Annotated in this window: 48 protein-coding genes, 2 tRNA genes and 1 rRNA gene (1 of these 51 cut by a window edge); 22 read left to right on the top strand and 29 right to left on the bottom strand. The window is 38.5% G+C overall.

Annotation, left to right across the window (positions count from 1 at the left end; genetic code table 11):
- The 3 genes from IV512_RS18280 to IV512_RS18290 all read left to right on the top strand — a co-directional run.
- Positions 1–740, top strand: the 3' portion of a protein-coding gene (locus tag IV512_RS18280; RefSeq protein ID WP_209406000.1) for a MoxR family ATPase. The gene continues 214 nt to the left of window position 1, outside the view; the window shows 740 of its 954 coding nt (coding positions 215–954); the start codon falls outside the window, past its left edge; it ends in the stop codon at positions 738–740.
- Between the two features lie 240 nt (positions 741–980).
- Positions 981–3,248 (top strand): aconitate hydratase, encoded by a 2,268-nt coding sequence (locus IV512_RS18285; protein WP_209406002.1) that lies wholly within the window; start codon positions 981–983, stop codon positions 3,246–3,248.
- Positions 3,249–3,326: 78 nt separating this feature from the next.
- The gene (locus IV512_RS18290; RefSeq protein WP_209406004.1) at positions 3,327–3,881 is read left to right on the top strand and encodes a TlpA disulfide reductase family protein; all 555 of its coding nucleotides are present in this window, start codon (positions 3,327–3,329) and stop codon (positions 3,879–3,881) included.
- Between the two features lie 5 nt (positions 3,882–3,886).
- On the opposite strand, the gene IV512_RS18295 is transcribed toward IV512_RS18290, so the two are convergent.
- The 6 genes from IV512_RS18295 to IV512_RS18320 form a co-directional block, all read right to left on the bottom strand.
- Entirely contained in the window at positions 3,887–4,339 is a 453-nt protein-coding gene (locus IV512_RS18295) for a sterol desaturase family protein (RefSeq protein WP_209406006.1), read from the bottom strand.
- Between the two features lies 1 nt (position 4,340).
- The gene (locus tag IV512_RS18300; protein WP_209406007.1) at positions 4,341–5,180 is read right to left on the bottom strand and encodes a phytoene/squalene synthase family protein; all 840 of its coding nucleotides are present in this window, start codon (positions 5,178–5,180) and stop codon (positions 4,341–4,343) included.
- Between the two features lie 9 nt (positions 5,181–5,189).
- On the bottom strand, positions 5,190–6,647 hold the full coding sequence (locus tag IV512_RS18305; protein WP_209406009.1) for an NAD(P)/FAD-dependent oxidoreductase: 1,458 nt from the start codon (positions 6,645–6,647) through the stop codon (positions 5,190–5,192).
- Positions 6,648–6,659: 12 nt separating this feature from the next.
- On the bottom strand, positions 6,660–7,559 hold the full coding sequence (locus IV512_RS18310) for a MerR family transcriptional regulator (protein WP_209406011.1): 900 nt from the start codon (positions 7,557–7,559) through the stop codon (positions 6,660–6,662).
- 165 nt (positions 7,560–7,724) lie between these two features.
- Positions 7,725–7,808, bottom strand: a tRNA-Leu gene (locus tag IV512_RS18315).
- A gap of 173 nt (positions 7,809–7,981) precedes the next feature.
- Entirely contained in the window at positions 7,982–9,121 is a 1,140-nt protein-coding gene (locus IV512_RS18320; protein WP_209406013.1) for a response regulator, read from the bottom strand.
- Positions 9,122–9,272: 151 nt separating this feature from the next.
- On the opposite strand from IV512_RS18320, the gene IV512_RS18325 reads away from it, so the two are divergent.
- Genes IV512_RS18325 through IV512_RS18335 form a run of 3 tightly spaced genes read left to right on the top strand, consistent with a single transcriptional unit; the run spans position 9,273 to position 15,127 of the window.
- The gene (locus IV512_RS18325; RefSeq protein ID WP_209406015.1) at positions 9,273–12,362 is read left to right on the top strand and encodes a hypothetical protein; all 3,090 of its coding nucleotides are present in this window, start codon (positions 9,273–9,275) and stop codon (positions 12,360–12,362) included.
- 1 nt (position 12,363) lies between these two features.
- Positions 12,364–13,605 (top strand): hypothetical protein, encoded by a 1,242-nt coding sequence (locus IV512_RS18330; RefSeq protein ID WP_209406017.1) that lies wholly within the window; start codon positions 12,364–12,366, stop codon positions 13,603–13,605.
- Entirely contained in the window at positions 13,592–15,127 is a 1,536-nt protein-coding gene (locus IV512_RS18335) for a cellulase family glycosylhydrolase (protein ID WP_209406019.1), read from the top strand. The genes IV512_RS18330 and IV512_RS18335 overlap by 14 nt, the downstream gene beginning before the upstream one ends.
- Before the next feature lie 54 nt (positions 15,128–15,181).
- Here the strand turns inward: IV512_RS18335 and IV512_RS18340 are convergent, their stop codons facing one another.
- Together IV512_RS18340 and IV512_RS18345 are read right to left on the bottom strand one after the other, a co-directional pair.
- Positions 15,182–16,420: a glycosyltransferase gene (locus IV512_RS18340; protein WP_209406021.1), complete on the bottom strand. Its 1,239-nt coding sequence runs from the start codon at positions 16,418–16,420 to the stop codon at positions 15,182–15,184.
- A 35-nt stretch (positions 16,421–16,455) separates the two neighbouring features.
- The gene (locus IV512_RS18345) at positions 16,456–17,724 is read right to left on the bottom strand and encodes an oligosaccharide flippase family protein (RefSeq protein WP_209406023.1); all 1,269 of its coding nucleotides are present in this window, start codon (positions 17,722–17,724) and stop codon (positions 16,456–16,458) included.
- 327 nt (positions 17,725–18,051) lie between these two features.
- Between IV512_RS18345 and IV512_RS18350 the strand changes: the two genes are divergently transcribed.
- Complete coding sequence (locus IV512_RS18350; RefSeq protein WP_209406025.1) at positions 18,052–20,109, top strand: lipopolysaccharide assembly protein LapB; 2,058 nt, start codon at positions 18,052–18,054, stop codon at positions 20,107–20,109.
- A gap of 158 nt (positions 20,110–20,267) precedes the next feature.
- On the opposite strand, the gene IV512_RS18355 is transcribed toward IV512_RS18350, so the two are convergent.
- The 7 genes from IV512_RS18355 to IV512_RS18385 all read right to left on the bottom strand — a co-directional run bounded on the left by IV512_RS18355 (position 20,268) and on the right by IV512_RS18385 (position 26,441).
- Complete coding sequence (locus tag IV512_RS18355; protein WP_209406027.1) at positions 20,268–20,585, bottom strand: Hpt domain-containing protein; 318 nt, start codon at positions 20,583–20,585, stop codon at positions 20,268–20,270.
- Entirely contained in the window at positions 20,585–21,640 is a 1,056-nt protein-coding gene (locus tag IV512_RS18360) for an ATP-binding protein (RefSeq protein ID WP_209406029.1), read from the bottom strand. Before IV512_RS18360 ends, IV512_RS18355 begins: the two co-directional genes overlap by 1 nt.
- Complete coding sequence (locus tag IV512_RS18365; RefSeq protein WP_209406031.1) at positions 21,640–22,773, bottom strand: FIST signal transduction protein; 1,134 nt, start codon at positions 22,771–22,773, stop codon at positions 21,640–21,642. The genes IV512_RS18360 and IV512_RS18365 overlap by 1 nt, the downstream gene beginning before the upstream one ends.
- A 10-nt stretch (positions 22,774–22,783) precedes the next feature.
- The gene (locus tag IV512_RS18370) at positions 22,784–24,391 is read right to left on the bottom strand and encodes a PAS domain-containing sensor histidine kinase (RefSeq protein WP_209406033.1); all 1,608 of its coding nucleotides are present in this window, start codon (positions 24,389–24,391) and stop codon (positions 22,784–22,786) included.
- Positions 24,384–24,926 (bottom strand): heme NO-binding domain-containing protein, encoded by a 543-nt coding sequence (locus tag IV512_RS18375; RefSeq protein WP_100869129.1) that lies wholly within the window; start codon positions 24,924–24,926, stop codon positions 24,384–24,386. Before IV512_RS18375 ends, IV512_RS18370 begins: the two co-directional genes overlap by 8 nt.
- Before the next feature lie 120 nt (positions 24,927–25,046).
- A complete protein-coding gene (locus IV512_RS18380; RefSeq protein ID WP_100869128.1) occupies positions 25,047–25,448 on the bottom strand; it encodes a response regulator in 402 nt (133 codons plus the stop codon).
- Between the two features lie 144 nt (positions 25,449–25,592).
- Positions 25,593–26,441: an AraC family transcriptional regulator gene (locus tag IV512_RS18385; protein ID WP_209406035.1), complete on the bottom strand. Its 849-nt coding sequence runs from the start codon at positions 26,439–26,441 to the stop codon at positions 25,593–25,595.
- Between the two features lie 136 nt (positions 26,442–26,577).
- Between IV512_RS18385 and IV512_RS18390 the strand changes: the two genes are divergently transcribed.
- From IV512_RS18390 to IV512_RS18405, 4 genes are all read left to right on the top strand, one after another.
- The gene (locus IV512_RS18390) at positions 26,578–27,489 is read left to right on the top strand and encodes a dihydrodipicolinate synthase family protein (protein WP_209406037.1); all 912 of its coding nucleotides are present in this window, start codon (positions 26,578–26,580) and stop codon (positions 27,487–27,489) included.
- Positions 27,490–27,504: 15 nt separating this feature from the next.
- Positions 27,505–28,995: a sodium/solute symporter gene (locus tag IV512_RS18395; RefSeq protein ID WP_209406039.1), complete on the top strand. Its 1,491-nt coding sequence runs from the start codon at positions 27,505–27,507 to the stop codon at positions 28,993–28,995.
- A gap of 121 nt (positions 28,996–29,116) precedes the next feature.
- Positions 29,117–29,632: a hypothetical protein gene (locus IV512_RS18400; RefSeq protein WP_209406040.1), complete on the top strand. Its 516-nt coding sequence runs from the start codon at positions 29,117–29,119 to the stop codon at positions 29,630–29,632.
- Between the two features lie 182 nt (positions 29,633–29,814).
- Complete coding sequence (locus tag IV512_RS18405) at positions 29,815–31,266, top strand: serine hydrolase domain-containing protein (protein ID WP_209406042.1); 1,452 nt, start codon at positions 29,815–29,817, stop codon at positions 31,264–31,266.
- A 1,005-nt stretch (positions 31,267–32,271) separates the two neighbouring features.
- On the opposite strand, the gene IV512_RS18410 is transcribed toward IV512_RS18405, so the two are convergent.
- Positions 32,272–32,347: transfer RNA gene (locus IV512_RS18410), tRNA-Lys, on the bottom strand.
- Positions 32,348–32,485: 138 nt separating this feature from the next.
- Between IV512_RS18410 and IV512_RS18415 the strand changes: the two genes are divergently transcribed.
- Positions 32,486–32,998 carry a shikimate kinase gene (locus IV512_RS18415; protein ID WP_209406044.1) on the top strand — a complete coding sequence of 171 codons (513 nt, stop codon included), beginning with the start codon at positions 32,486–32,488 and terminating at the stop codon, positions 32,996–32,998.
- On the opposite strand, the gene IV512_RS18420 is transcribed toward IV512_RS18415, so the two are convergent.
- Both IV512_RS18420 and IV512_RS18425 read right to left on the bottom strand, forming a co-directional pair.
- The gene (locus tag IV512_RS18420) at positions 32,990–33,487 is read right to left on the bottom strand and encodes a phosphoribosyltransferase family protein (RefSeq protein WP_100869122.1); all 498 of its coding nucleotides are present in this window, start codon (positions 33,485–33,487) and stop codon (positions 32,990–32,992) included. The two genes, IV512_RS18415 and IV512_RS18420, sit on opposite strands and share 9 nt — an antisense overlap.
- Positions 33,488–33,543: 56 nt before the next feature.
- On the bottom strand, positions 33,544–33,945 hold the full coding sequence (locus IV512_RS18425; protein ID WP_209406046.1) for an RNA-binding S4 domain-containing protein: 402 nt from the start codon (positions 33,943–33,945) through the stop codon (positions 33,544–33,546).
- Between the two features lie 83 nt (positions 33,946–34,028).
- Between IV512_RS18425 and IV512_RS18430 the strand changes: the two genes are divergently transcribed.
- A complete protein-coding gene (locus IV512_RS18430; RefSeq protein WP_209406047.1) occupies positions 34,029–34,883 on the top strand; it encodes an FKBP-type peptidyl-prolyl cis-trans isomerase in 855 nt (284 codons plus the stop codon).
- A 75-nt stretch (positions 34,884–34,958) separates the two neighbouring features.
- On the opposite strand, the gene IV512_RS18435 is transcribed toward IV512_RS18430, so the two are convergent.
- The 3 genes from IV512_RS18435 to IV512_RS18445 all read right to left on the bottom strand — a co-directional run bounded on the left by IV512_RS18435 (position 34,959) and on the right by IV512_RS18445 (position 37,518).
- Positions 34,959–35,549 carry a porin family protein gene (locus tag IV512_RS18435; protein ID WP_209406049.1) on the bottom strand — a complete coding sequence of 197 codons (591 nt, stop codon included), beginning with the start codon at positions 35,547–35,549 and terminating at the stop codon, positions 34,959–34,961.
- Positions 35,550–35,598: 49 nt separating this feature from the next.
- On the bottom strand, positions 35,599–36,552 hold the full coding sequence (locus IV512_RS18440; protein ID WP_209406051.1) for a transketolase family protein: 954 nt from the start codon (positions 36,550–36,552) through the stop codon (positions 35,599–35,601).
- Positions 36,553–36,642: 90 nt separating this feature from the next.
- Positions 36,643–37,518, bottom strand: coding sequence for a transketolase (locus tag IV512_RS18445; protein WP_256439328.1), 876 nt, complete (start codon positions 37,516–37,518; stop codon positions 36,643–36,645).
- Positions 37,519–37,712: 194 nt separating this feature from the next.
- Here IV512_RS18445 and tgt point away from each other — a divergent pair, with 194 nt between their 5' ends.
- From tgt to IV512_RS18480, 7 genes are all read left to right on the top strand, one after another.
- Positions 37,713–38,843, top strand: a complete 1,131-nt coding sequence (tgt, locus tag IV512_RS18450) for a tRNA guanosine(34) transglycosylase Tgt (RefSeq protein WP_209406055.1) — start codon at positions 37,713–37,715, stop codon at positions 38,841–38,843.
- Entirely contained in the window at positions 38,843–39,925 is a 1,083-nt protein-coding gene (locus IV512_RS18455) for an LptF/LptG family permease (RefSeq protein ID WP_209406057.1), read from the top strand. The genes tgt and IV512_RS18455 overlap by 1 nt, the downstream gene beginning before the upstream one ends.
- Before the next feature lie 18 nt (positions 39,926–39,943).
- Positions 39,944–40,840 carry an EamA family transporter gene (locus IV512_RS18460; protein ID WP_209406079.1) on the top strand — a complete coding sequence of 299 codons (897 nt, stop codon included), beginning with the start codon at positions 39,944–39,946 and terminating at the stop codon, positions 40,838–40,840.
- Positions 40,841–40,887: 47 nt separating this feature from the next.
- Positions 40,888–41,841 (top strand): acetyl-CoA carboxylase carboxyltransferase subunit alpha, encoded by a 954-nt coding sequence (locus IV512_RS18465; protein ID WP_100869114.1) that lies wholly within the window; start codon positions 40,888–40,890, stop codon positions 41,839–41,841.
- 156 nt (positions 41,842–41,997) lie between these two features.
- Positions 41,998–43,545 (top strand): replicative DNA helicase, encoded by a 1,548-nt coding sequence (gene dnaB / locus IV512_RS18470; protein WP_209406059.1) that lies wholly within the window; start codon positions 41,998–42,000, stop codon positions 43,543–43,545.
- A gap of 91 nt (positions 43,546–43,636) precedes the next feature.
- The gene (locus IV512_RS18475; RefSeq protein ID WP_209406061.1) at positions 43,637–44,902 is read left to right on the top strand and encodes an asparagine synthetase B; all 1,266 of its coding nucleotides are present in this window, start codon (positions 43,637–43,639) and stop codon (positions 44,900–44,902) included.
- A 45-nt stretch (positions 44,903–44,947) separates the two neighbouring features.
- Positions 44,948–46,555, top strand: coding sequence for a beta-N-acetylhexosaminidase (locus tag IV512_RS18480; RefSeq protein WP_209406063.1), 1,608 nt, complete (start codon positions 44,948–44,950; stop codon positions 46,553–46,555).
- Positions 46,556–46,596: 41 nt separating this feature from the next.
- Here the strand turns inward: IV512_RS18480 and IV512_RS18485 are convergent, their stop codons facing one another.
- The 4 genes from IV512_RS18485 to IV512_RS18500 form a co-directional block, all read right to left on the bottom strand.
- The gene (locus IV512_RS18485) at positions 46,597–48,792 is read right to left on the bottom strand and encodes a PepSY domain-containing protein (RefSeq protein WP_209406065.1); all 2,196 of its coding nucleotides are present in this window, start codon (positions 48,790–48,792) and stop codon (positions 46,597–46,599) included.
- Between the two features lie 5 nt (positions 48,793–48,797).
- On the bottom strand, positions 48,798–49,295 hold the full coding sequence (locus IV512_RS18490; protein WP_245224947.1) for a DUF2271 domain-containing protein: 498 nt from the start codon (positions 49,293–49,295) through the stop codon (positions 48,798–48,800).
- 6 nt (positions 49,296–49,301) lie between these two features.
- On the bottom strand, positions 49,302–50,807 hold the full coding sequence (locus IV512_RS18495; protein ID WP_209406066.1) for an ankyrin repeat domain-containing protein: 1,506 nt from the start codon (positions 50,805–50,807) through the stop codon (positions 49,302–49,304).
- Between the two features lie 322 nt (positions 50,808–51,129).
- A complete protein-coding gene (locus tag IV512_RS18500) occupies positions 51,130–51,924 on the bottom strand; it encodes an HAD family hydrolase (protein ID WP_209406068.1) in 795 nt (264 codons plus the stop codon).
- A gap of 99 nt (positions 51,925–52,023) precedes the next feature.
- Between IV512_RS18500 and IV512_RS18505 the strand changes: the two genes are divergently transcribed.
- Entirely contained in the window at positions 52,024–52,446 is a 423-nt protein-coding gene (locus IV512_RS18505) for a secondary thiamine-phosphate synthase enzyme YjbQ (RefSeq protein ID WP_209406070.1), read from the top strand.
- Positions 52,447–52,500: 54 nt separating this feature from the next.
- Here IV512_RS18505 and rplT read toward each other — a convergent pair whose 3' ends face one another.
- The 4 genes from rplT to thrS all read right to left on the bottom strand — a co-directional run bounded on the left by rplT (position 52,501) and on the right by thrS (position 55,757).
- Positions 52,501–52,845, bottom strand: a complete 345-nt coding sequence (rplT, locus tag IV512_RS18510) for a 50S ribosomal protein L20 (protein ID WP_100869105.1) — start codon at positions 52,843–52,845, stop codon at positions 52,501–52,503.
- 86 nt (positions 52,846–52,931) lie between these two features.
- Positions 52,932–53,129: a 50S ribosomal protein L35 gene (gene rpmI, locus IV512_RS18515; protein ID WP_100869104.1), complete on the bottom strand. Its 198-nt coding sequence runs from the start codon at positions 53,127–53,129 to the stop codon at positions 52,932–52,934.
- A gap of 101 nt (positions 53,130–53,230) precedes the next feature.
- Positions 53,231–53,785, bottom strand: coding sequence for a translation initiation factor IF-3 (gene infC / locus IV512_RS18520; protein WP_100869103.1), 555 nt, complete (start codon positions 53,783–53,785; stop codon positions 53,231–53,233).
- A 28-nt stretch (positions 53,786–53,813) separates the two neighbouring features.
- The gene (thrS, locus tag IV512_RS18525) at positions 53,814–55,757 is read right to left on the bottom strand and encodes a threonine--tRNA ligase (RefSeq protein ID WP_209406084.1); all 1,944 of its coding nucleotides are present in this window, start codon (positions 55,755–55,757) and stop codon (positions 53,814–53,816) included.
- A 987-nt stretch (positions 55,758–56,744) separates the two neighbouring features.
- Here thrS and IV512_RS18530 point away from each other — a divergent pair.
- Positions 56,745–57,114 (top strand): 16S ribosomal RNA (locus IV512_RS18530); the annotation flags it as partial.

Below are 57,114 nucleotides of genomic sequence, written 5' to 3' on the forward strand. Positions count from 1 at the left end.
GAATTCAATTTACGCCAGATTTAATGCCCAGCGATATTTTGGGTAGTGAGGTACTTGACCAAAATCGAAATTTCAAATTCATCAAGGGTCCCATATTCGCAAATATAATTCTTGCGGATGAGATTAATCGTACACCCCCAAAAACCCAAGCTGCACTATTAGAGGCCATGCAAGAAAGAGCGGTGACGATTGCAGGGCAACAGCACAAACTAGAACCGCCCTATTTCGTTCTGGCAACCCAAAATCCTATAGAACAAGAGGGTACCTATCCGCTTCCTGAAGCACAGTTGGATCGTTTTATGTTCGCTATCGAACTTAAATATCCATCAATTGCAGAAGAGATTCAGGTGGTGAAGGCAACTACTACCGATGTGCTCGTTTCTGTTAGTCCGCTGTTTAATGCTCAAGAAATCGTTGCGGTACAACAGTTGATTAGAAGAATACCCGTGCCTGACAATGTGATCGAATACGCAGTTAGATTGGTCAATGCCACGAGACCGAACTTAGAGAGCGCATCCGATTACGTAAAACAATATATCGATTGGGGTGCAGGCCCTAGAGCTTCTCAAAATTTGATACTTGGGGCAAAAGCCCACGCCGCTATTAACGGTAAGTATTCGCCAGATAGCGAAGATGTGCAGGCCGTGGCCACAGGTATACTAAGACATCGCATTATAAAAAACTACAAAGCAGAGGCTGAAGGTATATCTGAAGAAGAGATAATTTCAAAGTTGCTCTAGCCCTTCTGATTATATATTTAGAAGCCCACTTTTCTTATTATTATCTTTTTTTAGTTTCAATTACCATTATATCCTGATTATTTGGGTATAATTTGTACAAGTTCTGATATTAATTGCGCACATTAGAGTTAATAATTTTGAAATTCACAAAAATCGTAGTAATCCTTCTACAAAAATTTTATTTGCCCCTTGTATTTTATTAATTTTACGGGATTACAATAACCTAAAACAAAATAGATAATGGCATTCGATATCGATATGATTAAAGGGGTGTACGCCAATATGGCCGAGCGTGTTGATAAGGCTCGTGATATAGTTGGCAAACCGCTTACCCTTTCGGAGAAAATTTTATATTCCCATTTGTGGGACGGTAACCCTACCACAGCTTTTACCAGAGGAAAAGACTATGTTGATTTTGCTCCCGATCGTATCGCTTGTCAAGATGCTACGGCGCAAATGGCCTTATTGCAGTTTATGCAAGCCGGTAAGAAAAAGGTGGCTGTGCCGACGACCGTGCATTGTGATCACTTAATTCAAGCAAAGAGTGGTGCCGCAAAAGATTTAATGTCTGCTAATAGCACTAGTGCCGAGGTTTTTGATTTTTTGGAATCAGTTTCGAATAAATACGGAATCGGTTTCTGGAAACCGGGTGCAGGCATTATTCACCAAGTAGTTTTAGAAAATTATGCATTTCCTGGCGGGATGATGATCGGAACGGATTCCCATACGGTAAACGCCGGTGGACTCGGAATGGTAGCTATCGGTGTAGGTGGTGCAGATGCCGTAGATGTAATGGCAGGTATGGCTTGGGAGCTGAAGTTCCCTAAATTGATAGGAGTGAAGTTGACCGGAAATATATCTGGTTGGACGTCAGCTAAAGATGTGATTTTAAAAGTAGCTGGTATTCTTACCGTAAAAGGTGGTACCGGTGCGATAATAGAATATTTCGGTGAAGGCGCTAATAACCTTTCTTGTACCGGAAAAGGAACTATCTGTAATATGGGTGCCGAAGTAGGGGCAACAACATCTACTTTTGGTTATGACGATTCTATGGAGCGTTACCTTAGAGCTACTGATAGAAGTGATGTAGCCGATGAGGCCAATAAAGTGAGAGAATACCTTACGGCTGACGATGAAGTGTATGCGAACCCAGAACAGTATTTTGATGAGGTTATCGAAATCAACCTCGATGAACTTAGACCTCATTTGAACGGACCTTTTACCCCAGATTTAGCTACACCGGTTGGCGAGCTGGGTATTAAGGCAAAAGAAAATGATTGGCCACTTAAGGTCGATTGGGGCTTGATCGGTTCTTGTACCAACTCGTCTTATGAAGATTTGACCCGTGCGGCATCAATTGCCAAACAGGCAATTACCAAGAAAATCAAACCAAAATCCGATTTCGGAATCAATCCTGGTTCAGAGCAAATTCGATTTACGGCTGAACGTGACGGCTTGCTTCAAATTTTTGAAGATTTAGGTGCAACTGTGTTTACCAATGCTTGCGGACCTTGTATCGGTCAGTGGGATAGAAGTGACTTGAAAGGTGATGAGAAGAATACTATAGTTCATTCCTTTAACCGTAACTTCTCTAAACGTGCAGATGGTAACCCAAATACGCACGCCTTTGTGGGCTCTCCTGAAATGGTGGCCGCTATTGCTATTTCTGGTAAGCTTGATTTTGACCCGATGAACGATACTTTGGTCAATGAAGATGGCGAAGAAGTAAAATTAGATGAGCCAATGGGTATTGAATTGCCTACTCAAGGTTTTGAAGTGGAAGATGCCGGTTACTTGGCTCCTAAAGAAGACGGATCTGGTGTTGAAGTGAAAGTGGCTTCCGATTCTGAAAGACTACAGCTATTAACTCCATTTGAGCCAATTACGGTAGAGCAGATGCAGGGAGTTAAGCTTCTTGTCAAAGCTTTTGGTAAATGTACGACTGACCACATTTCTATGGCCGGCCCATGGTTACGTTTCCGTGGTCATTTAGATAATATTGCGAACAATACCTTAATCGGTGCGGTGAACGCTTTTAATAAGAAAACAAATTTCATCAAAAACCAGCTCAATGGTGAGCATGGTGGTGTACCAGATGTACAGAGAGAGTATAAAGCTGAAGGTATCAAGACCATCGTTGTCGGGGATCATAACTATGGTGAAGGATCTTCAAGAGAGCATGCAGCTATGCAACCAAGACACTTAGGTGTTGCAGCTGTGTTGGTGAAATCTTTCGCTCGTATACATGAGACCAACCTTAAAAAACAAGGTATGTTGGCCTTGACATTTGCGAATGAAAGTGATTATGATCTAATACAAGAAGACGATACTTTCAACTTTGTCGATATGGCCGATTTTGCTCCTGACGTACCGTTGACAATAGAGGTTGTTCATGCAGATGGAAGCAAAGACACCATTATGGCCAATCACACGTATAATAATGCGCAAATTGGTTGGTTCAATGAAGGTTCTGCCTTGAACGTGATTAAAAGGGAAAATGCTGCTTAATAGCATTAATTGAATTATATCTTAAAAACTCTCGCCACTCGGCGGGAGTTTTTTTAGTTTTGCCCAACACTTTTATTAATGAAACGGAAAACAGCTTACACACTTGTTTTGATAGTTTTTATACTATCTTTTTTTATTACTCCGTTAGGGTATTGGTCAAAAGTTTGGCTTACACAGCTATTTGCGACTTCTCCAGAGATTGTCGATGCTGGCAAAAGAGAAAAGCTCCCCCATTACGATTGGCGTTTGAAAGATGCTAATTGGGACTATTTTAATTTCGAAGAGTCAAAAGACAAGGTGGTGTTCATTCATTTTTGGGCTTCATGGCACTTACCAAGTTCTTCAGAATTGAGTGATATTCAAGAACTTTATACTGCATACAATAATCAGGTAAATTTTTATGTGGTTACTAATGAGGAGCGTTCACCGGTAGAAGAGTTCATGGAGGAAAACAAATTCACATTTCCGATTACCTATAGAATAGTTGGTGAGCCTTCCCCATTTGAAATACCTGATCCTTCCGGCACATATATTATTGACAAATCAGGAGAGATTGTGGTGAAGTCTTTAAAAGCAAAAGATTGGAATAACGACAAAATTATCGAACTTTTAGACGAGTTGGTCACCCAATAATCACCTTACTGTTTTTTAAAATATTTAAAAGGTACGATTAACATTCCGAAGCATTCACCATCTTTTTTCCCCAAATGTTTATGGTGCATTTTATGTGCTCTTCTAACTCCTTTTGCATACCAGTGATTAGCATTTCTAAAGATTTTAAAGCGTTGATGAATAAATATATCATGAACGAGAAAATAGGCGATACCATAGGCGAGAATACCAAAGCCCAAAGGCCAGCCGTACCAAAACTCGGTCTGGGCACCTAAATAGAAGAGCACCATACTCACGATAGCATAAAATATAAAGAAAGCATCATTTCGCTCGAACCACGAGTCATGGTCTTTTTTATGATGGTCTTTGTGTAATTTCCATAGAAAACCGTGCATGATGTATTTATGGGTAAACCAGGCCATGAATTCCATAAAGCAGAAAGTGCCTACCAAAATCAATATCCAAAGAATGATTTTCATACTATACTAGATTCAGTTTGTAATTTACATACGAATTGGCCAATAGTCCGAATTTTTCATAATTAGGTACTCTTACCCTAACATTTCTAATTTCGAGAGAAGGAGTATTCTGTAGTTTTTTCAGTAGTTGATAATAATAACGGTAAGCCGTGTATACACCAAATTTGGCTTCGTGGGGTAATCGAACGATACCAGAATAGCCAAGTGTGAAGTCTGCCTTTATCTCATCAACAATTTGGTTCTTAGCAGCTTCATCTAGCTCTTCAAAATTTATATTCGGAAAATAACTACGGTTGAGGTCTTCAAAATCAGAACGTAAATCTCTAAGAAAATTAACTTTCTGAAAAGCCGACCCCAAGGCCATTGCAGATTCTTTTAGGTCGTCGTACCTCTCCAAATCCCCTTTTACGAAAACTTTCAAGCACATAAGACCAACGACATCGGCAGAGCCGTAAATGTACTCTTTAAATTCTTGATCTGTGATGTATGTGCTTTTATGAAGATCCATTCGCATACTTTTCATAAACGATTCCACTAAATCATATGAAATACCATACTTATGGTATGTATATTGAAATGAATTGAGAATCGGATTAAGGCTTATTCGATGCTCTAATGATTCTTTTAAATCGTTCTCAAATTTATCAAAAAGATGTTCTTTGTCATAATCGTGAAACGAGTCGACGATTTCATCCGCAAAACGAACAAAACCATAAATATTATAAATATCTGCCCTGATAGTCGGTGAGAGCATTTTTGTGGCCAATGAAAAAGAAGTGCTGTAAGATTTCGTGACGGCCTTGCTACATTGGTAAGATACATTGTCAAATAGTGCCTTCATAGTCGAGTATTAAGATTTTTTGATAATAAGGTCAGCTACCAGTTTACCTGAAATGAGTGCTGGAGGTACTCCTGGGCCTGGCACTGTTAATTGTCCTGTAAAATAGAGGTTATTTACTTTGCTGCTTTTCAGCTTTGGTCTGAGAAAAGCAGTTTGGGTCAGGGTATTGGCCATGCCGTACGCATTACCTTTGTACGAGTTATATTCTGTTATAAAATCATTAACGCAAAACGATTCTTTAAACAGTATGTTGGTCTTAATTTGTTGCTTTGTTAGATGTTCAAAACGTTGTATTATAATATCAAAGTATTGAGACCTTAGTTCCGGTGTGTCTTCTAATCCGGGGGCGATAGGCACGAGAAAAAAACCGGCTTCTTGCCCTTCAGGTGCCATTGTGTTATCGGTAACCGAAGGAAAATTCACATAAAATAAAGGGTCTTTCGGCCATTGCGGATGGTCGTATATCTCTCTGGCATGTTGTTCAAAATCTGTGTCGAAAAATAGATTATGATGTTCTACATTTTTCAGCTTCTTGTTGAAACCTACATAAAATAGCAATGAAGAAGGTGCAAAGACCTTTTTGCTCCAATAGCCACTGCTGTATTGTCTGTACCGTTCAGGTAACAGGTTTTCTGAATGACAGTAATCGGCACCGCTAACAACAATGTCTGCAGTGTGGGTTATATTTTTAGAACTAACTCCGGATACTTTATTGTTTTCTACGGATATCTTTTCAATAGGACTATCAGTTATTATTCTTACTCCTAATTCTTCGGCCAAGCTCTTCATCGCCTTAATGATTTCATACATTCCGCCTTTAGGATGCCATGTACCCAACCCGAAATCAGCAAAATTCATAAAATTGTAAAAGGAAGGTGTCTGGTTGGGTTTGGCACCTAAAAACAGTACTGGAAACTCTAAAGTGGCCACAAGCTTTGGGTTCTTAAACCTTTTTCGCACCTCTCCACTGATAGTCTTAAAGAATTGGTCAACTCTTAAAACGGTTTCAGGAGTGATTAATTCTAACGGGGAAAGTCCCGGTTTTAAAACTACTTTGTTGATTGCGATATCATAATTTTCACCCGCCTTTGTTATAAACTCTTTTAAATCTACCGAACTACCGGGTTCTAGACGTTCGAATTCTTTGCATATCTTGTTTAAGGTATCTTCAATGGTAATCGTTTCATCTTTGAAAAAAACCTTGTAAGCCGGGTTCAAGCGATCGAGCTGATAATATTGAGATACAGTTTTACCAAAATCCTTAAAGAAATTTTCAAAAATATCGGGCATCCAGTACCAACTAGGGCCCATATCAAATGTAAAACCATCTTTTTTTAGCTGTCTTGCCCTACCACCTATGGTCTTATTTTTTTCGTAAATGGTCACATCATAACCGGCTTTCGCTAAATAGCATGAAGCTGATAAAGACGAAAACCCAGACCCGATGATGATAACTTTTTTAGACATATTGTTTATAAGCTATAAATGCGCAACTATTTCTTCGATAGACGTAAAAGTTTTCACCATATCGGGCTTGCTTTTTACGTCAATATGTTGGGTTTGCCTGCCCAATAACCATAATTCTGATTTAGTATATTTTTTTGTGGTTTCTGCGAATTCGGCGATGTATTTATTGATATAATCTTTTGTTGGAACCACGGTGAAGTATGATATAAAATTTACATTTTCAAAGTAATTCAAAACCTCGATAAGGTTTTCTAACGGAACGGTCTGCCCCAAATAGATAGATTTATAGCCACTGCGAACAATCTCATAATTGATATATAGAAGGCCTATTTCGTGAATTTCATTGTCCGGTAAGAACGGCACGAACACTTTGTCGGTTTTCAGGGGTTCATCCTTCTGCAACTGTTCAGTGCTGATAATAATCTTTTGCTTCACCAAATTGGTAATAAAATGCTCGTGGGCAGGGCTAATTGTATCGGTCTGCCACAACATGCCCAATTCGTTCAATAAGGGAATAAAAATCTCATTAAAAACCTCATTAAAAGATTTTTCGAGCATGAGGTTGTCAAAGGTTTTAATGAATAAGGATTGATCAAAATTAACCATGGCCAACTTAAAAGCATTGATACTATGGTTTTTAATACTGTTCTTAGCAACAATTTCACGGACCATCAAGGGAATGTTCTCCTCGGGTATCTTAGCGATCTTTGATATTTTATGTCCACTGTTATATAGTAAGGTAATGTTCAACAATTTCTGAAGACTACCTATCGAGTAACTTCTAATGTTAGTGCTGGTTCTTTCAGGCGATAACAAATCGTATCTTTTTTCCCAAATTCTTATGGTGTGCGCCTTAATACCAGAGAGATTTTCTAAATCTCTAATACTAAACTGTTTTTTTACATTGTTCATGATTTTTCAAAAATTGTTAAACAAACTTACGAATTAAAATGTTTTATTTTAATGGAATAGGGCTCAGATGGCTTAAAAAGGTAGTGAAAAAAGTGCTGTATAAAATCAAATGGGAACTGTATAAATAAAAAAAGCCACCTTTGGTCTAACAAAGATGGCTTAATGTGCGCACGAGAAGACTCGAACTTCCACGGCCTAGTGGCCACCAGCCCCTCAAGCTGGCGCGTCTACCAATTCCGCCACGTGCGCAAAAAAATGGTAGTACTGAGTACAATTCAGCCCGTAAAAGAATTACGGGCTGCAAATATCATTAAAATAGATTTTCTATGAAAGAATAAAAGTTGAAATATAACCAGTGTACAATTTGTCGCTGATCGAAGGCAACCTTAGAGTCACTTTCTTAGTACAGATAAAAATACGGATTACCTGTAGTTGTAAGCGATTTGTGCCAATTGCCCAACAATTTTGACAGAATCTTTCATCGATAGTTTTGACCCATCAGCATGTATCCAGCGTTTGAGCGGCTGTTCGCATATGAGACGTTTGGCCTCTTCTTTGCCATAATGCTTTCGCATTCTCATGAATATCTCTACATCGAACAACCACTTGGTAATAAACTTTTTATTGAACATATTGGTTACGATGTCCCTATCCATGATTTTAGCTCCGCATTGGGTATCCTTAAAAGGCATTCCCAGAATTTTTTGGATAATCATATTTATGGTCAAGCTAATAATTCTTCGGGCAGATTCTTTGGTAATATTGGCTCCCATTCTGCTGATTCTAGAACCACTAACAATTTTGAATTTTGAGTTTTCGAGTGTTTTGACCAAATCGTCAAAATCACGAAAATCAGTGGATAAATCAGCATCTAGATAACCAATATAATCAAGCTGTTCATCTTTTGCCAAATGTAGAACACCTTGTCTAACAGCCTCGGCCTTGCCACCGTTCTTTTCACAGTTGTACACGCTAATATTGCTTGAGTTCTCTTTATGTAGTTGTTCAAGAACGGCAAGTGTATTATCGGTACTACCATCATTTACAAAACACAGATGGTAGCCCAGGTTTTGATGGGCGAATTTTTTGAAATCTTCGCTAGAAAGTCTTTCTTCTTCGTTATAACAAGGTATTACCACGCCTACGCAGTGCTTCTGTAGCATTTGGGTGTCTGAAGATAACGAACTTGCCGTGGTTGTTTCCGGCGCTCCGATTATCCGCTTTATTCTCGCTGCCATTTCATCAAGGCTAACGGGCTTTTTCATATAGTCGTTAATGCCAAGGTCAAAACCATCAACAATTACTTTCTCGTCTGTATTACCAGACATTACTATTATAGGTATAGCAGAGCCTTTATCTTGTCTTATATGTTGAATAACATTGAGCCCTGACATTCCGGGCATATTAATGTCAACTAATACGAGGTTTGGGGAGAATGTATTGAATAATTCAATACCTCTTTCACCCGAATCGGCGGTGGCCACTTCGTAACCTAATTCCGATAACCTCTTTTTTACGGACATTAGTATTAATTGCTGATCATCGATGGCTAAAATTTTCATAGATCAAAGTTTGTGATTTGGAGTCTGCTGTTACGGCTTAAATTTTTCGTATACTTCAACTTGAGTATGAATTTTCAATCAAGCTGTCGATTTTACTACTACATAACAATAATTTAAATTATTTATTGTTGTTATTTCCTACATTATTTGTATGATGAAAGGAACTAATGTTTTATTGGTCGTTGCCTTGTTCGTGGGTGTGGCTTTTCATGGGTCTAGTATTTTCTTTACCCTAGAGTCTACTTACGATGCATTGATACATCTATTTTTTGCCGACCATTATGCCAATAGTTGGTTCGAACCATGGGATTACCGCTGGTATACTGGGTTTACGGTACAAGGGTACCCTCCCTTGGTACATCAATTAATAGGTATTTTATCTTATATAGGCGGGCTCAAGTTTGGTCTTTTTACTGTAGGCATGCTGGCTATTTTACTCTATGTAACAGGAGCATATCGTTTTGGACTTTTAATGTCAGGAGATAAAAAAGTTGCCGGTTATACTGCTATTTTAGCCGTTTTTTCATCAACATTTATTGAGACGCTCCATATTTTTGGTCAATTACCGAGTATATCAGCTCTTTCTATACTCTTGCACAGTATGACCGAAATCTACCTTTGGTTAAAGACAGGTAAGCGCAGGTATTTTTTTACAAGTCTCTCGCTGATTGCCGTTACGGTCACCTCACATCACGTTACTCCAATTTTCGGAATGGTATTTTTTATTTTTCCCTTAATAGGAATGGTCGTGATGGATGTTTCGAGAGATAAAGTCGATTCTTATCAAAATTTGACCTTTAAGGTTTTTTGGCAATCGTTTCGACAACTTTTTTGGAGGATAGTCAGTTTCGGGTTCTTTTCCTTGATTTTAATCGTTACATGTATACTTCCATATTGGATAAATTCTAAGAAAAACCCCATTACTCAAGTTCCTATACCACATGGGTCACGTGATAATTTTCTTGAAGTTACTTCCTCAGGCCTGGTTTTTTTCATGATACCTTGGGGAATTTTACTTTTCGTACTACCCTATATTTTTTATAGATTTTATAGTAAGAGATTCTTGTTCTTCGGTTTGTCAATGACGATGTTGACCATTTTGGGTACTGGTGGTACTACACCGATTCCGCTTAAATTACTTGGTGAGACAGCTTTTAATATACTTACCCTTGACCGTTTTACACTTTGGGCGACCATTATGGCATTGCCTATTTTTGGTGAGTTTGCCTATAGAATGGTCGAGGGCGACATCAAACAGAAAATTCAAAATAAGTTCGGTTCGGTATATCACAGAATTTTAGGTGGTTTTTTAGCGGGAGGCATACTCTTCATGGTCATTTTTACGATGAGTTTGGGGTATTTCAGGCCTTCTCAACCCCAAAAGATAAATATGTTACCGATAGTTAATTTCTTAAATCAAGACCAACATGATCGTTGGCGTTACCTGCCGCTGGGGTTTGGGGATCAGATGGCCTGGCTATCGGCCCAGACCAAGGCGATGACAGTAGATGGTAATTATCATTCGGCGAGACGCTTGCCTGAGTTGACCACAAGGGCTATCGAACGGTTAGAGAATTCTAAATTTAGAGGAGTAGAGGGTATCGGTTCGCTTCAACAATTTTTGACCGTACCCGAAAAGTATAATCTAAAATACATTTTTAGCAACGATAAATTCTACGATCCTCTATTGTATTTCTGTGGATGGCAGAGATTACAACAACTGGAAAACGGTATTATGGTTTGGGAAAAATTGAATGTACCACCCATGCCAGCCATACTGCCTAAAGATGATGTACCAAAATGGTCGAAAATCATGTGGGGTACCATACCCATTCTTACTGTTTTAATTGCATTTTTCATTAATATTCAGATGCTCTGGATAAGAGTTCTGAAATCTAGAAAAATACCAATTGCCGACTATTTTAAATATAAGGTCTCGTATTCTAAATTTCCGGGTGTGGTCATCGTTGTCAATCATATTTGGGCCTTGATCGTTTTAGTTTGCCTCGGCTTCGGTTTCTATACCTTCTATATGCACAATGCGAGTCAGCGCTCCCCCGAAAACGTAATTACGGCCTATTATAATGCACTTGATTTTAAAGAATTTGAAACAGCTCATTCTTTTCTTGATAAGGAAAAAGAAGTGCCAATAGCCCAGTATATGCTTGAGGTTTCGGTTACTGACGGTATTCTTAGTTCCTATGCTAAACTAGATGCAATGTCTATTGAAATTACCAATGAAACCGATAACGGTGCAAAGGCAGTGGTAGAAACAGATTGGGTAACACCGCTCGAGCGGGTGCACAGAACCTATTATCACGACTTGGTGAAGCGGAAGGGTGACTGGTTCATTCAACCATCTTACCTCGATACAGATATACCACCTGACCAATTGTTCAGTGATAATGCTACCAAATTTTATAACCACGGAAGAAGGCGAATAACCACTCAACAAACCCACCACGAAGATGTTTTGAAACAACCTGTGCTTGAGGTGTTGTCAGCAAAACTGGTGAGATATAATGGTCAATATTCCGTTATAGGTGAGTTGCAAAATGTTGATAACCTTCCCGCAGATGTGGTAATCAAAGCGACCTTATATAATGATGACGATAAAGAGTTGGCGAACTATGATGCTAAATACCATATGAAGCATAAGTTGATGCCGATGGAAACGACGTCTTTTAAAATTAATTTTGAAGGCATTGCCTGGTCTCAAACTAAAGATACCATACCACCAACATTTAACCCTGATGAGTTTACCCCCATAGAATTGGAAGAGCAACCTACGAAATTTAATTTACAGTGTGCTGGTAACGTAGCGAACACCGATTTATACAAGGGCTTGACTTTGCAGTCTTTAGATATTGAAGATTGTGAAGTTGTCGGTGAGCTTTACAATTCAGGAATTCAAGAGGTAACCATACCTTTATTGTTGGCCTCATATTATGATGAAGAAAAAAAGCTAGTTTGGGTCGACCACAAATTTGTTCAAGAAGGGGTCAGGGTACAAAGAAAACAACCCTTTTCGTATGATTTCTTAAATGTGGCAAGCCTTAAAATTATTAACAGTAGTCTGAAGAATTGCTTTGTGAACGGTCTGCCAAATACATCGATTGCCGAAAAGGTAATACCCAACAGGCAAGAAGGTCATGTTGGCGAACAATTACAACCGGTCAATGGAGATGGTTTTGAATTTGTGAAATTTGAATTGAACAGCTATATCGGTAATCCGAAGTAATATGGGGCGTTATATATTCATAGGGTTATGTTTTGTACTTTTTTCTTGTGGAGAAGAAGTTAAAACACCGGCTGCAGTCCCTAATGATCTTTCGACAACAATACTTAATAGTACCGAAACAATAGTAGCAGGTGAAACAGTTACATTAGAATTTGACATACGAGGTGGTGTAGAGCCGATTTTAATTTTAGAAAAGAGTTTTGGCCCACTTTTATTTCACCCAAAAATGAATGATAGTGTGGCAACATTTTCTATACCTGCATCCCATATACAACAATCTGGTGTATACAATTGGCAATTAACGGTATTATCAAAACTGTTAGAGGTCGGTGAGTTTAAAGTATTGCCGAAGACTGAAAAAACGGTAGGTATCGAAACTTATTTCGGACCCAGAAGTATAAGGGCAGGAGGGGATGATTTTTCAATGTTGTTTATGGTACCTGTTGATATTTACGATAACCCACTTCCTGATGGCACCGTAGTATCTATAAATAAACAGATGGACCAAGAGGTCAAAGTAATTACCGCATTGACCAAAAACGGCTATGTTTGGAAAAATTTGTTCAGCTCAGAAAGGGCGGGTAGAATGTTGGTAAATACCTCTACCAATAATATCCATTCTAAAGAACTGACCAGTATGATTTCTCCTTCCAACTCGGTCGACTTCAAAATAACTTATAACCGAGTGCATGATTTTGCCGATGGAAACCAAGTAGTAATTTTTAAGACCGACCAAATTAAAGATCGATTCGGCAATACCGTAAGTGATGGTACCTTAGTGAATTTTTCAATTGAAGAGGATAAAGGTACTATTCTAAAAACGAAGGGCTCTACCATCGATGGGGTGGCTACCGGACGAATTCTACACCCTACCGAAGCGAGTGATTGGCGAGTGACCGCCTATATAACGGGTGAAGCAAAGAGTAATGATGCCACTTTAAGTTTTAGAACAGCGGTCGGAGATTTTGAGGTTCAATTTTCGGAAAATAACCGTTTTGTACGAGTCGGTCCGATTCTCGGGTTTATGGATCAACTTGTACCCGATGGTCTACTTATCACGCTCGAGGTTTATGATAAGAACGGAAAATTTATAGAAAAAGCAACCACGAATTCAAGTAAGGGAATCGGACTTTTTGATATGGAAGAACGTTTCTTCCCGAACGATGATTATAAAATAAAACTTACCGCCGCCGGTATACAAAGAGAATTTCAAGTAGCTTTAACTTCAGATGAATTGGAATAGATTATTAATACGCATAGTACTTATTATCTCTTTTGTAGGGGTAAACGCATTGATTCTGTTCGGTATTAGTTCTGTGTGGTCTTATCTGAATACGGGCGCCGACCGTTCTTCTCGTCTTCATTTAAATCTTGAAGAAGTTCAAACATATTTACCTAAAGTTGTCTGGGATACATCTAGAGTCGAGGGCCGCCCGATAGAACCCCGAACTTTAGCCAAGATAGAGCGTGACTATTTGAACGGGTGGTACGTAAAAAACACCGCCCTGTTCAGTAATAATCGATACGGGGTAAAAGATTATTTTACTGATAGTGCCCAGGCGAAAGTCTCTAAAATACTTGATTACAACAGTTCAAATAAGTCTTCTTTCAAACAAACAACGTTAGAACATAATCCTAAACTAGACTTTTACAGTGCCGATGGCACCCAAATTTATTTTACCGATACCAATGTTGAACTCTATCAAGAGGCATATGATAATGGCGTTCCGATTCTTGAAAAAGAGGAAACTACCTCCTATAAGGTTATTATGCTATTAGAAGATGGTTTCTGGCGTATTAGACATTTCACTAAAGCAGAAAACTCAGAAATTAGGCAAAAGCAAGCTGAGGTTTTGTCCGATAGCATTCAAAACCTTCTAAAAAACATGAAGGGCTTGAATTATTATCCTCAAGACACTCCGTGGGATGTTTTTGGTAAGAAGTATAGCGATTCTACGATTGCCAAAGACTTTGGTTTGATTAAGAATATGGGCTTGAACACCATTCGAATTTTTATTCCGTATGAAGATTTCGGTGCTGCTCATGTAGATGGAAAGAAACTTGAAAAAGTCAAGTCGTTGCTAGATATAGCCCATGAGAACCAATTAATGGCCGTGGTTACATTATTTGATTTTTACGGAAATTATGACGTTTTCGACTGGACCTTGACACACAGACATGCCGAGCAAGTAGTGAACGCTTTAAAAGAGCATCCTGCTCTATTGGCGTGGGATTTAAAAAATGAGCCAGACCTTGATTTTAATTCGAGGCAAAAGAGTGTGGTAATGGCGTGGTTGCGTAAAATGCACGAAAAAGTACACAGTTGGGATCCAAAACACCCAATAACTGTAGGTTGGGCGACCCCTGAAGCGGCAATAAACTTAAGTGATAAGCTTGATTTTATATCATTTCACTATTATCGTGATATCAGCGAATTCAAAAGTTCATTTGATAAGCTGAAATCTTCGGTCACAGATAGTAACAAGCCTATTGTTCTGCAGGAGTATGGGGTTTCTTCATATAGTGGCCTGTGGAATGGTTTTCGAGGTTCAGATGAATATCAAGCCGAGTACTACAAAGAGATGCAATCTATTTTGAAAGAGGCTGATATTCCATTCTTATTTTGGACTCTCTACGACTTTACTCAAGTACCCAATTCAGTGGTAGGCTGGCGGCCTTGGAGAAAACAGCCTCAAAAACATTACGGTTGTATCGGGCTGGATGGTAAACCAAAACCAGCGATGAAATATCTCACGCAAGAATAAAAAAACGGAACAACTTAAGATTGTTCCGTTTCAATAAAAAGCTCGATTGTTGTCTTAAGCCTCTATAGTTTCAGGGGGCAATTTTATGGCATTTACATCTATTACTAGTCCTTTAGATTTTTGTACTTGTATAGCTTTGAAATAGTCTATATACATTTTTGTAATCGTACTCATAGGTAATGAACAGGCTGCCTGATAATTGGCTTTTGCCAGCTGCGTACGATACTCGTTATCAATTAATATTTTTTCAATGGCATCGGCCAACGACTCTTTGTTTTCAGGTAGAAAGAATTCACCGCGGTAACCTTCTTCTTGCACGAGTATACTAAGATCCCCTAAATCTGGTAGGGCTACTGCTTTACCGTAACTGCCCGCTTGGTGCAAAACACCAGAACTTCCGGTTGTTGAGGTGTACGGAAAAACAACCAATGCACTTTCACCAAAGATAACAGGTACATCTTCTTCGGCCACGTAGCCTGTAAACCTCAGTTGATCTACATGATCGTATTTCTCTTTCATTTCATCGAGATATCCCGGAGTATTCGGGCTATCGGTACCGGCTATGACTATTTCAATATTTTCTTGCGTACGTGAACGAATTACTTCAACGGCTTCAATAAGAACCTCTACCTTTTTGTAGGTACCGAATTTACCAAAGGCCATAACTTGTTTAGGGCCATCCGGTAAATTAAAATCTGGTTGAGGGGGTGTCTCAAAAGAACCATGGGGAATTAGGGCTATGTTCTTGGCCTTATATTTCGCTTCTAAGGTCGACACATATTTGCTAATGGTCACTGCAACGATATCAGAAGCTAAAATAAAGCGCGTCAAGTTCGTACCTATGAAATTATAAAGTTTTTGTAGAATTTTATTATTGGTAAAACCGGCATTTTCTAAATCTACCTTTTCAAGAATATTATGTAGTAGCGAAATTGTGGGTATGCCTTTTTTCTTGGTCAAGTATGGTAAAATTAAACCAAGGGCTGCCGGTATTTTTTTATCACCGAATTTTAGAAACTGTAAATTGTAAAGCACGGCATCGGGTTTATGCCTGTTGATGGCCTTGTTAACTCTCAAGATGTTCGAATAGCTGTTAAAATCCCAACATTCTTCAACTGTTATTAAACAACCGTTCTCTTCAAATGCAAGATCTTTGGCAGCACTGGTACTATCGGTCATCAAAACTATTTCACTTATTTCATTTTGAAGTCTAAAATGCTTGACTAGATAATAACCATATTCGGTTAGGGTCACTTTACTTGGTGGATACGCCGTTACAATTGCTAGTTTCATAAGCTCGAATTAAGGTAAGGTGGTATTATTTTATGTTATTGTTCTGTGGATTGACTTTTAAATGTTTTGGCTTTAACTTCTTTTTTCAAAAAATAGATAATTTGAATTACGAGAAGAATGGCCATTGCAATAATTTGCATGTGTACCACGGTAGCCAAATTTTCATGAAATAGAGCTACCAATAGAATTTGCGATAAGCCAAGAACACCAGAGATGATTACGGGTATATAATGGTCTAGCGAAAGAAAGTAGTATGCGAATATATTAGAGATGGCAAACAAAGAAGTGGCCATTGCATACTGCCATAAAAGGCTCGACATCGAGAGATATGACTCACCGAACATAAGGGTAATTATAAGGTCGGGAAATAGGTAACAGGCTATGACAATGACAGCCGACAATATGCCAATATAGGTCACATATTTAAATAGAATCGGCGCGGTCGGTTCTCCATCTTTTTGTTTTTGTACCACTGCCGGTAATAATAACATGACGAACATCCATGCAACGAAATATACAACTCGACCAATTAATGCTAGAGAGGCATAAAGTCCTGCATCCATAGCGTCAAAATAGTGTTTGACCATAAGTACATCACTATTGTTGATAATAATCTGCGTAAGCTCATAGCAGGCAGTAAGTATAATAAAATTGGATACTTTCTTGGAGTTTTCGGTAGTCAGTTTTTCCGGAGAGCGAAATGAAAGCCCGTTTACATCAGAAGGTAATAGACCGAACAAAAAAGATAAGAATATACCAAAAGAGACAATAATACCGGGCTGCATATCGATGAACAATAGCAACAGTAAAGTAAGCAGCAATCTGCTCCACATTTCGGTTTGATAGGTAATCGAAAGTTTACCGAATTCTTGTCTGCCTTGATAAGCACCACGATTTACGCTCATGAAGAAATAGACAGGTATGCCTAACCCAAAAATAGTGAACATCCAGTGGCTTTCGGTATTGAATAATAGCTGTAGTTGTTTCGAGAAAATGATAATCAACAAGCCCACAATTAGGCCAATAAAGGCTGATTGCCTATAACTGTTCCTCCTGAAGCGTTCCCATTGCCCTCCCGAGAAAAGAACTGCAAATTTTGCGACCGCTAGTTGAAAGGTCATGCCCATAAAGGATAGTACCAATAATAAGGTAATCAATAAGGCTGCTTCTGAAAAGGCTACAGGGCCCAAATACCTACCTAACAAAAGATTATATAAATAATTACCTCCGTTAACTACCAGAACACTGAGCATGAACAGTTGTTCTTGAGATATTTTACGGATCATTAATCTAATGGCGGTCATAATGGCGGCTATTTAATATGGTTTGAAAGGTTAAAACAAAAATTTATCAACCTGCACATAGTATAGTAACGTAGTTTTTGTGAATTATTGTAAGATTTGTCTTATAAGATTGGTTCGCTGAGTTTAGTTTTGAGCTTAAAGATTTCCTAGGGAAAGCAATTTTGATAAATAGTGGTTTTAAAGTTATAGCACACGGGGGTTTAGAAGTATTATGTTTAAACGTTATAGCTTGCTGTTTTTTGCTTTTTTATTGTTTTTTGATAAGTCTTCAACATATTTCTTCGTTTTGTTCGTTGTTGTTTTGTAAATAAAACCCTACGAAAACAGATGAAGCAGTTTGCACTTATTTTATTATCATGTTTTACATATATTTCGCTGCTTGGTCAGACGGATATGACGGCGGGTTTTAAAATGTTGGAAAAAGGTAGTTTTGAAGAAGCAGAGCAATTTTTTGAAAGCTATCTTGAGGCAGACCCAGAAAATAAAACAGCCCGACTTTGCTATGGTAGGGCAGTGGGGCTAAGCGGAGACCCCAAGAAGGCAACCGCATTGTTTGGTTCTTTGAAAGATGTATACCCGAACGACTACGAGATAACCATTAATTATAACGAATCTTTTCTTTGGGATAAGCAATACGATACAGCGAAGCCCTTATATGAAGATTTGGTGGCTCAATACCCAAAAAAGTTCGGTGCACTTTTAGGCTATGCAAATACATTATCGAATCTCAAAGAATTTGATGAAGCTCTCATATGGGTAGATAAGGCAATTGAATTAGAACCAGAAAATCAAAGTGCCAAAACCTCAAAGAAGTATATTCGATTGGGTTATGCCAATAAATTTGTCAACGCCGAAAAATATTCACGTGCCGAAGAAATATTGAATAGCATATTTGAAGATTTTCCCGAAGACAAAGATGCCTTATTGAATATGGCTAATTTGTACTTGATTACGAAGTCGACCGATAAAGCTAAAAACGTGTATTGGCGATATGCCACAACGGGCAAAGATTCTATAACTGCGAGAAACGGTATTGCTTTAGCAGAGCATATCGCTGAAGATGATAAACAGGCTTTAAAAGTAGCTGCGACTGCAAAATCAATGGTAGCCGATTATGATGATACTGAACTTACTGAAAAGACGTACGATAGATATGTTCAGGCTCTAATATGGAACCGTAAATATGGTGAGGCCAAAAGGCAAATAGACAGTTTGGAAAGTGTTTATTCTGATAGAAATTGGGTCCGGGCCCTTAAGGCGACATTAGGCATGTACACGGCTAATTTTAAAATGAGTCTGAAAAATTATGATGCTATTTTACAAAAGGATGAAAAATCGTTCGATGGAAACTTAGGAAAAGCAAACGCCCTCTTTGCATCGGATAGAATTGTACCCGCCTATAAAGCTGCTTTTCAAACGCTTCGAGTTTTTAAAAATCAAAAGGATGCCCTCGGTTTTATTGAAAAATTGAATGGTATATATGCTCCGGTCGTGCAAGATCATGCGGCTTATACCTTTGATAACGGTAACAATGTGGCATTGTCAAATACTGTAAGTGCTCAACTACCCTTTTCGACCCGATTTAAAACATCTTTAAGTTATCAGTTTAGAACTACCGAAAATACCGTAACCTTAAATAAGGCTGATTCGCATGTGCTTCTGGCCGGCATTGATTATAAAATCGTACCCAATGTAAATATCAATGGCTCGTTCGGTATTAACAATAGTAGGTTTGAAAGCTCATACACCCAACCGGCCATAGATATAAAGTTGGTTACTAAACCTTTTAGATTGCAAAATTTAGAACTGGGGTACAAGCGTGAAATACAAAACTTTAATGCGGATCTAATCGAACGTGAAATCGTGATGAACCATTATGGTCTTAATTATAATCTAGGTACCAATTTTAATCTAGGCTGGTACACCCAGTTGATGCATACCCAGCAAACTGATGAAAATGTACGTAACCTCTTGTTCACCTCATTATATTATAGTCTGTTCAGAAAGCCAGCTGTAAAAATTGGCTTGAACTATCAATATATTACATTCGACGAGCAAGTGCCTACCATTTATTTTAGTCCTGAAGTGTATAGGGCGGGAGAGATATTTGCCGATATACGTGGAGATTTTTCTGAAAAAACAAAGTATATGGCCAGTGCGGCGACAGGTATTCAGAAAGTAGAAGAAGACCCCAAAACGGCAATTTTTAGGGCAGAGGTAGGGGTGTCACATCAGTTCAACAAAAGACTGAGCGCAAATCTGTACGGTAAGTACAGTAATATAGCATCTGCTACCGCTGCAGGTTTTGAGTTTACCGAAATGGGATTCAAAGTTAAATGGCTTTTTCTTAAAGAGCCTTTATTCTACGCCAAACTAGAGAAGTAATAAGTCCTTCAAAAGCGAAGTTCAAATTACACCTTCTTTTCTAGAAATTTTAAATCTATCTTTTATAGAGTCTGATTCGATTATGCCTTAAGAAGTGAAGATAAGCTTAAAGCTATTGACTGAAAGTCGTCGTTTTTGAAAGAGAGGGTTCTCTCGATTTACATTTTTTCGATATAGTCACCGACCATATCCAACACCGCTTTAAATTCCGGGGCTTTTACTGTCTTTTTCAATAACAGGTCAGCTTCATAGGCCTGAGCGAGATTGTACGATTCTTCTAAACCAAGTATATTGAACTTATGTTTGATTTTGTGTACAATTAGGGCTGTTTCCTTATAGCTGTCATTTTCTACGTGCTCAAAATATTCTTTATACTCAGCCGGAAATTCATCTTTTAAGATTGTGATAAATTGCTGTTCGAATTCAATATCGTCGCCTGCCAGTTGTTTGATATAATTTGTATTCGGTACTTCCATTATGAAGCTTTTTTAAGGGTGAAGTAAAATGTTGTTCCTTGATCAACTTTTGATTCTAGGCTTATGTCGCCCTCATAAAGATTGATTATTTTTTTTACCAGTGATAGCCCAATACCCGTAGCATTATTGTCATTGCTTAGTTTGCTGAACATATTAAAAATTTTCGATTGATGTTGGTCGGGAATTCCCTTTCCGTTATCTGAAATCGAAAAAGTATAAAAATAAGGGTTGCCCTGATACCCGATTTTAATGATACCGTTTTCAAGGTGCTCGGTAGCCGTTATAGCATTGGTAATTAGATTCGTGAACAATTGTTCTAGGCTATATTTTTGGCCATAAATTGAGGGGAGTTCTCCCGAATAATCAATGGTCACATTTTCTGGTACATAAATGGTGTTTTCGATTTCTTGTAGAAGATCAGAGATGTTGATTTTCACTTTTTCTTCTTCTAGAGATGAAACCGTAGCGTGTTTGAGTACACCGTCGATCAATCGATCCATTTTAGCCAGGTTCTGGGCAATAAGCTCTCCATTGGCTTTGCTATCTTCTGAAAACTTTTCTTTTTCTTCTTCTAATATCCACGTCATTAACGTACTGATGTTTCGAATCGGTGACTTAAGATCGTGCGAAACGATATGCGCATAATTGTTTAACGACTCGTTCTGCGATTCAAGCTCTTTCATTAACTTATTCTGCTCAGTGGTCATTTGAGATAATTGCTCTGCTTGCTCACCAATTTTATGGGCCAACTTCTCAACATCCAGTGTGGCATCATTTTCCCCTTTTTCAGGTATAAAGTGTGCATCGAGACTTTCCAATGCCTTTTCGAGCGAATCTATAATTTTCTTTTGCCGTTGTGCCTTGTCTTCTAATTCTCTATTGGCCTCATAAAGTTCTTTAGAGCTTATGGCCGTCGCCCTCTGAATCATACTGACCTTATCATCAAAATCAAGGTAAGATTTAGACACGGCCATGAAGAATGCCTCTAATTCGGTATTCTCCTTTAGTGATTCTGGAAGATATTTTCTTATTTGTCTTTCTAAAAGTGAATGCATTATTCGCTCAATAATGTTAAGGTCATTGTTTGATTGTGTAATTTACATTTTCCTTTGCCGGCAAAGGGTGCCATTTCACCGTAGGAGTAAAAACCGGTCACCGCTGCCTGTTCGCCAATAACATCTATAACCTCTTCAACTTCATCTTCAGTACGTTGATCCATAACCAACTTACGACCGATACAACTCACCAAAAGGGCGAGTTCAGTTTCTTTTTTTCTTAAAGCGACCGCTAATTTTGCAGCTTCCCGGGCACCATCGGCAATATCGTCGACGGTAGACATCATCAATTGAACAGATGAGCCTTCGGGAACATTGCCCGCTAAAGTCATAGAATTTTCTTTTTCGTCAATGCTCAAAATAGTTCTTACCAGCGGCTCGGAGCCGTCGTGAGAATCTACGTTTAAAGGATAGAACAAAGCTGATTTAGGTAAATCTTTGGCTTTGTCTCCTAAATATTGTTTGTATAGGTCAAGTGCCGGTTTGCCATCTAGTTCGTAAAGAACGTTCTCTACAGATTTTGTAGTGGTTCGCAACGGGCCAAAAACCGTCCACCCACCGAAATTGGCACTGGTGATCTCTAAACTTTCACCATATAAACCTATAGCGATAATCTCACCTTCTTTGGGGCTTGAATTATAAGAACATAAAGTTCTCTCAAAGCGGGCATCATCACCGCATAAGCCTCCTGATAAACCGATATCGATATTTTTTTCCATCTCGAGTCCGGTAATCAATGTACTGCCATTTACAGAACTGCCTTCTGATATTACGAACACATGTTTAAGGTTTTCTGTAGGAAACTCAGCAATTAATCTCTGCCCCAATAACTCATCATCACCATCAAAATCAGCAAGATTCTTACTTCTAATCAGAAAGTTACTTTTTTCAAATTCAATAGCAGTTAGTACTACGGAATTTTCGAAAACATTTTCATTGAGAATTTCGCCACTTGTAGATCCAAAAACGATATGCCCATCAGGAAATAACTCTAAAACTTCGTCGTAACAGTTTTCTTCTTCTAATAAAAATCGATTTCCAAAAACGAGTACCAAGGGCTGTTTTAAGGTTTGTTTGCCTGTTTTAAAGCTCCACTCCGATCCTTTTTCTTTTTTAGCTTGTACAATTTTCATTTTTATGCTTTTACTGTTCGTTTAGAACTGATTTTTTTAATGTAAATTGAAATTCAGTTCCTACACCGACTTCACTATCGACCCAAACCTCACCCTCGTAACGATCAACAATTTTCTTGACTATCGATAGACCAATACCTGTAGAGCGCTCTTTATTTCCTATAGACTGAAATATTTGAAATATTTTTTTGTGATACTCTTCCGGTATGCCTACACCATTATCTTCTATAATAAAATGATAATGTTCTTTGTTGTTTTTAAAATGTACTTGAACAAGCCCTACTTCTCTTTCGATATGGGCTACGGCATTACCGATTATATTTTGAAAAAGCTGTTGCATCTTGGTACGGTCAGCTTGTATTGTAGGTAATTTTTCAGGAACCTCTACAGTTACATGATCAGGTATAAAAATAGTTTCCTTGATTGTCGAAATTACTTCGTTCAAATCGACTTCACTACTTTTAAGTTGCGAGCTGTTGGCTGTTGAATATTCAAGAATACCTTGGATCAGCTTATCCATAGATTCTACTTTTTCTTGCATCAGCGAAAGTTGCTGTTGACCGGCCTCATCTAATTTATCGTGGTAGTCTTCTTTAATCCACGAGGCAAGGGCACTGATACTTCTCAAAGGAGATTTTAAGTCGTGCGAGACTATATGTGCGTATTCTTGTAAGTTTTTATTGCTCGATTCAAGTTCGGTAAGAAGCTCTTCCTTTTGATTTTCAAGTTCTTTTTCTTTGGTAATATCTTCTATTACAACTACTTGATACTCTATAGTGCCTTGTTCATCTCTTACCGCACTAATATTGGTCTTTGCTAAAAACGTACTACCATTTTTTCGAATGTATTCTTTGGTCAGTGAGACCGTATCTGAGCCGTTATCAAGACTATCAATGAACTCGTTACATTTATCTTCATCATAACAAACCGTGAGCTCTTGAAGTGAGAAATCTTTCAGTTCATTTTGAGAATACCCAAGTAAATTCGAAAAACTGGGGTTGGCCTTGGTAATTTTTCCATCGACCTTCAGGGCAATGCCCAAAGGAGAGTTATCGATAATAATACTGAGTTGTTTTCTCTGTTCAGAAAGTAAGGTCTTTATTTCAGTCTCTTGGCTAATATCGCGAATTATACCATGAGAACCGATTGGCTTACCCTCGGTATCATATATTAAACTACAATTGATCTGAATATATTTATGAGTCTTGTTCTTTACAACAATTTTGGCACGATAGTTTTTGAGCGAGCCTACTTCGATTAAAGTTTGAAAGGCCTGAAGTGTATAAGGTATATAGTCTGAATGCACCAATCGACCTACGTTAAGGTTCTCTTTTCTATGGTCGTAACCCAGAAAATCGATAGCAGAATCGTTCATGGTGATAACATTGTACTCCATGTCCATGATAACATAGGGGTCAATGATGTCCATAAAAGAATCGCTGAGGTCTGAGTGTTTCTTATTGATTAAATTCTCTAGCTTACTATTGGCAGCCTTTAGGTGACGGCTTACATCGTATAGTTCTTTAGATTTGGTCTCTAAGATTTTTTCAGCTTGTATACGGGCCAATTTCTGACGCTCTAGGGCCCTTTTTAATAAAGTAACTTCCTTACTATCCATTTTGAATAATGTCGAATTGTACCTCGGTACCATCTTCTTTAATTAAATTGTAAGAAACTTGAGCAGAACTGTTATAGTGCTCGAAGCATTTTTCGATTAGACCATGGGCCAATCTATAAAGCCCTCGAGAAGAGGAATATACCATAGATAATGAGTTGTCGGTCTTGTCCAATATCTTAAAAGTAGGTAGTTCAGCTTCGGGATAAATTTTTTGAACATGTACGTGAATATGGTCTTCGATAGAGTATAATAGACCCAAGGGATTGGTATAGCTCTTAATTACTTCAGGGTGTGCCTTACCAAGACTGGTGAAAAGGTAATGCCCGAAAGTGTAGATAAGGGTATCGGCATCAATTTTAACCGTGCTACTTAAATTGGTAATAAGGCTGACCATTTCATTAAACTCATAAGTGCCGATTGCCGTATAAATCCCATTAGATGGCAAGTCTGCATCTTCGATGATAGAGTCTACTACTTCGAGGCCAAATTTCTCTTCTACCATTTCGAGAAACTCGGTAAAAACAATTCCTTTCATTTTACACTAAATTTTAGAAATTAGAACTTTTGAACAGTTCCATTAATTTAGTATAAATGTAGGAAAATGCTTTCTTTTATAAAATAAATGTTGTGAATTGTAAGAAATGTGTTATAAACCTTATGCCTTAACAAGTTCGCTCACCTCCCAATACTGAATTACCTTGATAATTTTTTCTTCGTAATCTTCATATTTTAAGGGCTTTAAAATGTACCCGGCAATTCCGATTTTATAACATTCCAACAAATCTGCACGATTTTCAGATGTTGTGAGCATTATTGTAGGCAGATATTTATAATGATCATCCGCTTTTAAAATTTTAAGAAATTCTATGCCGCTCATACGGGGCATGTTCAGATCTAAAAGTATAATATCGGGTAATTGATTATCGGACCCCAAGACTTCTAACGCTTCTTCACCATTTTTTGCTTCGGTTATTTTGTGCTGTGCATTAAGTTTAGAAAGAGTACGTTTAAACTTCATGGTTTCAATCGCATCATCTTCTATGAAGAGAATATTCATGGTAAATAAGTATAGGTTACTTCCGTAAATATACAGAAAAGTTAGATTGCATTTTATCTTTTGTCTTACAGCAGTATCTGTAAAAAATGTTTCTAATTAATTTTAAAGGTGTTTTCAATAGGCAAAACAGTATGTTTTCTAACTTTACCTGAAATTTTTTCGATATTCAGAAGGTGTTTTGCCCATACTAGCCTTAAAGTAATGGTTAAAATTGGCCAGGTTGTTGTAACCGCTTTCAAAGCAAATTTGGGTAATCTGTTTATCGGTTTCGGCAAGAAGTTTGGCCGCGATACCTACGCGAACATTTTTTACATATTCCATAAAAGTTTGTCCTGTTTTTTTCTTGAAAAATCTACAAAATGAGCTAGGGGCCATATTTAATACGCTCGCAGCTTCTTCAAGTTTTACGCCGTCTTGTATCGACTGAAAAACATACTCATAAATTTTATTGATTTTCTCGACATTCTTAGAAAAGACCGAAGACCGGTTCACCGGTTTTGAAAGTACCTCCCATTCTTCGACTAGAAGAAGGTAATTGAACACTTTTAGTAGCCCAATAAAATATTCTAGTCCTTCTTTTACTGTGAGTGCTTGAAGTTCATGGTATATGGTATCGTTATTATCAGTTTTGAACCTGACACCTCTAGTGGCTTTTTTAAGCAGGTCTACTACCTTTTCGAGTTCCGGTATTTTAAAGAAATTCGAATCAACTATATTTTCTGAAAAATGGGTGACAATACATGTGGCCTTTTCATTTTCGTCGTTATCTACAAATTCCCAGCAGTGGGGCAATTCGGGGCCGAGTAAAACCAAATCGCCTTTCTCGAACTGAGAAATATTATCACCTACGATTCTTCTTCCTTCACCAGAAGTAATAAAGTTCAGTTCAAAATTTTTGTGGGAGTGTATTCGCGCATTGCGCGATAACGGTAGCTCCCTTGAAATAAAGGAGTGGTTATTCGGCACATAAATCTTTTCAATTACAAACTCCATTTTCGGTATTTTTAACTGTTTTGCTCAATATTACATAATTATGATATAATTAAAGTTAAAATAATATCAGATATATATAAAATAATGGTGGTGTTCTCTTAATATTTCAGTTTCTTTTGTTGGACATATATATTTTATGAATACTATTTTAAAAGGAGTGATTCCACCAATGGTAACTCCCCTTACTGCGGAAGGAGATTTAGATGTTAGCGGACTAGAACGGCTTATCGAGCATTTAATCGATGGCGGTGTTCACGGTATTTTTCTATTGGGTACCACGGGGGAAGCACCAAGTTTAAGTTTTGAGCTTAAAAAAGAGTTGATCAACAGGGCCTGTGAAATTATAGACAAAAGGGTTCAGGTACTTGTAGGTATAACCGATACAGTTTTTAAATCTAGCGTGATACTTAGCGAACATGCGCAAATAGCGGGTGCAGATGCAGTTGTGGTCGCCCCACCATTTTATTTTCCGATTTCGGAAAATGAAATGCACGATTATCTCGTAAGTTTGGTCGCCGAACTTACCTTGCCTTTTGTTCTCTATAATATGCCGAGCTGTACCAAAATGCACTTATCTATAAACTTTGTAGAGCAAGCGAAACAACTTGGGGCCATAGGGGTTAAAGACAGTTCAGGAGATTTAGATTATTTACTCTCTTTGATACAGACCTTCAGAAACGACTCTAATTTTTCCATTATTGCCGGCACGGAGTCTTTTTTAAGCAATACCGTTTCGAATGGTGGGCATGGGTCGGTTGCTGGTGGAGCCAATTTTCAACCTAAGTTATATGTAGATTTATACAATGCTGCACTGAATAATGATTTGGCTTTGGTCGAACAACTGAACAAAAAAGTGCAGTTTATTCAAGATTCGATTTATAGAGTGGGCATGTACAATTCTCGATTTGTAAAGGGAATCAAGTGTGCCCTTTCGGTACTGAATATTTGTGATGATTATATGGCGTTACCTTTACGACGGTTCGATGAAAAGCGTAGAAAGCTGATAGATGGTTATATTCGACAATTACAAGAAGATTCTATCAATTAGAAATATATAGCGATTATGAACTATCAGCTTGGTACGGTAGATACGGTCATCCTAATTTTATATGGCCTGGTGATGTTAGCCATGGGCATATATTTCATGCGAAAGACCAAAACTTCGCAAGAATTTATGGTAGCGGGTATGGGCATACCCTCTTGGGCAGCGGGTATAGCGGTTATGAGTGCCTATACCAGTAGTATTTCTTATATAGCCGTACCGGGAAAAGCTTTTGACGACAATTGGCACCCCATACTATTCGCCTTGACGGCGTTACCTGTGGCTTGGTTCGTAACGAAATACGTAATACCCCATTACCGAAAAAACAATATCATTTCCGTATACCAGTATCTTGAAGATAAAATAGGGGGCTGGGGGAGAATTTATGCTTCCTTTTCATTTGTTCTCTTCATGGTAGGTAGAACCGCGGTAATTCTCTATCTATCTTCACTGTTGCTAACCTCTTTTGTTGATGTCGATATTCGATTATTGATAGTTATTATCGGCATTCTCACGATTGCCTATACGTTGATGGGTGGTATGGAAGCCGTAATATGGACGGATGTATTGCAATCGGTTATAATGATTGGGGGATTGCTGTTCAGTGCTTATATTTTAACTACTGAAGTATTCTCTAAACCCGATTTTTTGATTCAAAATGCCTTCGATGCCAATAAGTTCAGTTTAGGAGATACTTCATTTTCTTTGAGTAGCCGTACGATATGGGTCATGATTATTTATGGGGTGACCGAAAATATCAGAAATTTGATGGCCGATCAAAACTATACCCAGAAATACAGTGCGGTGTCAAGCGAAAAGAAGGCAAAGAAATCGGTTTGGATCGCTATGTTGATTTACTTGCCCTTGACCGCTATTTTTCTATACATAGGCACGGCCATGTTCGCCTTTTATTCGGGTGGTGGTCATACCTTGGATCCTACTATTATTAGGGGTGATGAGGTTTTTCCGTTTTTTATTGCGACCGAACTGCCCGTAGGGCTCAAGGGATTGATTATAGCGGCCATATTGGCAGCGTCGATGAGCACCGTAGATTCAGCACTGAACTCATCGGCCACCGTACTCTACCTAGATTATTACAAGAAATTTTTTAAACCAGATGCTTCTGAAAAAAGTAGTATTGGCTTTTTAAGATTGATGACCGTTGTTTGGGGCATATTCGGGGTACTGTTCGGCCTATTGATGATCAACGCCAAAAGTGCGCTCGATATCTGGTGGCAAATCTCCGGTATATTTGGCGGGGGTATTCTAGGTCTATTTCTTCTGGCCATTTTCAATGTGAAACTAAAAAACTGGCAAGGCATGGTTTCGGTACTCTTCAGTATTCTCATAATTATTTGGGGAACATTTATGAGAAACCTACCGGGTGAATTTGCTTGGCTCGAATGTACCTTTGACCCAATAATTGTCGGGGCCATCGCAACTGCAGGCCTAATTGTATTGGCCCTTATGCTTGTAGTATTGAACGGTTTACAAAGTGCGGAGTCGAAATAACCGTGGTGATATTTATCTTTAAACGTAATCTCTATTTTTACTGTAATTACGCTTTTCCTTAAATATAGTTGTAAGAAAATCTTTATCTTGTTGGTGGTTCTTGTCATAGCCAAGATCAAAAATGTTGTATTTCAATTCGACTATTGAATTATTTCACAGTCGAGAAAACTTCTTAAGGAAAGATGAAAATAACTTTACTTTTAAACTGAAACAAAGTAGAAAATTCAATACTGCAAAGAATTTTGACATCGATTCTAAAAAGTTCTTGGTAGCAGTTCAAAGTGAGCTTCAAAAACGAAAGTTTGAGAATGAACAAAGTAATACAAACGTATTTTTTAGATATCTCCCTAGGTTTACAACGCATACGGGAGACAACAAAATTGAAGGGGCGAAAATTTTCAGAGAAGGTGTTATCGAGCTAAGAGAGTTTACAGACCATAAAATTGAAATCGTTAGCTATGTTAATTTGGGGCCACTAATTTTCATAACTACCTGCTTCGGTTTAGTTGTTTTTATCTTTGCTATATGTAGTTCAGAACTTAATCTGACAATGGGGCTTATTTTCATGTTCGGCATAAAAAACTTGAAGACAAGCATTTCCGATGTTATTGGAGATGCATTAAATAATGCATTCTAATTTGAGCTAAAAGATGTAAGATGCCGAATTGATTTCTTCGAAAATTGTCATATGAAATCTGATAAGTTGGGTACTTAAGAAAAGATAATTTTATATTATTAGCTTTTGGTTTTCAGAATTTTAGTGAAATGAAAATTTCTTTATTGCTATTTTGTAGGTAACTCGCACATAATTAATAGAAAATGAAATATACACCTTTAGCATTAGTACTTTTAATTCTTATTGGTGGGGGCAAGCCTTCCGAGAAACGAGCAGAAAAGAACGAAACGAAACAAGAAATTATAAATTTTCTATTCAAAGATTATATAGGGGAAAAACCGAGCGCAAGTTTCATTGTCATTAAAGATGGCCAAATTGAAGATTGTCAAAGTTTCGGCTATGCTGATTTAGAAAATAAAATTCGGGCCAATTGTAAAACAAATTATCGCCTTGGATCGGTAACAAAGCAGTTTACCGCCATGGGTATTTTGATTCTGATTGACCAGGGGAAATTAAAGTACGACTCAAGATTGACAGAAGTAATACCTGAGTTTCCCGAATACGGAAAAGAAATTACAATTAAAAACCTACTTACGCATCGGTCTGGCTTGCAAGAATATTCTAAACTATACCCCCATGATGCAGAAGAACAACTGGTTGATAAAATGGTTCTCGACCTTCTAGTGCAGCAAGACAGTCTTTTATTTCCGGCGAATTCCAAATTCAATTACAGTAATTCGGGCTATGCAGTTTTGGCCATGATTATAGAAAGGGTTTCGGGCAAATCTTTTAAAGAGTTTATGCATCAAGAAATCTTTGAAAAAACGGGTATGACGAATAGCACCGTTTATGTTAAAGGCCACCCGATCAAGAATCGTGCCTATGGGTACAAATTCAATGATACCATATATGAAAATAAAGACCAAAATTTATGGTCGGCCATTCAAGGCGATGGTGGTATTTACTCTTCCGTTACCGATTATGTGCAATGGGATAATAGTTTGTATAATAAAACACTGGTAAAATCAGACTTGATAAACGATGCTTTTTCCAATTGGAACGAAAAGGGAAAAACTGATGGAAAGGGCTATGGTTTTGGATGGCAGATTGATATAAAAAATGATAGAAAGTATGTGATGCATGGGGGTAGCACTACAGGTTTTTTAAATTATGCTTTGAGAATTCCTTCAGAGAAAATTACGGTAGTGATTTATACAAATACCACGGATTATGGGGGACTAGGCCGCAAAGCAAATTTCTTGGCAAGCTATTATTCAGAGGGTAAAATTCCTATACCCGCAGATGTACTGCTTGAAAAAGACATTGAAGAGAATGGAATTGGAAATAGTACGAAAAAATTTAATCAGCTAAAAGCTGATACTACAAAATACGATGTTGTAGAAAATGATCTGGTATCTCTCGGTTTTAGGTATATGAAAAATGAGCGTGAAAAGGCGCTTAGCCTATTTGAGTTGGTAAAAACAGAATATCCACATTATTTGGGAGGCTATTTTGGATTGGCACAATTCTATAAATCAGATGGAAATAAAGAAAAGGCAGTTGAATACTTTAAAAAAGTTACCGAGGTCGCAACAAGTGAGTATCAACGTCAAATTGATTATTCGAACAAAATGATAAAAGAATTGAGCGAATAATCGGTAGGACCGCGGATGACCTAAATATATCGGTTCGTTATGAAATTTAGAGAAATCAAAACTTTAAGCGAGAAGCAAAGGCTGGATGTTCTCGAGCTGCGGAACAATGAATACCCAAAGAAGATAGGTCTCTGTTTGTAGATTTTTTCACAGAAAAGGGAGGGTTTTTCCTTTAAATTACCGATCGGCTTCTACCTCAAAATACGAACGGATAAATCCGATGAATAAGAAAAATTTTAGCGTAATTAAAGTTATCTGAATATCAACTGAAAAATAATCACGCTAAGTATTTTGGTAGGTTCGTATTGCCTAGCAGAGGCAACGACCAATAGTTAATAATACACTATAATTAGACCTCTATTCTAGCTCGTAATTTATAGTTACATACAAGTCATTGTTTTTCAATCGATTAGTTGTTTTAGGTGTCTCGTTATTTATTATAACTTCTATTTACTACAACGTTTTCAACAATCATTGTTAATAACAAACGGGTATTTCTTAAAAACTTGACGAGATTAGAAAGAAACAATGGGTCGGGTTGGTTTAAATTAGCTCGCTGTAAATGCCTTATGAATAAACCAAACTAAAAAAATGCTCTTAATCACGTTATTTTTTAGCATTCTCTTCGTACTAGCCGTACTTTTTCTTTTATTTCTTCCCAAGACCAAACTAAGAGTAGATAATTCCCCAAATAATTACCGTTCTCGAGTAAAAAATACGCACTAGAAAGAAAGTAGTAGTAGCAAAACTTTAAAGAATATATAAGAGCTGCCTCGTTATTCTTCTTGCAGCCAATCTAAAAGGTTACCTTTTTATCGATAGAAAACCGTGGATATGGATAAACGAATATGCCTAACAGTGTTAATTTTAGAATACATGAGGAGCCAGTAATAAATACTACCTAGAGCAGGCAGGTTGCATAGGATATGAATATAATAATCAGCAACATTTTCTATAAAAGAAAAAACCTTGCTTTTCACAATGAATAGCAAGGTTTTTTTGTTTTGGTGACTTGGCTGGGGCTCGAACCCAGGACCCTCTCCTTAAAAGGGAGATGCTCTACCAACTGAGCTACCAAGTCAAATCGCTTTAGAAGTTTATGCCTTAGCGGCTGCAAATATAAGATCATTAATTAATTTGACAAGAACTTTTGAAGAGAAATTTAATTTTCTTTTTGAAATCAGCCATAATTGCCTGATTTTTACACAAAATGAAAATGATGAAAATAGTGCTTTTAGGCTATATGGGTAGTGGAAAATCTACAGTAGGTAAAATTCTTGCAGAAAAATTAAACGTTCTTTTTCTTGATTTAGATGACGTGATAGAAGAAGGGGAGCAAATGAAAATTCCGGAAATATTTAAGAATAGGGGAGAGCTTTATTTTCGAAAAAAAGAATTTCAATACCTAGATGAGGTTCTTGACCAAAATGATAAAATTGTACTTTCAACAGGGGGAGGCACCCCGTGTTATGGTAAAAACCTGGGGACTATCTTAAAGGCAACGGAGCATGTTTTTTACTTGAAAGTCTCGATACCGGGCCTAACGGCCCGACTTCTACAAGAAAAGGCAGTAAGGCCCTTAATACAGAAAATACCTAATGCAGAACTGCCCGAATTCATCGGTAAGCACCTTTTCGAGAGAAATGCTTATTACAATCAGGCAAATCATACTCTGACCTGTGATTATAAGACTCCTGAAGAAATTGCGGAAGAAATAATTCGGCTAGTCTAAGTAGACCACGTCATTTTTGGCTTGAAATTTCACATGTACGTGCTCTTGTAGAGAGGTAGAGAGCGAGATACCTTTAAAATCAGCCTTAACGGGGTATTTCTTATGGTTTCGATTAACGAGAACAGCTGTTTTAAGCCTTTTTAAGGGCGTTTTTAGAAAATGATGAACTCCGTAAATCAAAGTGGTTCCTGAGTTGAGTACATCATCTACCAACACCACGGCTTTGTTTTGGTACTCCTCTATGGTGAGGGAAGTTGTTACCCCACTTTTTAAAGGGTTGCCCTTATCCATATAAACCGTACAAAGGGTTATTTTGGCATCAGTAATTTTTTTAAGTACATCCTGAATTTTTTTGGCAAAATTGAGTCCGTCGCCATCAATACCGGCAATCACAATTTCTTCTTCTGCAACGTTCGTTTCATAGATTTGATAGGCAATGCGCTGAATTTTGTGCTGTATTTGCTGATGAGAAAGAATTTGATTGGCCATAAGTAACGGGTTTACATTTCAAATATAAAGAAGAAGCATTAATACGGGGTAATAATTTATATATCGTTCGAAGTGGGGTTGATGCCATCTTCAGGGTCATCGAGGTAATCTTCGATGTCGCGCCGATCTTTTTTGGTCGGTCGCCCGGTTCCTTTTTTACGGTAGTATTCTTTACTTTGTTTTAAAAGATTATTGTGTTCGAACGCTTCTTTTGGGGTGGTGTCTTTTCTATAGATGTCAACCAGCTTAGCCCCCACGCGGTTCTTAGGTACGTCTAAGACCGTCAATTGGTAATTGATCTGGTTTTTACGTAACATAATTTTATCCATGGGGTACACCTCCCGAGAAGGTTTTACAACTTGGTCGTTAACTTTTACTTGACCTTTTTTACAGGCTGTAGAGGCGATATTTCTAGTCTTGTAATATCTAGTGCTCCAAAGGTATTTGTCAATGCGCATAACTATTAAAAATCTTTGTTAAGTGCTTCCGCAAAAATAGGGGAAAATTGTATCTTGCCGCCCTTAAAGACAGATAGATGATAATGAACCGATTTGTAGTTCTTTTAGCCTTTGTGAGTGTTATATGGTCGTGTAGCGATGATGACGATGCTAGTGTAGCCATAGAGCCTGCCAGGCCACTTAGTGAAGTTTTGGTTGAAGACGAGGCTGAAATTCAAGAGTACCTTAGTACCCATTACTATAACTATGAGGAATTTGACAACCCATCCGACGATTTCGATTATAAAATCGATTTGATGGAAATACCTGAAGGCGATACAACGAATATCAAATCTTTGAGCGAGTTTGTGGAAACTATAGAAGTTGATGTACCATCACGTCATTTCTTTATTGAGGGTGAAGATGAAACTGTTGCCCATAAACTTTACTACGTAATAGCAAGGGAAGGCAAAGGTGAAACATTGACCGTAGCTGATTCTGCTTTTGCTAGATACGAAGGACAATTGTTATCTGGAGATATTTTTGATAATAGTAGAGAAAATTCACCTCAATGGTTCAATTTACCTACTTTGCAAACACCGGCTACATCAACTTTCTCAGGCACTCCAGCGAGAGGGTTCGCTGAGGGCATGAAATTGTTCAAAGGCGGCCTGCCGCCTGTCGATAATTCTGATGGAACATATGATGTAGAAGATTATGGGGTAGGATTTGTAATCTTTCCTTCTGGTTTGGGGTATTATAATAGCACCCAATCAATAATTGAAGCGTATAGCCCGATGATATTTAAAATGTACTTACTGGCTGTAGAGAATGAGACGGATCATGATGGAGATGGTAAATTATCGATTGATGAAGATACCAACGGTGATGGGTATCTGTATAATGACGATGCTGATGAAGATGGCCTTGTCGATTACCTAGATTCTGATACGAATTAAGGTATATTTTGAAGTTATACTAAAAAAACCAGACTTGACGGTCTGGTTTTTTTGTACATATATTATATGTGATTTCTATATCTTAAGCGATAAGCTAACGATTAACTGATCAGGTCTAGCATCAACCCTACTAGGGCCGAGGGTTGTAATATTATCATTGATAAAAGTGGCTTCGTTGTCGTTAAAACCTCTTTCATAACGAATATCAATACCCAGTTTACCGAAATTAAGTCCGGCACCTATATTGGCACCTACACTAAAATCATTTTCAATATCGTTGATACCGATACCATCAAATTCAGTATCAAGAATATATTGAAATGCGGGCCCTGCAAAAATATGTAACGGCCCTATTACCTTTACCCCCACTAGCATGGGGGCGTCAAGTTTGCTAATGTCAAACTTTTCACCTTGATAGTCTGATTTCGTCTTTGTGTATACAAGTTCTGGTCTAAAATAGATTCGGCTGACACCAACTCTGCCATATAGCCCGAAATGATAGCCGACATTTCTATCCGGTTCTCTTGCAGCATCACCGATAGATTCAAAGTAATCACCGTTGGCACTGTAGTTAAGTCCGGCCTTAATGCCGATTCCAGAATCGCTTTGTGAAAATGCAGCAATGCTTACCATAGCAAAAACTGCCGTAAGAAGTGTTTTTTTCATAGTTCTCGTTTTAAATACCGTGAATAGCGTATCAAAAACGATACCACTATCACTTTCTTTTCATCACCTTTAAAACGGCACTTTCGATAGCTTTATTATTTAGACCATACTTGTCCATCAACTGTTCAGGCGTGCCACTTTCGCCAAACGTATCTTGTGTGGCGATAAACTCTTGGGGCGTAGGGTGCTGATTTGCAAGCACTCTGGCTATACTTTCGCCCAATCCGCCTAAATAATTATGCTCTTCACAAGTAACCACACAGCCCGTTTTTTTAACGGACTTTAACACAGCTTCTTCATCTAAGGGCTTGATGGTGTGAATATTGATTACCTCTGCAGATACACCTTGTTCTTCTAAGCTTTCGGCAGCCTTTAGGGCTTCCCAAACTAAATGACCGGTCGCAATAATCGTTACATCGCTACCTTCGTTCAGCATTAGGGCTTTTCCTATTTCGAATTTCTGGTCTTCAGGAGTGAAGTTGGCGACTTTAGGTCGACCAAAACGTAAATATACTGGGCCCTCATAATCAGCAATAGCTAGTGTAGCGGCCTTTGTTTGGTTATAATCGCAGGGATTGATTACAGTCATGCCCGGTAGCATTTTCATAAGACCTATATCTTCAAGAATCTGGTGTGTCGCACCATCTTCACCCAAGGTGATTCCCGCATGCGAAGCACAGATTTTAACGTTCTTGTCAGAGTAGGCTATAGACTGGCGAATTTGGTCATATACTCGACCTGTAGCAAAGTTCGCGAAGGTACTGGCGAAAGGTATTTTACCCCCGATGGTCAGGCCGGCGGCGATACCCATCATATTCGCTTCGGCAATACCGATTTGAAAAAATCGCTCCGGATTTTCATCTATAAAAGGTTGAATTTTTAAAGAACCTACCAAGTCGGCACATAGGGCTACAACATTGGGGTTGGTTCTGCCCAATTCGGTCATGGCCGCACCGTAACCGCTTCTCGTATCGTTCTTACCTTGATCTGTATATTTTTTCATATTGTTGCCGAAACTCCCTCTTATCGGGAATTGATTTTTTTAATTAACTCTGAATTTCAATTTGATTTATCCTAAAGCTCTAATGGACTATTAATAGTCACCTAAAGTTTCCGGATTTTGAGATAGGGCAGTTTCTAACTGCTCATCGTTAGGTGCTTTACCGTGCCATGCATGTGTATACATCATAAAGTCAACACCGTTGCCCATAACCGTATCGAGCATTATACATACCGGCTTACCTTTTCCGGTTCTGCTTTTTGCTTCCTCGAGACCTGCAATAATAGCCTTTAGGTCGTTACCTTCGCTTATTTCAATAACATCCCAACCGAAGGCTTCAAATTTTTTGGTCAAATCACCAAGCGGAAGAACTTCATTGGTAGGGCCATCGATTTGTTGACCGTTTCTATCTACGGTAGCAATAAGATTATCCACTTTATTACCTGCAGCATACATAATGGCTTCCCAATTTTGGCCTTCTTGAAGCTCGCCGTCACCATGTAAAGTATACACCAAATGATTGTCACCGTTCAATTTTTTGGCCAATGCGGCACCAATACCGACCGACATACCTTGACCTAATGATCCAGAAGCCACTCGAACGCCTGGCAGACCTTCATGTGTTGTAGGGTGACCCTGTAGTCGTGAATCGATTAAACGAAAAGTACCCAGTTCCTCAATAGGAAAATAGCCTTTTCTAGCAAGAACGCTATAAAAAACGGGTGATATATGACCGTTGGATAAAAAGAAAAGATCTTCGCCTTCTCCATCCATATTAAAATCTTCTTTAACCTCCATCACTTCGTTGTAGAGAGTGACAAGAAATTCGGTACAGCCCAAAGAACCTCCGGGATGCCCTGAATTTACATTATGTACCATGCGTAAGATATCTCTTCTGGTTTGTACCACGATATCCTGTAATTGTTCAAGTTTAGCCATTTTTAGACGTTCATTTTTAGTAGATTTCAAATGTAATCGCAATCTTTTGGCTTTACAAGTTGCACCTAAATTATTTTTGATTCTTTTTGTGAAAATTTAAGGTGTAAATGCCTATGGCTATGCGACGTAATAGAGTGGCGAGTAATATGTGGCGGCGAACTTTATTTTTTCGTTAAGGCTTTTGTGCATATCAGATGATTATCTTTGCGGGCATAATTTTTAGTTTGAAATTCACACTACATCACACAGACCCCAAAAGTAAGGCACGTGCAGGTACCATGGTTACCGATCACGGCAAAATAGAAACTCCGATTTTCATGCCCGTGGGTACCGTTGCTTCGGTAAAAAGCGTACATCAGCGCGAGCTGAAAGAAGATATCAATCCTGATATTATTCTTGGCAATACCTATCACTTGTTTCTAAGGCCCAAAATCGATATTTTAAAAAAGGCCGGTGGCTTGCATAAATTTATGGGTTGGGATAGAAATATACTTACCGATAGCGGAGGCTACCAAGTTTACTCTCTATCCGGAAATCGAAAAATAAAGGAAGAAGGGGTCAAGTTCAAATCTCATATCGATGGTTCTGTACATTTGTTCACTCCAGAACGGGTAATGGAAATACAGCGTGTTATCGGCGCCGATATTATTATGGCATTTGATGAATGTACACCATACCCCTGTGATTACAAATACGCTGAGCGCTCAATGCACATGACCCACCGTTGGTTAGAACGTTGCATTTCACATTTAGAAAAGACTCCTTTCGAGTATGACTATGCCCAAACTTTTTTTCCTATAGTTCAGGGTTCTACCTATACCGATTTGCGCAAGCGTTCCGCAGAATATATTGCTGGTGTAGGTGCAGAGGGTAATGCAATTGGCGGTTTGTCGGTAGGTGAGCCTGCAGAAGAAATGTATGCGATGACCGAAGTGGTGTGTGAGATTTTACCTGAAGATAAACCTAGATATTTGATGGGGGTGGGTACACCTATAAATATTTTAGAGAATATAGCCTTAGGCATCGATATGTTCGATTGTGTGATGCCTACTCGAAATGCCAGAAACGGAATGTTGTTTACGGCCAACGGAACTATAAACATTAAGAATAAAAAGTGGGAAGACGATTTTTCACCCATCGATGAAATGGGCATTACCTTTGTTGATGTCGAATATTCTAAAGCTTACCTTAGGCATTTGTTTGCTGCGAACGAATATTTGGGCAAACAGATTGCGACCATACATAATCTCGGTTTTTACATGTGGTTGGTACGTGAGGCTAGAAAGCATATTTTAGCGGGAGATTTCGTTGAATGGAAAGACCGTATGGTAAAACAAATGGATAAAAGGTTGTAGTGTTAGCGATACTCGATAAATACATACTTAAAAGGTATCTCATCACTTTTGCGGTGATGATTCTTTTGTTCATTCCTATAGGTATCATGGCGCATATGGCCGAACAGATCGGTAAGATACAGGCCAGTGATGCCACTACGGCAGAGGTGCTGATCTACTTTGGCAATTTTACCATTTACATCGGCAGTCTATTATTTCCTATTTTCTTGTTTTTATCGATAATATTTTTCACTTCGAAATTGGCCAGTAATACTGAAATTGTGGCGATTTTGAGTTCTGGGGTGTCTTATAATCGTTTTTTGAGACCTTATCTTATCGGGGCCTCAATAATTGCCGTCGTAATGTTCGTTATGGGCATGTTCATAGTGCCACCTGCCAGTAAAGGTTTTAACGAATTTAAATTCAAATATTTAAAGAAGGGGAAGCAAGACCGGGTAACGAATAACATTTTTACCCAGCTGAACGAAACCGACTTCATCTATGTAAGCAGTTTTGATCCTGCAAGACAAATAGGCTATAACTTTACATTTGAACGGTTTGATGAAGAAAACCAATTGGAATTCAAGATATCTGCCGCTAACATAAGATGGGTAGAAAAAGATAGTCTTTATCGGCTCACCACTTATAAAAAAAGAAAGCTTTTAAGAGACACTGCCTTAGTTGAAACGAAACGCCGACTAGACACCTTGTTTACTTTTGAAATAGGAGACCTTACTCCGGTTTCTTATGTTGCGGAAACCAAGAACATTTTTGAACTCAACAATTTTATTAAAGACCAGAAAGCGAAAGGGGCATCTAACATTAATGCCTATGTGTTAGTGAAATACAAGCGTTGGGCCTTACCGATAACCGCGTTCATACTTACTCTGATTGCTGTAGCCGTGTCATCTGTCAAGCGAAGAGGGGGTATGGGGGTAAACTTGGCGTTTGGTATTTTAGTAGCCTTTGTTTTTGTGTTTTTCGATAAGGTATTCGGTACTTTGGCCGAACAGGCGGGGTTCTCCCCCTTATTGGCTGTTCTGGTGCCCAATCTTTTCTTTGGGTTGCTTGCCGTGATTCTCTTGCAAAAAGCCAAACGATAGGTTTAGACTCTATTTAATATTATGGAGCCGAAACTAAAAAATTACCTGCACTTACATTTTATAGTTTTTATATGGGGCTTTACGGCGGTGTTGGGAAAATTAATAACCATCGATGCGTTACCTCTGGTATGGTACCGCATGCTGCTGGCTACCTTATGTGTTCTTGGTTTTATTTTTTATCGACGCTACAACCTCAAGGTATCTCGCAAAATGTTGTTTTCCTTAATTTTTACGGGGGTAATCATAGCACTTCATTGGGTAACTTTCTTTGGCGCTATTAAAGCTTCGAATGTTTCCGTGGCATTGGCGACCATGTCTACAGGGGCATTTTTTACCGCTCTGATTGAACCTTTTTGGTATAAAAGAAAAATGTTGGCCTATGAGATTGTCTTCGGACTAGTTGTTATTTTCGGCCTTTATATCATATTTAAGGTAGATGCCCAATATGTGAAAGGTATTATACTGGCTTTGATTTCCGCGTTGTTGTCCGCTATTTTCTCGCTAATGAACGGAAAGTTGATCCAGAAAGAAAGACCATCGGTTATATCTTTTTATGAGTTGTTGAGTGGAGCTGTATTTCTGACTTTATATCTGGTGTTTAAAGGAGATATTAATCAAGAACTTCTAAAAATTTCTTCGACCGATTTGCTCTATATCTTTATTTTAGCCTCGGTTTGCACGGCTTATGCTTTTATTGCATCTGTGAAGCTTTTAAAGTATATCAGCCCATACACTGTTATGCTGACGGTGAATCTAGAACCTGTTTATGGTATAATTTTGGCCTTTTTTATTTTTGGGAATAGTGAGAAAATGGGACCTTTGTTTTATCTGGGCGGAGCCATCATTATTTCGACCGTTATTGCCAACGGAATAGTGAAAAACAGGAGAAGGATCAAAAAAGCAACCATCGAATAAGCTTAATGTTTTATATTTGCCCATCAAATTAAACCTGTACTACTTATATGGAATATCTCGATTTTGAACTCCCGATCAAAGAACTTGAAGAACAACTCGACAAGTGTATGGTAATTGGCGAGGAGAGCGATGTCGATGTCAGTGAGACCTGTAAGCAGATTGAAAAGAAACTGGCCGAAACCCGTAAGGATATTTATAAGAACCTTTCGGCTTGGCAAAGAGTTCAGCTTTCTCGACATCCTAATAGACCCTATACTTTAGATTATATCAATGCGATTTGCGGTGATACTTTTCTAGAACTTCATGGGGATCGTAATGTAAAAGATGACAAGGCCATGATCGGTGGTCTTGGTAAAATTGGTGACCAGAGCTACATGTTCATAGGTCAACAGAAAGGTTACAATACGAAGACCAGACAATATAGAAATTTCGGTATGGCCAACCCTGAAGGGTATAGAAAGGCCTTAAGACTAATGAAGTCTGCTGAAAAATTCGACATACCAGTGGTTTGCTTTATCGACACTCCTGGTGCGTACCCCGGTATAGAGGCCGAGGAGCGAGGTCAAGGCGAAGCTATTGCCCGTAATATATTGGAAATGACTCGACTTAAAGTACCTATTGTCGTTGTAATTATTGGTGAAGGTGCTTCCGGCGGAGCTTTGGGTATAGGTGTTGGCGATAAAGTGCTGATGTTAGAAAATACATGGTACTCCGTAATATCTCCTGAGTCCTGTTCTTCTATTCTTTGGAGAAGTTGGGAGTATAAAGAACAAGCTGCCGAAGCTTTGAAACTTACAGCTACCGATATGAAAAAACTCAAATTGATCGATGAGATTGTACGTGAACCGGCAGGTGGCGCACATGCCAATCGAGAGAAGACTTTTACTACCGTAAAAAATAAAATATCGGCCCATTTTAAAGAACTTGAAAAGTTATCCCCAAAAGAATTGGTTGCCAATCGTATGGATAAGTATGCCCAAATGGGCGTTTATAATGGATAACCGACCATTTTAACAAGCTCAGAAAAATCTGGAGATTACTTTCTCCGGATTTTTTTTGTTATCAACACAAAATTGTAACTTATCAACATGCAAATGTTGAACACTTGTGAATTATAGTTTCAAAAGTGAGACAGTTAATTGTATACTTTCGTAGTCATGGAAAAATTTAACCCTGTAGTCGGTCGTAAGATAGATAAGTCAACCCTTATCAACCTTGAGCGTGGAAAAATACCGCCACAATCCGTTGATTTAGAAGAGGTTGTGCTTGGCGCTATGATGATTGATAAAAAGGGTGTCGATGAGGTTATCGATATTCTGCATCCTGATGTTTTCTATAAAGATGCACATCGATTTATCTATGAGGCTATTTTTAAATTGTTCGAAAGCTCTGAACCGGTAGATTTATTAACCGTTTCGTCGCAATTGAAGAAAGATGGTAAGTTAGAGTCGATAGGGGGTGATTTTTACTTGATAAAATTGACTCAAAAGGTGGCATCTTCCGCCCATATCGAGTTCCACGCACGTATAATTCTTCAAAAATATATTCAGCGAAGTCTGATAAAAATCTCCAACGAGATTATTGAAGAGGCTTACGATGAATCTACCGATGTTTTTGACCTTTTAGATAGTGCGGAATCAAAACTTTACGACGTTACCCAGGGTAACCTGAAGCGCTCTGCAGAAACTGCTATGGATTTGGTGATTCAAGCAAAGAAGAAAATTGAAGAGATTTCAAATAAAGAAGGTACCAGTGGTATCGCTACCGGATTTGATAAGCTTGATAAGCTTACCTCAGGGTGGCAGCCCAGTGATTTGATAATCGTTGCCGCTCGACCTGGTATGGGTAAAACGGCTCTTACACTTTCCATGGCCAGAAATATTGCCGTTGATGGTGGTCAAGGGGTTGCATTTTTCTCTTGTGAGATGTCATCGGTACAGTTGATTACACGTCTTATATCATCTGAAACAGGACTTTCCTCAGAAAAATTGAGAACAGGAAAGCTTGAAAAACACGAGTGGGAACAGTTGAACGTAAAAGTAAAGGCACTTGAAAAGGCTCCTTTATTTATAGATGATACTCCGTCGTTGTCAATTTTCGATTTGAGGGCGAAAGCTCGGCGTCTGGCTTCACAGCACGATATCAAAATAATTATAATTGATTATTTGCAGTTAATGACCGCCGGTGGTAATGCCAAGGGTGGTAATCGTGAACAAGAGATTTCTACCATTTCTCGTAACCTTAAAGCTTTGGCCAAAGAGTTGAACATTCCGGTAATCGCCTTATCTCAGCTTTCTCGTGCAGTAGAAACGCGTGGCGGTAGTAAACGGCCATTACTTTCTGATTTACGTGAATCAGGTGCAATTGAACAAGATGCAGATATTGTTTCGTTCATTTTCCGTCCAGAGTACTATAAAATTGATGAGTGGGATGATGAAGAACGTAGCCCTACGCAAGGCCAAGCTGAATTTATCGTAGCGAAACACCGTAATGGTGGTCTTGAAAATATTCGGTTGAAATTTATCGGTCAACTAGGTAAGTTCGATAATCTTGACGATTTTGATTCCCCTTTTGAATTTCAATCGAAAATGAACGATAATGAGGATAACCCCTTTGTTACCAAAAATTTACCCAGCGCAGATCAGGCCTTCGGTAGTTCTATGAACGACAATATGCCACCAAGCGATGACGATGTTCCTTTTTGATTTATAATTTCTTTAGTAAAATGTTTAACGCTCCTGCCCCTAGGGTACTTATCGATTTCTAGTATCTTTGAGAGTAACCAAGAGCGTTTTAATGTTTAAAAAATTTCTTCCGGTACTTTTTGTTTTTTTCTCTGTACTCCATCTATCCGCTTCTGCTATACTTATTCCTATGGATGCCGAGGGACAAGAGAACCATTTGAAAGCCTACGGCATCACCTATTGGGTGTTGACCAAACAGCAAAAGGTACAATGGTTGTTGAATTATAGGGGCGGCTCTTTTTTGTTGCCCGATGGGGATGTTATTCGAAAAGAGTGTCAAATTAGAGGGGTGTCTTTTGAGATTCTTTCCGATGATCAAGCACAGACAATTCTTGATAATATCAGTAGCCCATCTCAAAACCAAGAAGCCGTAATTTTAGAGAAGGCCCCCAAGATTGCCGTTTATTCTCCAAAAGGGAATCAACCTTGGGATGATGCCGTAACCATGGTTCTTACCTTTGCCGAAATACCCTATGTAACCGTTTATGACGAAGAAGTTCTAGACGATAAGTTGGCCATTTATGACTGGTTGCATTTACATCATGAAGATTTTACGGGGCAGTATGGTAAATTTTATGGGGCTTATCGTACCGCTCCCTGGTATATAGAACAAAAGAAAGAAGCGGAAGCGCTGGCTGCAAAATTGGGGTTTTCAAAAGTTTCGGATGAAAAGAGTGCCGTGGCACAAAAAATTAGAAATTATGTGATTGGCGGAGGCTTTATGTTTGCCATGTGCTCTGCTACTGACAGTTTTGATATTGCTTTGTCGGCCGAGGGTGTAGATATTTGTGAACCAATGTTCGATGGAGACCCCTCGGATGCCAACTACCAAAGCCAGCTCGATTTTGATAAAACTTTTGCTTTTAACAACTTTATATTGGAGCGCAGCCCATTAAAATATGAGTTTTCATCTATCGATATGACCAGTAAGCGGGGCAATGTTCCGAAAGAGACCGATTATTTCTCCTTAATGGATTTTTCTGCCAAGTGGGATCCCGTTCCTACTATGCTCTGTCAAAACCACACCGCTTTGGTCAAGGGTTTCATGGGGCAGACTACTGCTTTTAAAAGAGATGAAGTGAAACCTACCGTCTTGGTTCTAGGGGAAAACAAGATAAATGGTGAAGCACGATACATTCATGGAATAAAGGGCAAAGGATTTTTTACATTTTATGGAGGGCACGATCCAGAAGATTATCAACATAGGGTAGGGGACCCGAAGACCGAACTTGAGCTGCACCCCAATTCGCCCGGATATCGTCTAATATTGAATAATGTTCTGTTTCCCGCAGCAAGAAAAAAGAAGCAGAAAACTTAAATTTTAGCTGCTTTTTAAACTAAATACGCATACCAAATTGATTCAATGAAATACGCTTCAAGACCGTTAATACTATCTGTTTTTTTTACATTATTTGTCTCAACTATTGCGATAACTGCCGAAGCACCCCTAATTCCGAAACCTACGGAAGCGGTAGCCGGTAAGGGCCAGTTTCAATTAGATAAAAATACCTCGGTTACTTATTCACAAAAAGAACTTCAAGAGGTGGCATCCTATTTAAAATCACAAGTATTGACTCAGACCCAAATTCCACTGCATAGCAGCGTTTATGGTTCAAAAAGTTCGAAGATTATTTCATTAGAATTAATTGACGATAAATCATTTTCTAATGAGGCGTACCAACTTTCTATTACTCCTCAGGGCGTAAAAGTTAAAGGAGCTACTGTATCAGGAGTGTTTTACGGCGCAGTAAGTTTGTTGCAATTGGTTTTGGAAAATAAAGTTCAGAACGAACAAGTTCTCATCGATGCTTGGGAAGTTACTGATGAACCTTTTTATGAATGGCGAGGTATTATGCTAGATGTTTCCAGATATTTTATTGAAAAAGATAAAATTAAATCCATTCTCGATTGGATGGCCTTTTATAAATTGAATACGCTGCATTGGCATTTGACCGATGCGACCGGTTGGCGAATGCAAATTTTAAAATATCCTAAACTGGCTTTGGTCGGGGGGGTAGGCGATCATTTCGATTCCGATTTACCGGCCCAATATTATACACAGAGCGAAATTCAGGAAATTGTCGATTATGCCGCTAAACTGCATATAAAGGTTGTGCCTGAAATAGATATGCCTGGTCATGCTACTGCGGCAAACAGGGCGTACCCAGAATACAGCGGTGGAGGTAGTGAAAAATACCCTGAATTTACTTTTGATCCGGGTAAGGAAACTACATACGGTTATCTGACCGATATCTTAAGAGAAGTAAACGCATTGTTTCCATCGGGTCTAATACATTTAGGAGGGGATGAGGTTAGTTTTGGAAATCAAAAATGGAGTTCTAATGAAGATATTTCAGACTTAATTAAGCGAGAAAAGCTAAACGGACTTAAAGATGTCGAGCATTATTTTATGGAGCGTATGGCAGACTCTGTTCTCAACATGAACGCTAAGGTTCTGGCCTGGGACGAGCTTGCCGAGATTGATTTGCCAAAGGATAAGACCATCATTTATTGGTGGAGACACGATAAACCAGAACAATTCAAAAAGGCTTTGGAAAAAGGTTTTTCGACTGTTGTCTGCCCTAGAATACCTTATTACCTAGATTTTGTGCAAGATGAAAATCATCGCTCCGGACGAAAATGGGACGGAGCATTTAGTCCTATAGAGTCAGTTTACGGTTTTAATGTTGATGAAATTGTAGATTCCAAAAAGTATCAAAATCAAATATTAGGCGTGCAGGGCAATTTATGGACGGAGACTATAAATAGCGAGAGCCGCATTGATTATATGCTTTTTCCTAGAATAGCGGCCCTTGCAGAATCTGCATGGACGGAAACTAGAAAAGATTATCCAGGTTTTGAATCGCGATTACGATCGCATTTAAACTTATATGAAAAGCAAGGTATTTATTATTATAACCCAATTAACCCCCAGTTGGTTCCCGAACCTGTGCATCTTCTAACGGAGTAGTCTAATAGAAGATATCTTTTTGTATAAGAGATAGATTGTTGTCAATAACAATCCATCTTAATTTGCTTTCTATTTTGATAGTGGCTTAGGTCTTTGCCAAGCTTTGCACTGCAGAGCAATTGTAGTTTTTGAAGCACTTCTTTTTGCATAGCTATAGATCCACAGATCATAATACAGCCCTTATTTTTGAGTACATCTAAGAATAAAGGTTCATCTCGTTCTATGAGATGCTGTACATATACTTTTTCTAGTTGATTTCGAGAATAGGCAGTTTTAAAACTACTGAGCTTACGCTCTTGTATGGCTTGTTCGATATAGTTCTTATACAGACCTAACGATTCTGTGGTACGAGCACCCCAATATAAATGTATATCCCTCCTTTTGGTGTTGTTTTCGATCATTCCCAAAAAAGGCCCGATACCTGTTCCTGTGGCGATGAAAATTGTTTTCTTTGTTTTTTTAGGAAAGTGAAAATTTTTGTTTTCAACAACCGTTGCAGTAAGATTTTCACCTTGCTCAAGTTGATGAAGATAGTTCGAACAAAGTCCGTCTTGATGTCTTCGTATGCTTACCAATAGCGTATCCGTGTTCAATTGACCAATAGAGTATAATCGCTCTCTTGCCCCTTCGGTAGGTATTACCGACAACAGATCTCCGGAAATAGGTCTAGAACCGTTCAAATTCTTTAAGCTCAACAAAAATGTATCATCTTCTTTAAGTTCTACCTTATCGACCACTTTAAAGGTTGAAGCAGGTTTTGAACGGTTAACCAACTTGGGTTTTTCTAAATAGATGCTTAGGCCGACCAATTTTGACCAAGCATTTGACCAATTATTGAAAGATTCGAAAGACTGGTCATTTACGGTAAAAACGTCCATAAGTGCGGTGCCACCATGGGTATTCTTTAAAATTTCGTGAGTTTCATATGCAAACTGACAGAAATTAGGATAAGCCGTTGAACCGAACCCGACCACTGAAAATTGAAAATCTTTATGCTGAGTATTTTTATGAGCTAGTTGAACAAATTTTTCGGCTGTTGCGGGAGCTTCACCCTGACCATAGGTAGCCGTGATAACTATTAGATGCTTGATGTTTTTAAAATGTCCGTATTGGTCCATAAGGCACAAGTAACTTTTCTGCCCAATTGATTCTAATTGCTTGTGTAGCTCTTGAGCAAATTGTAAAGTGGTTCCCCCTTCGGTACCTACCAAAATCACATACTCACTTTCGCTTTTGGAGTATTTGTTTTTAATCTTGGTTTTAGGCCGTTTGAAATAAATGACAAAACCCGTAACTGTTAGTAAGGGTATGGCCAAACTACCGAAACCGAGAATGATAGACCATATTATGCTTCCTTCACCCGTGTGCAGTACTGTCGCCCAAGAGGTAATCACCTGCATTACGGAGTAATTTTCTTGAGCAAGAATATCTCCGGTTACCTGATTAAGATAAAGTTCTTTGTTTTTTAAGCGGATGATATAGTAGTCTTCTACGAACTCCGAAAAAGGATATTCAAGTTCTCGTAGCTGTGATAAAGGAGTATTTTTGAAAAATTCGAAAGCAGTTATTTCCTGAAAAGGTTCTTCTTGAATCGAATCAAAGTCGACTTGTAAATAAATTTGGGGTTCTTTTATAACATCAAATCGGTGCAATGAAAGATAGACTCCGGTAATGGCTAAAATGAGCAGAGGTATCAAAGTATATCTTGCATATACTACATGATGGTATTGTGAGAAATTTTCTCGTACCACAGGTGCAAAAAAATGTCTAAGCCCCCCTTGTCTCTTCGCAATAAGTACAATACCTGAGATAGCGATAAGAAAGAGTAAAAAGGAAGCCAAACCTATTAAGAACCGCCCAGTAGACTTTAAAAATAGAGATCGATGCAGGTTCGTGGCAAATTGAAAAATGGGTTTCTTTTGTATGAGGTCACCCAATTTTTCTCCAGTAAAGGGGTTTACATAGAACTCTGCATTTTTTCCTTCTTCTATGACAGCAATACTTACAAAGCCGTTACGGTCGCGGGAGATAGCCAGTATTTCTTCGTAGTGCGAATTAAGAGTTTCTAAGGTCTCAGCCAAAGAAAGTTCATCGGCCCCAGAAACACTGTAGGGCTGAATTTTATTTGTAATGGGTTCTAACGCTAGTATGACCCCGGTGACCGATGCAATTAATAGGAAAATCGAGGAGGTTATAGCAAAAAGTAAATGGCTATACCTCCATACCGATACAATCATAAAATCTATCTGTTAGGTACCATTCTTATATAGCGAATATAACCTTGACCATCTACTTTTTCTTTAATGGTGGCTGAATTCAGCTCAATTTCTGCATCAATGGAATAGTACTCTTGGTTTTCGACGGCAGATTCAAATCGAACTTTATACCCGGTATCGATATGAGACGCGTTGAAACCTAAAGAGATGATGTTTCGTTCGCCATTGCCGACAGTCGCGCCGGTAATGGCATCAACGTTTTCTTTGCTACCATCACTAAACTTCCACCAATTCTTGATGTCAGGAAACCACTCTTTGTCGTTACCTTGAACGTATAAAGTTTTTTCGTATTCTCCTTCCGGATTTATTAGTGATACCACTACATAGGCTTTTTCACCTGTATAGTTCATCATCTGTATCATACATTTATAATTTACCTCGGGCTCTTTAATGAATGATGAAAAGCCAATAAACACTGAGGTCAAAAGTAGAACTCCTAATAATTTAAATATATTCTTCTTCATCAAGTACTAGTTTAAAAATTGAAGGTTGACCTTGTTTTTTGAAAGTAATTCATTCTCACTAGCCAAATCATGTGCTGTCTCACCGAAATCTGTGGTAGATTTTGAATTGGCACCGTTAGAGAGTAAATATTTTAAAATGGCTGCATTTTCCGTTTTCATTGCGGCGTAGTGCAAAGGTGTATTTCCATCTTTGTCCTTACCATTGATATCACTACCAAAGCCACTAACTTTTTTTAACAGGTCTAGATTATTCTGAGCAACGGCCAAATGCCATATAGAACTGTTATCTCCCTGTAATTTTTTAAAATCGAATCCCTTACCTTGTAAAGCTGCGACTTTAGTGTCGAAATCACGTGGCTTGCCGCGAGTCGACATTAAATAATATGCTAGGTTATTTCCTTTTTTGTCAACGACATTGACATCGACACCTTTTGAAATAAGATAAGATACTACATCGCCACTATTGTTCTGAACCGCTATGGCCAAGGCTGTCCGCCCATCTTTGTCCGCATGATTGATATTCTCAGATTTTTCGGCAAAATATTTAATTACTTCGAGCTTATTTCTTTGAGCGGCGTTGAGTAATGCCGTATTACCTTCACTATCGACCGCATTCGGGTCCACACCTTTTGCAATGAAATATTCAAAAGCTTTTGGGTCTTCTGACGAACTGGCAATGTTATGTAGTGGAGTAACCCCTTCTTTGGTCTTTACATTGGCATCGATATCCAAACCTTCTAAATACTTATAAAGCTGAATCGAGCCTTCTCGACTTTTGCTGGCGAAGAAAATAGCATTTTCACCAGTTTCTTCGTTCTTATCGGTAGAAACTCCTCGTTCAACTAGTTGCTTGAGCACATCAATATTTCCACCTTGTGCGGCATAATGAAATATACCGTTACCGTGGTCATCGGTACTATTGATATCTAAACCTTTACTTATAAAATAATCGACCAGTTTTAGGTCTTTTCCACGAGAAGCAGCAACCAGTAATGCATTCTTACCATGATGGTCTTTTTCATTTTTTAAATCTGCCCCATTGGCTATAAAGTAATCATAGATGGCAGTATCTTGCTGTCCTGTAGCAGCAGTAAAAGAAATTGGGCCATAGCCATGAGAGTCTACAAGGTCTAATTTAGCTCCTTCTTTAATCAAATATTTTACGACCTCAAGGTTGCCGTTCGACGCTGCCCAAAAAACATAGGTTCTACTATCGTGGGTACGTTTGTTAACATCGTTACCCAATGAAACTAGATATTCGATGGTGCTTACAGGATTTTCACCGAAAATCGCATAGGTAGTAGCATCGAAACCACCACGATTAGCTTCGGTAATCGAGTGACCTTTTGCTATATTAGCTTTTATATCGGCAATACTAGGCTTTGCGGTCCAATAATCTCTGTTTAAAAAAGTATTGGAAGATTTTTCTGCTTGTCTTTGTGAAGTGCCCAAGAATGGAATTAGTGCAAGGCCAATCAGCAATACCAAGGTTTTGAATATGTGCTTTTTCATTTTGAAATATTTAATTAAAGGTCAATGGTCTAATTACGATTAAGGTGTTCTAAAATATTAATCGTTCAGGCCACAAATATAAAACACTTTTTTAATTAAGATTAAATCTAAATAAAAATTCATGATAATTATTCGATAAAAGAAGAAAGAGGGCTTAACAGTGAGCAGACACTATTGAAAAGAGAAGTAGCAATGTTTACGTATTAGAAAGGTTCAAGATAGGGTGAAAAGATAAAAGTTGATTGTGCGAAAAACCGGTGTCTACGAAAAAAACAGGAATTTCTTGACTCCTTAAAAATACAATTTTCTTGGAGGTTCGGGTTTAGGCCAATAATTTTTCTAAAATCTTTTCTACTCCAAAATTGTCGTTGCTTACGGTATGGTAATTGGCCGCATTCTTCACATTCGGGTGCGCATTCTCCATAGCAAAGCTAAATTCTGCAAGCGCCATCATTTCTAGATCATTATTATAATCACCGAATACCATTGTTTCTTCAGGAGAAATATTATTAAGTTCTTGCACCTTTTTCAGCGCATAACCTTTGTGGGCATTTGGGCTCGATATATCTACCCAATTTTCACCAGATACCTTAACCTTTAGTTCCCCCTCGAGATGAGAAACTTCAGGGTAGATGTATTTTTCAGAACTTTCATTATGATAGATGGCAATTTTCAGAATCTCGCCATCATAATCTTTAAGGTTTTCAATAACCTCGTATTCGGTATAGTACTCCCTTAATTTGTTTTCGAACTCTCTCGAGTCGTTTCTTATGTAAGCCTTATTGCTTGCGCAGAGTACGGGGTTAATGTCTTCTACAGAGTCAAGAATGCTTAATATCTTCTGCCTTGCTTCATTCTCTAATGGTGTAGAAACCAAAACTTCTCCATTTTGCATAGCAAAACCTCCATTCTCGGCTATTACAATAATTCGATCTTTGATAGGTTTAAGCTTATCTATTATACTGTGGTATTGTCTTCCACTGGCTGCTACGAATAAGATATTTCTCTCACTCAATTTTTCATAGAGATCAAAGAAAAGTTCGCTTACCTCATGGTTGCTATTCAACAGGGTGCCGTCCATATCGGTTACGACCATTTTAATTTTAGATAAATCCATCAAATTCAATTTTGAAAGTTGCAAAGGTATTTTTTATCCTCTGATAATAATGTAGATTTATAAAGTTTTACGGTTTATTTATGCAAAGCTGAATTTGTAATGAAATTTTATCAAAAACAATATACCCTTAGAGCTCATGAACGGGGTTTTCATTTGATCACCCAAGAGGTACTTAATGCTATGCCCGAAATAAAGGAAATAAACAAGGGAATGCTACAAGTGTTTATTAAGCATACTTCAGCCAGTTTGACGATTAATGAAAATGCCGATCCTACCGTTCGCTCAGATTTTGAAAGCCATATGAATGTAATGGTACCAGAAAATGCGCCTTATTACCTTCATAACTATGAGGGGCCTGATGATATGCCCGCTCATATTAAGAGTTCTCTCATGGGAGCATCTGTACAAATTCCGATTACCAGGGGTAAATTAAATCTTGGGGTCTGGCAGGGAATATACCTTTGTGAACACCGAAATGGTGCTTGGTCAAGAAACTTGGTGATTACCGCATTTGGAGCATAAAAAATCCGACTCAATCGAATCGGATTTTTTAAAAGTGAGATAATATTCTTAAAACTATTTAACCTGTTCTACGATAGCTTTGAACGCCTCCGGGTGGTTCATGGCCAAATCGGCTAAAACTTTTCGGTTCAATTCAATTCCGTTCGCTTTAACTTTTCCCATAAATTGGGAATAAGAAAGACCGTGCATACGGGCACCCGCATTAATACGCGTAATCCATAGGGCACGAAAGGTTCTTTTTTTGTTTCTTCTGTCACGGTAAGCATAAAGCATTGCTTTTTCTACCGCATTTTTGGCTACTGTCCAAACGTTTTTACGTCTTCCGAAATAACCTTTGGCTTGCTTCATCACCTTTTTTCTTCTGGCTCTTGAAGCAACTGCATTTACTGATCTTGGCATAACTTTTAATTTTTTGTAGCAGGCGGTGTTAAATAACACTCTTTTTAAGGCCCGACTCCATGGTTAATAAATTACCTGAAGAACAATTATTTTAAACACAATTGTTCTTTGATACTGTTCTCGTCCGATTTATGAACAAGGGTATCGTGTGTTAATTTAAGCTTACGCTTCTTAGACTTCTTCGTAAGAATGTGGCTTTTAAAAGCGTGCTTTCTTTTAATTTTTCCGGTACCGGTAAGCTTAAAACGCTTCTTGGCACTGGATTTCGTTTTTTGTTTAGGCATTTTTTCCTATTTATTGATTATCTCACTTTTCATGCTAAACGCCGCCCTGGATAAAAGGGCAGCGTTTAGTATACTCTTATATACCGAATTGATTCGGAATCTTATTTTTTAGTCTTCGGAGCGATGAACATTGTCATTCGCTTTCCTTCTAACTTGGGCAATTGCTCTACCTTTCCTAGCTCCTCCAAATCGGTAGCTAGTTTTAAGAGTAGTATCTCACCCTTGTCTTTATAAACTATAGAACGCCCTTTAAAGAAAACGTAAGCCTTTAATTTGGCTCCGTCGCTCAAAAACTTTTCGGCGTGTTTCTTCTTAAACTCGTAATCGTGATCGTCGGTATTCGGCCCAAAACGTATTTCTTTTACGACTACCTTAGAAGCTTTCGCCTTCATGGCCTTCTCTCGTTTTTTCTGTTCGTAGAGAAATTTTTTATACTCCATAATCTTACACACCGGAGGCGCAGCTTTTGGAGAAATTTCTACTAAATCGAGACCCATTTCTGTAGCTATATCAAGTGCTTTTCGAATGGGGTAAATACCTACTTCAACATTGTCGCCAACCAACCTTACCTCAGGTGCGAGTATTTTTTCATTGATATTATGGGGATTCTTATTTTCCCTTCTAGGTTGGGGCCTAAATCTTTTTCTTATTGCTATGACTAATTCTTTTTAGTTAAACTTAATTTTATTTAAACGACTTTAAGGTACTATTTATTTCTGTAGTTACCAAGTCATCAAAGGCTTCGAGGGAAATTGACCCTAAATCTTCTCCACCATGTCTGCGAACAGAAATGGTATTTGAAAGTTCTTCATTCTCCCCAACGATAAGCATAAATGGTATTTTGTTCATTTCTGCTTCTCGTATTTTCTTGCCAACAGTCTCGTTCCTGTCATCAATGAGGGCGCGAATTTCGTTATTTTCTAGTGAATTTAAAACTTTTTCAGCATATTTTTCATGTTTCTCGCTCACAGGCAGAACAATAGCTTGCTCTGGGATCAACCATAGCGGGAAATTACCTCCTGTATGCTCAAGTAATATGGCTATAAAGCGCTCCATACTTCCGAATGGTGCGCGGTGTATCATTACGGGTCTATGCAGTTCGTTATCGCTACCTTTATAGGTGAGGTCAAAACGTTCTGGCAGATTGTAATCTACCTGAATGGTGCCCAATTGCCATTGTCTTCCCAAAGCATCTTTCACCATAAAATCCAACTTAGGTCCATAGAAAGCAGCCTCACCTTGTTCAATAACATATGAAAGTCCTTTTTCTTTGGCGGCATTAATGATGGCGTTTTCGGCTTTCTCCCAATTTTCTATCGAGCCAATGTATTTCTCGGGCGTACTTAAGTCCCTAACTGAAACTTGCGCGGTGTAATTGTCAAAGCCTAAAGAGTTCAATACATATAATGATAGGTCTATAACATCTTTGAACTCTTGGTCTAATTGTTCCGGGGTGCAAAAGATATGGGCATCATCTTGAGTAAACCCTCGAACTCTTGTAAGACCATGTAGTTCGCCGCTCTGTTCGTATCTATAAACAGTACCGAATTCAGCATATCTTTTAGGTAATTCGCGGTAGCTGAACGGTCTGGTATTGTAAATTTCACAATGGTGAGGGCAATTCATGGGTTTTAAAAGAAACTCCTCATCCTCCTTTGGGGTGTGTATGGGCTGAAAACTATCGGCACCATACTTTTCGTAATGTCCAGAGGTCACATAGAGCTCTTTTTGGCCTATATGAGGGGTCGCTACCATTTCATAGCCCGCTTTCTTCTGTGCTTTCTTGAGAAACTGCTCTAGTCGTTCCCTTAGTGCGGCACCTTTGGGTAGCCACAACGGGAGACCTTGCCCTACCTTTTGGGAAAAGGTAAATAATTCTAGTTCTTTCCCTAGTTTTCGATGGTCTCTCTTCTTAGCCTCTTCGATCATGGCCAAATACTCGGTAAGCTCTTTTTGTTTCGGGAAAGAGATACCGTAAACCCGGGTAAGTTGGGTATTGTTCTCGTCACCTCTCCAGTAAGCTCCGGCAACGTTCAGTATTTTGATGGCCTTGACAATTCCTGTGTTGGGTATATGTCCGCCTCTACAAAGGTCGGTAAAGGTGTCGTGGTCACAGAAGGTGATATTGCCATCTTCAAGATTCTCGATCAGCTCGACCTTATATTCGTTGGCTTCATTTTTGTACTGAGAAAGAGCATCTGCTTTTGAAACTGGTCGCATTTTAAAATCATGCTTACCCCGTGCAATTTCCAGCGCTTTTTTTTCTATGTTCTGAAAGTCTTTTTCTGAGATAGACCTTTCACCGAAATCAACATCATAATAAAAACCGTTTTCTATTGCCGGGCCAATTGTCAATTTGATACCAGGGTATAACTCCTCTAGGGCTTGGGCGACTATGTGTGAGGTCGAGTGCCAAAATGCTTTCTTTCCCTCCTTGTCCTTCCAGGTGAAAAGTGTTAAGCTCCCATCTTCGGTTAATGGTGTAACGGTTTCGACAACAGTTTCGTTGAATTTGGCCGATATGACATTGCGGGCCAAGCCTTCACTTATACTTTTTGCAACATTCATTGGTGTGCTGCCGCTTTCGAATTCTTTTAAAGTACCGTCAGGTAGAGTGATTTTGATCATGTTGTTTTTGTAAATGGGAAGCAAAGATAGTATTCCCTTATCAGGCACACAATATGAACGAATCATTTAATGCCGGATCAGTTTGGGAATATTATAGCTTTATATATAGAAAAAAAAGTTTAGATGCTTCTCGGGGTGGGTAAATGTATTCCTTCTATTGCTGCGATTGTGATTTTTAAATTATGACATATCATTATATAATGTAACTAAGGGTTTAATTGGTTAGAGTACGGGCTGTCTCGAGATAGGAATTAGGTTAATAACTCATGCGGTCTGGTGGTGCTGTACGTTTTTTTTAGTACCATTACAGATTGAATTTTGCCCTAGTAAAGTATTTGCTCAATTAAAATTTTAGAATTATATTTAATGCCCTTCAAATGAAACTTCAATTTTTTTCCTTGATTAAGGCGTTGTAAATCAGGGTCTTTGTTCGGGGGTCTAAAAAACCTTTTGCAAAAGGGTTGTACAATCGAAAAAGGGGTGTACATTTGCAGCCCGAAAAACAGGTATTATATTGATTTTTCGGATTTTGAAAGTTCATTGGAATACTGTTTTTTTTGTGCGGCGTCGGCGGAAATATTTTTTTCGATAAAAACGTTGCGGGTTAAAAAAACAGTTGTACATTTGCAGCCCGAAAAACAGCAAGCTGTTTCAGGGAAAAGAAAGCTCATTTGCATACTGGTTTTTAGGAAATGTTTTTTCGAAAAAAAAAATCGAAAAAACGTTGCGAGTTAAAAAAACAGTTGTAAATTTGCACCCGCTTTGAGAGACATACGGCAGTAAGACGCCGGGTCGACAAGGGGCGGAGAGGGCCGGAAGCGGTCCTCGGAATTTAGAGGAAAAGTTCATTGACATACTGTAGAGACGATAGCGAGCCGAAAAGGCGAGCTACCATATAAGTATTTTGGAATAAAAGAATAGAACACAGATAGAGAGACGGGGCCGGGAGGACTTTATCGGCGTTGGCGCGAAATTATATACGAATCAACGATGAAGAGTTTGATCCTGGCTCAGGATGAACGCTAGCGGCAGGCCTAACACATGCAAGTCGAGGGGCAGCGGGAGAAAGCTTGCTTTCTTGCCGGCGACCGGCGCACGGGTGCGCAACGCGTATGGAACCTGCCCTTGTCCGGGGAATAGCCCAGAGAAATTTGGATTAATGCCCCATAGTACCCCTTTGTTGCATAACTAGGGGGTTAAAGATTTATCGGACAGGGATGGCCATGCGTACCATTAGTTAGTTGGCGGGGTAACGGCCCACCAAGGCATCGATGGTTAGGGGCCCTGAGAGGGGGATCCCCCACACTGGTACTGAGACACGGACCAGACTCCTACGGGAGGCAGCAGTGAGGAATAT

The organism is Pseudozobellia sp. WGM2 (assembly GCF_017810075.1).
Classification (GTDB): Bacteria; Bacteroidota; Bacteroidia; order Flavobacteriales; family Flavobacteriaceae; genus JADNYK01.

What these genes read in the sequence shown, in the direction of transcription:
- IV512_RS18285 (WP_209406002.1), top strand. Translation starts at nt 981, where the DNA reads ATGGCATTCGATATCGATATGATTAAAGGGGTGTACGCCAATATGGCC.
- IV512_RS18290 (WP_209406004.1), top strand. Translation starts at nt 3,327, where the DNA reads ATGAAACGGAAAACAGCTTACACACTTGTTTTGATAGTTTTTATACTA.
- IV512_RS18295 (WP_209406006.1), bottom strand. Translation starts at nt 4,339, where the DNA reads ATGAAAATCATTCTTTGGATATTGATTTTGGTAGGCACTTTCTGCTTT.
- IV512_RS18300 (WP_209406007.1), bottom strand. Translation starts at nt 5,180, where the DNA reads ATGAAGGCACTATTTGACAATGTATCTTACCAATGTAGCAAGGCCGTC.
- IV512_RS18305 (WP_209406009.1), bottom strand. Translation starts at nt 6,647, where the DNA reads ATGTCTAAAAAAGTTATCATCATCGGGTCTGGGTTTTCGTCTTTATCA.
- IV512_RS18310 (WP_209406011.1), bottom strand. Translation starts at nt 7,559, where the DNA reads ATGAACAATGTAAAAAAACAGTTTAGTATTAGAGATTTAGAAAATCTC.
- IV512_RS18320 (WP_209406013.1), bottom strand. Translation starts at nt 9,121, where the DNA reads ATGAAAATTTTAGCCATCGATGATCAGCAATTAATACTAATGTCCGTA.
- IV512_RS18325 (WP_209406015.1), top strand. Translation starts at nt 9,273, where the DNA reads ATGATGAAAGGAACTAATGTTTTATTGGTCGTTGCCTTGTTCGTGGGT.
- IV512_RS18330 (WP_209406017.1), top strand. Translation starts at nt 12,364, where the DNA reads ATGGGGCGTTATATATTCATAGGGTTATGTTTTGTACTTTTTTCTTGT.
- IV512_RS18335 (WP_209406019.1), top strand. Translation starts at nt 13,592, where the DNA reads ATGAATTGGAATAGATTATTAATACGCATAGTACTTATTATCTCTTTT.
- IV512_RS18340 (WP_209406021.1), bottom strand. Translation starts at nt 16,420, where the DNA reads ATGAAACTAGCAATTGTAACGGCGTATCCACCAAGTAAAGTGACCCTA.
- IV512_RS18345 (WP_209406023.1), bottom strand. Translation starts at nt 17,724, where the DNA reads ATGACCGCCATTAGATTAATGATCCGTAAAATATCTCAAGAACAACTG.
- IV512_RS18350 (WP_209406025.1), top strand. Translation starts at nt 18,052, where the DNA reads ATGAAGCAGTTTGCACTTATTTTATTATCATGTTTTACATATATTTCG.
- IV512_RS18355 (WP_209406027.1), bottom strand. Translation starts at nt 20,585, where the DNA reads ATGGAAGTACCGAATACAAATTATATCAAACAACTGGCAGGCGACGAT.
- IV512_RS18360 (WP_209406029.1), bottom strand. Translation starts at nt 21,640, where the DNA reads ATGCATTCACTTTTAGAAAGACAAATAAGAAAATATCTTCCAGAATCA.
- IV512_RS18365 (WP_209406031.1), bottom strand. Translation starts at nt 22,773, where the DNA reads ATGAAAATTGTACAAGCTAAAAAAGAAAAAGGATCGGAGTGGAGCTTT.
- IV512_RS18370 (WP_209406033.1), bottom strand. Translation starts at nt 24,391, where the DNA reads ATGGATAGTAAGGAAGTTACTTTATTAAAAAGGGCCCTAGAGCGTCAG.
- IV512_RS18375 (WP_100869129.1), bottom strand. Translation starts at nt 24,926, where the DNA reads ATGAAAGGAATTGTTTTTACCGAGTTTCTCGAAATGGTAGAAGAGAAA.
- IV512_RS18380 (WP_100869128.1), bottom strand. Translation starts at nt 25,448, where the DNA reads ATGAATATTCTCTTCATAGAAGATGATGCGATTGAAACCATGAAGTTT.
- IV512_RS18385 (WP_209406035.1), bottom strand. Translation starts at nt 26,441, where the DNA reads ATGGAGTTTGTAATTGAAAAGATTTATGTGCCGAATAACCACTCCTTT.
- IV512_RS18390 (WP_209406037.1), top strand. Translation starts at nt 26,578, where the DNA reads ATGAATACTATTTTAAAAGGAGTGATTCCACCAATGGTAACTCCCCTT.
- IV512_RS18395 (WP_209406039.1), top strand. Translation starts at nt 27,505, where the DNA reads ATGAACTATCAGCTTGGTACGGTAGATACGGTCATCCTAATTTTATAT.
- IV512_RS18400 (WP_209406040.1), top strand. Translation starts at nt 29,117, where the DNA reads ATGTTGTATTTCAATTCGACTATTGAATTATTTCACAGTCGAGAAAAC.
- IV512_RS18405 (WP_209406042.1), top strand. Translation starts at nt 29,815, where the DNA reads ATGAAATATACACCTTTAGCATTAGTACTTTTAATTCTTATTGGTGGG.
- IV512_RS18415 (WP_209406044.1), top strand. Translation starts at nt 32,486, where the DNA reads ATGAAAATAGTGCTTTTAGGCTATATGGGTAGTGGAAAATCTACAGTA.
- IV512_RS18420 (WP_100869122.1), bottom strand. Translation starts at nt 33,487, where the DNA reads ATGGCCAATCAAATTCTTTCTCATCAGCAAATACAGCACAAAATTCAG.
- IV512_RS18425 (WP_209406046.1), bottom strand. Translation starts at nt 33,945, where the DNA reads ATGCGCATTGACAAATACCTTTGGAGCACTAGATATTACAAGACTAGA.
- IV512_RS18430 (WP_209406047.1), top strand. Translation starts at nt 34,029, where the DNA reads ATGAACCGATTTGTAGTTCTTTTAGCCTTTGTGAGTGTTATATGGTCG.
- IV512_RS18435 (WP_209406049.1), bottom strand. Translation starts at nt 35,549, where the DNA reads ATGAAAAAAACACTTCTTACGGCAGTTTTTGCTATGGTAAGCATTGCT.
- IV512_RS18440 (WP_209406051.1), bottom strand. Translation starts at nt 36,552, where the DNA reads ATGAAAAAATATACAGATCAAGGTAAGAACGATACGAGAAGCGGTTAC.
- IV512_RS18465 (WP_100869114.1), top strand. Translation starts at nt 40,888, where the DNA reads ATGGAATATCTCGATTTTGAACTCCCGATCAAAGAACTTGAAGAACAA.
- dnaB (WP_209406059.1), top strand. Translation starts at nt 41,998, where the DNA reads ATGGAAAAATTTAACCCTGTAGTCGGTCGTAAGATAGATAAGTCAACC.
- IV512_RS18475 (WP_209406061.1), top strand. Translation starts at nt 43,637, where the DNA reads ATGTTTAAAAAATTTCTTCCGGTACTTTTTGTTTTTTTCTCTGTACTC.
- IV512_RS18480 (WP_209406063.1), top strand. Translation starts at nt 44,948, where the DNA reads ATGAAATACGCTTCAAGACCGTTAATACTATCTGTTTTTTTTACATTA.
- IV512_RS18485 (WP_209406065.1), bottom strand. Translation starts at nt 48,792, where the DNA reads ATGATTGTATCGGTATGGAGGTATAGCCATTTACTTTTTGCTATAACC.
- IV512_RS18490 (WP_245224947.1), bottom strand. Translation starts at nt 49,295, where the DNA reads ATGAAGAAGAATATATTTAAATTATTAGGAGTTCTACTTTTGACCTCA.
- IV512_RS18495 (WP_209406066.1), bottom strand. Translation starts at nt 50,807, where the DNA reads ATGAAAAAGCACATATTCAAAACCTTGGTATTGCTGATTGGCCTTGCA.
- IV512_RS18500 (WP_209406068.1), bottom strand. Translation starts at nt 51,924, where the DNA reads ATGGATTTATCTAAAATTAAAATGGTCGTAACCGATATGGACGGCACC.
- IV512_RS18505 (WP_209406070.1), top strand. Translation starts at nt 52,024, where the DNA reads ATGAAATTTTATCAAAAACAATATACCCTTAGAGCTCATGAACGGGGT.
- rplT (WP_100869105.1), bottom strand. Translation starts at nt 52,845, where the DNA reads ATGCCAAGATCAGTAAATGCAGTTGCTTCAAGAGCCAGAAGAAAAAAG.
- rpmI (WP_100869104.1), bottom strand. Translation starts at nt 53,129, where the DNA reads ATGCCTAAACAAAAAACGAAATCCAGTGCCAAGAAGCGTTTTAAGCTT.
- thrS (WP_209406084.1), bottom strand. Translation starts at nt 55,757, where the DNA reads ATGATCAAAATCACTCTACCTGACGGTACTTTAAAAGAATTCGAAAGC.